This is a genomic window from Serratia sp. BIGb0234 (assembly GCF_024809915.1).
GTDB lineage: Bacteria > Pseudomonadota > Gammaproteobacteria > Enterobacterales > Enterobacteriaceae > Serratia > Serratia liquefaciens.
The window spans coordinates 634,387-692,057 of the sequence record NZ_JANUEI010000003.1 but is presented as its reverse complement, the minus strand read 5'-3'; the positions used below and the strand labels follow the sequence as shown (position 1 = coordinate 692,057).

The 57,671-nt window shown below is 56.6% G+C and carries 45 protein-coding genes, 3 tRNA genes and 1 pseudogene (1 of these 49 running past the window's edge); 20 read left to right on the top strand and 29 right to left on the bottom strand.

The features are described 5' to 3' along the window. Positions 1 to 31 precede the first annotated feature (31 nt). Positions 32 to 1,270, top strand: coding sequence for an MFS transporter (locus tag M2407_RS16000; RefSeq protein WP_115058140.1), 1,239 nt, complete (start codon positions 32 to 34; stop codon positions 1,268 to 1,270). Between the two features lie 618 nt (positions 1,271 to 1,888). On the opposite strand, the gene syd is transcribed toward M2407_RS16000, so the two are convergent. Next, the gene (syd, locus tag M2407_RS15995; protein ID WP_128865130.1) at positions 1,889 to 2,440 is read right to left on the bottom strand and encodes a SecY-interacting protein; all 552 of its coding nucleotides are present in this window, start codon (positions 2,438 to 2,440) and stop codon (positions 1,889 to 1,891) included. Positions 2,441 to 2,547: 107 nt separating this feature from the next. Between syd and queF the strand changes: the two are divergent. From queF to xni, 3 genes and pseudogenes are all read left to right on the top strand, one after another. Next, positions 2,548 to 2,658, top strand: a pseudogene (gene queF / locus M2407_RS15990) (NADPH-dependent 7-cyano-7-deazaguanine reductase QueF); the annotation flags it as partial. A gap of 190 nt (positions 2,659 to 2,848) precedes the next feature. After that, positions 2,849 to 4,213 (top strand): nucleotide 5'-monophosphate nucleosidase PpnN, encoded by a 1,365-nt coding sequence (gene ppnN, locus M2407_RS15985; RefSeq protein WP_004952240.1) that lies wholly within the window; start codon positions 2,849 to 2,851, stop codon positions 4,211 to 4,213. Between the two features lie 169 nt (positions 4,214 to 4,382). Further along, on the top strand, positions 4,383 to 5,138 hold the full coding sequence (gene xni / locus M2407_RS15980; RefSeq protein WP_259218582.1) for a flap endonuclease Xni: 756 nt from the start codon (positions 4,383 to 4,385) through the stop codon (positions 5,136 to 5,138). Positions 5,139 to 5,168: 30 nt separating this feature from the next. Here xni and rlmM read toward each other — a convergent pair whose 3' ends face one another. The 4 genes from rlmM to M2407_RS15960 form a co-directional block, all read right to left on the bottom strand. Continuing rightward, complete coding sequence (gene rlmM / locus M2407_RS15975; protein ID WP_020828379.1) at positions 5,169 to 6,272, bottom strand: 23S rRNA (cytidine(2498)-2'-O)-methyltransferase RlmM; 1,104 nt, start codon at positions 6,270 to 6,272, stop codon at positions 5,169 to 5,171. Continuing rightward, entirely contained in the window at positions 6,265 to 6,660 is a 396-nt protein-coding gene (locus tag M2407_RS15970) for a DUF423 domain-containing protein (RefSeq protein ID WP_020828380.1), read from the bottom strand. Before M2407_RS15970 ends, rlmM begins: the two co-directional genes overlap by 8 nt. Positions 6,661 to 6,712: 52 nt before the next feature. Then, positions 6,713 to 7,630, bottom strand: coding sequence for a transcriptional regulator GcvA (locus M2407_RS15965; RefSeq protein ID WP_044553150.1), 918 nt, complete (start codon positions 7,628 to 7,630; stop codon positions 6,713 to 6,715). A 383-nt stretch (positions 7,631 to 8,013) separates the two neighbouring features. After that, the gene (locus M2407_RS15960) at positions 8,014 to 8,238 is read right to left on the bottom strand and encodes a YgdI/YgdR family lipoprotein (RefSeq protein WP_004952250.1); all 225 of its coding nucleotides are present in this window, start codon (positions 8,236 to 8,238) and stop codon (positions 8,014 to 8,016) included. 195 nt (positions 8,239 to 8,433) lie between these two features. On the opposite strand from M2407_RS15960, the gene csdA reads away from it, so the two are divergent. After that, positions 8,434 to 9,639, top strand: coding sequence for a cysteine desulfurase CsdA (gene csdA / locus M2407_RS15955; protein WP_259218607.1), 1,206 nt, complete (start codon positions 8,434 to 8,436; stop codon positions 9,637 to 9,639). A 23-nt stretch (positions 9,640 to 9,662) separates the two neighbouring features. Further along, positions 9,663 to 10,097 (top strand): cysteine desulfurase sulfur acceptor subunit CsdE, encoded by a 435-nt coding sequence (gene csdE, locus M2407_RS15950; RefSeq protein WP_128865131.1) that lies wholly within the window; start codon positions 9,663 to 9,665, stop codon positions 10,095 to 10,097. On the opposite strand, the gene tcdA is transcribed toward csdE, so the two are convergent. Further along, positions 10,088 to 10,894: a tRNA cyclic N6-threonylcarbamoyladenosine(37) synthase TcdA gene (gene tcdA / locus M2407_RS15945; protein WP_020828384.1), complete on the bottom strand. Its 807-nt coding sequence runs from the start codon at positions 10,892 to 10,894 to the stop codon at positions 10,088 to 10,090. The two genes, csdE and tcdA, sit on opposite strands and share 10 nt — an antisense overlap. 302 nt (positions 10,895 to 11,196) lie before the next feature. Further along, positions 11,197 to 12,339 (bottom strand): murein transglycosylase A, encoded by a 1,143-nt coding sequence (mltA, locus tag M2407_RS15940; protein ID WP_020828385.1) that lies wholly within the window; start codon positions 12,337 to 12,339, stop codon positions 11,197 to 11,199. Between the two features lie 213 nt (positions 12,340 to 12,552). Here mltA and M2407_RS15935 point away from each other — a divergent pair. The 3 genes from M2407_RS15935 (at position 12,553) to M2407_RS15925 (ending at position 12,909) form a co-directional block, all read left to right on the top strand. Next, positions 12,553 to 12,629 (top strand) — tRNA-Met (locus M2407_RS15935). Positions 12,630 to 12,691: 62 nt separating this feature from the next. Further along, a tRNA-Met gene (locus M2407_RS15930) sits at positions 12,692 to 12,768 on the top strand. 64 nt (positions 12,769 to 12,832) lie between these two features. Next, a tRNA-Met gene (locus M2407_RS15925) sits at positions 12,833 to 12,909 on the top strand. A 127-nt stretch (positions 12,910 to 13,036) separates the two neighbouring features. Here M2407_RS15925 and M2407_RS15920 read toward each other — a convergent pair. Together M2407_RS15920 and amiC are read right to left on the bottom strand one after the other, a co-directional pair. Continuing rightward, on the bottom strand, positions 13,037 to 14,446 hold the full coding sequence (locus M2407_RS15920) for an MFS transporter (RefSeq protein WP_128865133.1): 1,410 nt from the start codon (positions 14,444 to 14,446) through the stop codon (positions 13,037 to 13,039). Between the two features lie 315 nt (positions 14,447 to 14,761). Then, positions 14,762 to 16,018: an N-acetylmuramoyl-L-alanine amidase AmiC gene (gene amiC / locus M2407_RS15915; protein WP_122080090.1), complete on the bottom strand. Its 1,257-nt coding sequence runs from the start codon at positions 16,016 to 16,018 to the stop codon at positions 14,762 to 14,764. A 239-nt stretch (positions 16,019 to 16,257) separates the two neighbouring features. On the opposite strand from amiC, the gene argA reads away from it, so the two are divergent. Beyond that, on the top strand, positions 16,258 to 17,583 hold the full coding sequence (gene argA / locus M2407_RS15910; protein ID WP_041414902.1) for an amino-acid N-acetyltransferase: 1,326 nt from the start codon (positions 16,258 to 16,260) through the stop codon (positions 17,581 to 17,583). A gap of 43 nt (positions 17,584 to 17,626) precedes the next feature. Here argA and recD read toward each other — a convergent pair whose 3' ends face one another. The 12 genes from recD to rppH form a co-directional block, all read right to left on the bottom strand. After that, entirely contained in the window at positions 17,627 to 19,477 is a 1,851-nt protein-coding gene (gene recD, locus M2407_RS15905; RefSeq protein WP_046372762.1) for an exodeoxyribonuclease V subunit alpha, read from the bottom strand. Continuing rightward, entirely contained in the window at positions 19,474 to 23,025 is a 3,552-nt protein-coding gene (gene recB / locus M2407_RS15900) for an exodeoxyribonuclease V subunit beta (RefSeq protein ID WP_259218581.1), read from the bottom strand. Before recB ends, recD begins: the two co-directional genes overlap by 4 nt. Continuing rightward, entirely contained in the window at positions 23,022 to 25,910 is a 2,889-nt protein-coding gene (ptrA, locus tag M2407_RS15895) for a pitrilysin (RefSeq protein ID WP_130016984.1), read from the bottom strand. The genes recB and ptrA overlap by 4 nt, the downstream gene beginning before the upstream one ends. A 189-nt stretch (positions 25,911 to 26,099) precedes the next feature. Next, positions 26,100 to 29,471, bottom strand: coding sequence for an exodeoxyribonuclease V subunit gamma (gene recC, locus M2407_RS15890; RefSeq protein ID WP_259218580.1), 3,372 nt, complete (start codon positions 29,469 to 29,471; stop codon positions 26,100 to 26,102). A gap of 33 nt (positions 29,472 to 29,504) precedes the next feature. Next, the gene (locus M2407_RS15885) at positions 29,505 to 29,879 is read right to left on the bottom strand and encodes a prepilin-type N-terminal cleavage/methylation domain-containing protein (RefSeq protein WP_128865134.1); all 375 of its coding nucleotides are present in this window, start codon (positions 29,877 to 29,879) and stop codon (positions 29,505 to 29,507) included. Then, positions 29,869 to 30,315: a YgdB family protein gene (locus tag M2407_RS15880; protein ID WP_128865135.1), complete on the bottom strand. Its 447-nt coding sequence runs from the start codon at positions 30,313 to 30,315 to the stop codon at positions 29,869 to 29,871. The genes M2407_RS15885 and M2407_RS15880 overlap by 11 nt, the downstream gene beginning before the upstream one ends. Continuing rightward, on the bottom strand, positions 30,312 to 30,890 hold the full coding sequence (locus M2407_RS15875; RefSeq protein WP_142814511.1) for a prepilin peptidase-dependent protein: 579 nt from the start codon (positions 30,888 to 30,890) through the stop codon (positions 30,312 to 30,314). Before M2407_RS15875 ends, M2407_RS15880 begins: the two co-directional genes overlap by 4 nt. Beyond that, positions 30,878 to 31,384 carry a prepilin peptidase-dependent protein gene (locus M2407_RS15870; protein WP_259218578.1) on the bottom strand — a complete coding sequence of 169 codons (507 nt, stop codon included), beginning with the start codon at positions 31,382 to 31,384 and terminating at the stop codon, positions 30,878 to 30,880. Before M2407_RS15870 ends, M2407_RS15875 begins: the two co-directional genes overlap by 13 nt. 189 nt (positions 31,385 to 31,573) lie before the next feature. Continuing rightward, positions 31,574 to 32,368, bottom strand: a complete 795-nt coding sequence (thyA, locus tag M2407_RS15865) for a thymidylate synthase (protein ID WP_020828397.1) — start codon at positions 32,366 to 32,368, stop codon at positions 31,574 to 31,576. 7 nt (positions 32,369 to 32,375) lie between these two features. Continuing rightward, positions 32,376 to 33,248: a prolipoprotein diacylglyceryl transferase gene (gene lgt / locus M2407_RS15860; RefSeq protein ID WP_020828398.1), complete on the bottom strand. Its 873-nt coding sequence runs from the start codon at positions 33,246 to 33,248 to the stop codon at positions 32,376 to 32,378. A gap of 190 nt (positions 33,249 to 33,438) precedes the next feature. Next, positions 33,439 to 35,685, bottom strand: coding sequence for a phosphoenolpyruvate--protein phosphotransferase (gene ptsP / locus M2407_RS15855; RefSeq protein ID WP_020828399.1), 2,247 nt, complete (start codon positions 35,683 to 35,685; stop codon positions 33,439 to 33,441). Between the two features lie 12 nt (positions 35,686 to 35,697). Further along, complete coding sequence (gene rppH / locus M2407_RS15850; protein WP_012146527.1) at positions 35,698 to 36,225, bottom strand: RNA pyrophosphohydrolase; 528 nt, start codon at positions 36,223 to 36,225, stop codon at positions 35,698 to 35,700. A gap of 696 nt (positions 36,226 to 36,921) precedes the next feature. On the opposite strand from rppH, the gene mutH reads away from it, so the two are divergent. The 4 genes from mutH to M2407_RS15830 all read left to right on the top strand — a co-directional run bounded on the left by mutH (position 36,922) and on the right by M2407_RS15830 (position 40,033). Next, positions 36,922 to 37,608, top strand: coding sequence for a DNA mismatch repair endonuclease MutH (gene mutH / locus M2407_RS15845; protein WP_046372754.1), 687 nt, complete (start codon positions 36,922 to 36,924; stop codon positions 37,606 to 37,608). 95 nt (positions 37,609 to 37,703) lie between these two features. Further along, positions 37,704 to 38,420 (top strand): TerC family protein, encoded by a 717-nt coding sequence (locus tag M2407_RS15840; protein ID WP_020828401.1) that lies wholly within the window; start codon positions 37,704 to 37,706, stop codon positions 38,418 to 38,420. Positions 38,421 to 38,593: 173 nt separating this feature from the next. Then, a complete protein-coding gene (locus tag M2407_RS15835; protein WP_020828402.1) occupies positions 38,594 to 38,812 on the top strand; it encodes a YgdI/YgdR family lipoprotein in 219 nt (72 codons plus the stop codon). A gap of 180 nt (positions 38,813 to 38,992) precedes the next feature. After that, positions 38,993 to 40,033: an NADP(H)-dependent aldo-keto reductase gene (locus tag M2407_RS15830; protein ID WP_130016958.1), complete on the top strand. Its 1,041-nt coding sequence runs from the start codon at positions 38,993 to 38,995 to the stop codon at positions 40,031 to 40,033. A 34-nt stretch (positions 40,034 to 40,067) separates the two neighbouring features. On the opposite strand, the gene lplT is transcribed toward M2407_RS15830, so the two are convergent. The 3 genes from lplT to M2407_RS15815 all read right to left on the bottom strand — a co-directional run bounded on the left by lplT (position 40,068) and on the right by M2407_RS15815 (position 46,243). Continuing rightward, positions 40,068 to 41,264: a lysophospholipid transporter LplT gene (gene lplT / locus M2407_RS15825; protein WP_115058129.1), complete on the bottom strand. Its 1,197-nt coding sequence runs from the start codon at positions 41,262 to 41,264 to the stop codon at positions 40,068 to 40,070. After that, the gene (aas, locus tag M2407_RS15820; RefSeq protein ID WP_259218574.1) at positions 41,264 to 43,417 is read right to left on the bottom strand and encodes a bifunctional acyl-ACP--phospholipid O-acyltransferase/long-chain-fatty-acid--ACP ligase; all 2,154 of its coding nucleotides are present in this window, start codon (positions 43,415 to 43,417) and stop codon (positions 41,264 to 41,266) included. The genes lplT and aas overlap by 1 nt, the downstream gene beginning before the upstream one ends. Positions 43,418 to 43,984: 567 nt before the next feature. Further along, a complete protein-coding gene (locus M2407_RS15815; protein WP_259218573.1) occupies positions 43,985 to 46,243 on the bottom strand; it encodes a molybdopterin guanine dinucleotide-containing S/N-oxide reductase in 2,259 nt (752 codons plus the stop codon). 219 nt (positions 46,244 to 46,462) lie between these two features. Here M2407_RS15815 and galR point away from each other — a divergent pair, with 219 nt between their 5' ends. Beyond that, a complete protein-coding gene (galR, locus tag M2407_RS15810) occupies positions 46,463 to 47,482 on the top strand; it encodes an HTH-type transcriptional regulator GalR (protein WP_020828407.1) in 1,020 nt (339 codons plus the stop codon). Here galR and M2407_RS15805 read toward each other — a convergent pair. Continuing rightward, on the bottom strand, positions 47,479 to 47,934 hold the full coding sequence (locus M2407_RS15805) for a GNAT family N-acetyltransferase (RefSeq protein ID WP_046372750.1): 456 nt from the start codon (positions 47,932 to 47,934) through the stop codon (positions 47,479 to 47,481). The genes galR and M2407_RS15805 overlap by 4 nt on opposite strands. A gap of 151 nt (positions 47,935 to 48,085) precedes the next feature. Here M2407_RS15805 and M2407_RS15800 point away from each other — a divergent pair, with 151 nt between their 5' ends. Beyond that, on the top strand, positions 48,086 to 49,096 hold the full coding sequence (locus M2407_RS15800) for a LacI family DNA-binding transcriptional regulator (RefSeq protein WP_116691841.1): 1,011 nt from the start codon (positions 48,086 to 48,088) through the stop codon (positions 49,094 to 49,096). A gap of 44 nt (positions 49,097 to 49,140) precedes the next feature. Here M2407_RS15800 and lysA read toward each other — a convergent pair whose 3' ends face one another. Continuing rightward, positions 49,141 to 50,403 carry a diaminopimelate decarboxylase gene (gene lysA / locus M2407_RS15795; protein WP_128865139.1) on the bottom strand — a complete coding sequence of 421 codons (1,263 nt, stop codon included), beginning with the start codon at positions 50,401 to 50,403 and terminating at the stop codon, positions 49,141 to 49,143. Between the two features lie 126 nt (positions 50,404 to 50,529). Here lysA and M2407_RS15790 point away from each other — a divergent pair, with 126 nt between their 5' ends. Further along, positions 50,530 to 51,453 carry a LysR family transcriptional regulator gene (locus tag M2407_RS15790; protein WP_259218572.1) on the top strand — a complete coding sequence of 308 codons (924 nt, stop codon included), beginning with the start codon at positions 50,530 to 50,532 and terminating at the stop codon, positions 51,451 to 51,453. On the opposite strand, the gene M2407_RS15785 is transcribed toward M2407_RS15790, so the two are convergent. Next, a complete protein-coding gene (locus M2407_RS15785) occupies positions 51,443 to 52,597 on the bottom strand; it encodes an MFS transporter (RefSeq protein WP_046372746.1) in 1,155 nt (384 codons plus the stop codon). The genes M2407_RS15790 and M2407_RS15785 overlap by 11 nt on opposite strands. Positions 52,598 to 52,914: 317 nt before the next feature. Next, positions 52,915 to 53,823, bottom strand: coding sequence for a LysR family transcriptional regulator (locus tag M2407_RS15780; protein ID WP_020828415.1), 909 nt, complete (start codon positions 53,821 to 53,823; stop codon positions 52,915 to 52,917). A gap of 108 nt (positions 53,824 to 53,931) precedes the next feature. On the opposite strand from M2407_RS15780, the gene M2407_RS15775 reads away from it, so the two are divergent. Together M2407_RS15775 and M2407_RS15770 are read left to right on the top strand one after the other, a co-directional pair. Then, positions 53,932 to 54,816, top strand: coding sequence for an MBL fold metallo-hydrolase (locus tag M2407_RS15775; RefSeq protein WP_020828416.1), 885 nt, complete (start codon positions 53,932 to 53,934; stop codon positions 54,814 to 54,816). 77 nt (positions 54,817 to 54,893) lie between these two features. Further along, positions 54,894 to 55,544: a DsbA family protein gene (locus M2407_RS15770; RefSeq protein ID WP_116691837.1), complete on the top strand. Its 651-nt coding sequence runs from the start codon at positions 54,894 to 54,896 to the stop codon at positions 55,542 to 55,544. A gap of 49 nt (positions 55,545 to 55,593) precedes the next feature. Here M2407_RS15770 and M2407_RS15765 read toward each other — a convergent pair whose 3' ends face one another. Next, positions 55,594 to 56,301: a tetratricopeptide repeat protein gene (locus M2407_RS15765; protein ID WP_187961856.1), complete on the bottom strand. Its 708-nt coding sequence runs from the start codon at positions 56,299 to 56,301 to the stop codon at positions 55,594 to 55,596. Between the two features lie 191 nt (positions 56,302 to 56,492). Between M2407_RS15765 and M2407_RS15760 the strand changes: the two genes are divergently transcribed. Then, positions 56,493 to 57,671, top strand: the 5' portion of a protein-coding gene (locus M2407_RS15760) for an ABC transporter ATP-binding protein/permease (protein WP_201896044.1). It continues 558 nt past the right edge of the window; the window shows 1,179 of its 1,737 coding nt (coding positions 1-1,179); the start codon lies at positions 56,493 to 56,495; its stop codon lies beyond the right edge, outside the window.

Sequence of the window (57,671 nt, the reverse complement as noted above, 5' to 3'; positions counted from 1 at the left end):
GCCCACCGACTAAACCAAACAGATTAGACACATGCCTGCAATCACAACGACAAAAAACCACGCCACGCCCGGCAAAGCCATGCTGGCTTCGGTCACCGGCTACGCCATGGACGGCTTTGACTTGCTGATCCTCGGCTTTATGCTGCCGGCCATCAGTATCGAAATGGGATTGAGTTCTTCCGCCGCCGGTTCGCTGGTCACCTGGACGCTGATCGGCGCCGTACTGGGCGGGGTGATTTTCGGTCACCTCAGCGATCGCTTTGGTCGTATCCGGGTATTGACCATCACCATCCTGATGTTCTCGGTGTTTACCGGCCTTTGTGCCCTGGCACAAGGCTACTGGGATTTGCTCGCCTACCGTACGCTGGCGGGCATCGGGCTGGGCGGGGAGTTCGGTATCGGCATGGCGCTGATCGCCGAAGCCTGGCCGGCGGAAAAACGCAATCGAGCCTCGGCCTACGTGGGCATGGGCTGGCAGCTTGGCGTATTGGCGGCGGCGTTTCTCACCCCGTTACTGCTGACGCATATCGGCTGGCGCGGCATGTTCCTGGTGGGCTTGTTGCCCGCACTGGCGTCGTTCCTGATCCGCCGCACCCTGGGAGAACCGGAAGCGTTCGTCCGCCAGCAAAGCACCGGTGAACAGCTCTCTTTCGCCCAACGTATCAGGCTGCTGTTCAAAGACCGCGCCACCAGCAAGGCCAGTATCGGTATTTTTATTTTGTGCTCGGTGCAGAACTTCGGCTATTACGGGCTGATGATTTGGATGCCGACCTACCTGGCCAAAAACTTCGGTTTCTCATTAACCAAGTCAGGCCTGTGGACAGCGGTTACGGTGATCGGCATGACGTTCGGTATCTGGCTGTTTGGCGTCTTGGCCGACCGCTTCAGCCGCTGGAAGATTTTTATCAGCTATCAGATCGGTGCGGTGGTGATGGTAGTGGTCTATGCGCAACTTAGCGACCCGACGTTAATGCTGTTTGCCGGCGCGCTGATGGGAATGTTCGTTAATGGGATGATTGGCGGCTACGGCGCGTTGATCTCCGATACTTACCCGGTACAGGCGCGCGCTACCGCACAAAACATTTTGTTCAATCTGGGGCGAGGCGTTGGCGGCCTGGGGCCATTGGTGATCGGCGCATTGGTGACGCAGGTATCCTTCGCTGCGGCAATCAGCCTGCTGGCGGCGATTTATCTGCTGGATATTTATGCCACGCTGTTCCTGCTGCCTAAAAAACAGGTCGATGGCGATACGCTGGGGGCGATTGGTTAACAACTGAGATGAATTCGAGCAGGGTTAAGCCTGTTGACGGCTTAAAGCATAAATCCGTATAAAAAGTTGAGGGCACTGCGCTAACAGTGCCCTCGGTTCGTTTTATAGCAGTCCCGCTACACAGTGTGCTCCCTGCTCAATCCTTGAAAACTTTTCCTGCGGCCATCCTGACCAAACCATCCTGGCGTTGTCCCGTAGCATCGTCCTGATGCGGTTCCTCAGTCTTCATGACCCGCCAACCATCCTTTGCCGGCTCTCAATCTCCATCCTGGAGGTGTCCCTGGTTTCAATCCTGAAACATCCTGGCATCTCCTGACGCCGTCCTTCGCTCTTCACTGAGCGCATCCACTTCTTCTTCCTGAAGCTGCATCATCCTGATGCTTTCCAGCTCCGCCGTATCCCTTCCGGTGAACATAAGATCGCTTAATTATCCCGGGTTCACAAGAGCTTACCGGCAGGCTGACGGAAAATTAATGCTAAGAGTTATCCTAAAGAAAAACTAACCAATTGATCTGGATAACAATAAAATCCATCTCAGCGACAATGCGGTGAAAATTAAAAGCGATCTCTCACAGCCCGTGTGCGAGATATCTCACACGGGATACGGTTAAATTAGCGTCAAGCGTCAATCCGCGGGCGCAATGCATCGAGGAAATTGCCCAACGACGCCGCCAGCAGGGTGCGCTTATCACTGCCAAATTGCTCCAGCACCACATTCCCACTGACGTTGCACAAAGAGACCAGGGTCATTTCTGATTCGGTGGTTGCCAGGAACAGCGTCGGGGACAGTTTCAAACGTTTTTGCGTTACCAGATGACCGATCAGGTTTTCCTGCAGGCGGATAAAATCGTCTTCGCTCCATACCTGCAGCAAAGTCAAATGATGTTCGCCGAACTGCGCACCCATATCGCCAGCATACTGCTGGGTATAAAACAGATTGATGTCCGGCTGCAGACGAAGCTCAAGCGCAGTCTCTACCTTTTCCAGCGTTGCGGCCGGGGTGAAGGGTTGCGGCAACCACAGCGCCTGGTCATCGCGGTTTTCGACCAGGCAGGGCGACGGCACGCCGTACAGCTCCTGACTTGCCGGCGCATGACCGCGCTCCTGCTGCCAAAGCTCAACATAACGCTGGGTAAATTCACGCAGGGCGTGCGGTACATCGTGGTCCATATTTTTTCTCGCATACGGTAAACTGGCGACCATTGTACCTATCTCTCACCAAGGTGACAGCAGATGTCCTCCAACCAAGCCCCTTCCCTGTCGGAACTGACGCTGGGCAAAGCCTGACAATCTACGCACGTTGCCCCCGTCGCGGCGGGCAGGACATCAATCCCTGGCGCAGCAAAACGGACTTTGTCCCGTTTCGAGGTCGTCCGACACGCCAATAGTGCGAAACATTGCTCAACAACTGAGCTAACGAGTGGTTTGTGTTGGTAAAAATCGGGGGACGGCGGTAAGGTTAAATCAGGTGCGCCGGGCATTCCGGTCGGGTTTTGCCGCCGTGCCCTGACAATAACGAGATGCTGTTTTGCTGCGTATGGATTACTACTGCCCCGTTCCGGGTGCAAAGGAGTTACCTTGATTACACACATCAGCCCGCTTGGCTCTATGGATTTGCTGTCGCAGCTGGAAGTAGACATGCTGAAGCGTACCGCCAGCAGTGATCTATACCGTTTGTTCCGCAACTGTTCGCTGGCCGTTTTGAACTCCGGCAGCCAGACCGACAACAGCAAACAGCTGCTGTCACGCTACGAAACCTTTGATATCAACGTGCTGCGCCGTGAGCGCGGTGTGAAACTCGAACTGGTTAACCCACCGGAAGACGCCTTTGTCGACGGTCGAATTATCCGCTCGCTGCAGGCCAACCTGTTCGCCGTGCTGCGCGATATTCTGTTCGTTCACGGGCAGATCGACAGCGCCGGCCGTTTCCAGCATCTGAATCTGGAAAACTCGGCCCACATTACCAACCTGGTGTTCTCTATCCTGCGTAACGCCCGTGCGTTGCACCTCGATGAGGATCCTAACCTGGTGGTGTGCTGGGGCGGCCATTCGATCAATGAAAATGAATACCTTTATGCCCGCAAGGTCGGCAGCCAACTGGGCCTGCGCGAGCTGAATATCTGTACCGGCTGCGGACCGGGTGCCATGGAAGCGCCGATGAAAGGCGCCGCCGTGGGCCACGCCCAGCAGCGCTACCGCAACAGCCGTTTTATCGGCATGACCGAACCTTCAATCATTGCCGCAGAACCGCCAAACCCGCTGGTCAATGAGCTGGTTATCATGCCGGACATCGAAAAACGCCTGGAGGCCTTCGTCCGTATTGCCCACGGTATCATCATCTTCCCGGGCGGCGTTGGCACGGCGGAAGAACTGCTGTATCTGCTGGGTATTCTGATGAACCCGGAAAACAGCGAGCAGGTCTTGCCGCTGATCCTCACCGGGCCAAAAGAGAGCGCCGATTATTTCCGCGTGCTGGATGAGTTCATCATGAACACGCTGGGGGACGAAGCGCGCCGCCATTACACCATCATCATCGACGATCCGGCGGAAGTGGCGCGGCAGATGAAAAAAGCCATGCCTCTGGTGAAAGAAAACCGCCGCAATACCGGCGATGCCTACAGCTTCAACTGGTCTATTCGCATCGCGCCGGATCTGCAATTACCATTCGAGCCGAGCCATGAAAATATGGCGAATCTCAACCTGTATCCGGACCAGCCGGCCGAACAGTTGGCCGCTGCGCTACGCCGCGCGTTTTCCGGCATCGTCGCCGGCAACGTGAAGGAAAATGGCATTCATGCCATTGAGCAGTTCGGCCCGTACAAGCTGCACGGCGAACCGCAGATGATGAAACAGATGGACAGCCTGTTGCAGGGCTTCGTTGCTCAACACCGTATGAAGCTGCCGGGCAGCGCCTATGTACCCTGCTACGAAATAGTCGCTTAACGAACCCTCTGGGCGGCTTAATAACCGCCCTTCTTTTTACCTGACTTTTCCGCCTTTACTCTATATGGATTTCAAGTTGCAGCCAGGCGGTAAGCGTGTTCATCCCCAGAGCTTACTTGGGGGGAGTACGTGAAGTCAGCAACGCTGCAGCTTGAAAGACGACGAGTTAATGCCTATACACCTACTGATTGTCGACGCCCTCAACCTCATCCGCCGCATTCACGCCGTGCAGGGGTCTCCCTGTGTCAACGCCTGCCAGCACGCCGTGCAACAGTTGATCCAGCACAGCCGCCCAACGCACGCGGTGGCGGTATTCGACGAGGACGATCGCAGCGAAAGCTGGCGTCATCAGATCCTGCCCGACTATAAGGCTGGACGTTCGCCGATGCCGGAGAATCTGCAGCAGGAAATGCCGCAGCTTCGCCAGGCGTTCGAGGCTCTCGGCGTTGGCTGTTGGCACTCACCAGGCAATGAAGCGGACGATCTGGCGGCAACGCTGACGGCCAAAGTCGCCGGCGGCGGCCATCAGGTCACTATTGTGTCCACCGACAAAGGTTACTGTCAGTTGTTGGCACCCAGCGTGCAAATCCGCGATTACTTTCAAAAGCGCTGGCTGGATATGCCGTTTGTGCAGCAGGAGTTTGGGGTATCGCCACAGCAGTTGGCGGATTACTGGGGATTGGCGGGGATCAGTAGCAGCAAGATCCCTGGCGTAGCCGGCATCGGACCGAAAACGGCGGTGTTGCTGTTGCAGCAGGCAGGTTCACTGGACGGGCTCTACCAGGCCCTGGAGCAGGTGCCGGAGAAATGGCGCGGTAAACTTCAACAACACCGCGACATGGCTTATATCAGTAAAAAGGTCGCCACCTTGCGCACCGACCTGACGTTAACCGGTAACCTGCAGCAACTGCGGTTACCGGCATAAACCAGGGCGCTGCAGAAAGCGCCCGCTCAATTAATCACGCTCGTCGCGACGACCAGCCACGGCAGACCACATACGGCGGACGTGCACGGTAACTTCTTCACGATCGTGGTACAGCTGCTTGGCATGGATTTGCGAGCTGATACCCGCCGCATCCAGCGCTTCCCTGATCGACTGCAGGTTCTGCGAAACCTCTTCGTAGCGTTTTTTCATCGGCAACTTCAGGTTGAAGATCGCCTCGCGACACCAGCCTTTCACCAGCCATTGGATCATCAAGCTGGTCACCTTCGCAGGTTTTTCCACCATGTCACACACCAGCCAGTAAATCTTGCTGCTGGAAGGTTCATATCTGAACCCGTCGGCGCGGTGATGGGTTACCTGTCCGGTATCCATCAGGCTTGGCGCCATCGGGCCATTGTCCACCGCGTGCACCATCATGCTGCGTTGCACCAATTGGTAGGTCCAACCGCCCGGACAGGCCCCCAGATCGACCGCATGCATACCGCTGGCCAAACGCTCGTCCCACTCGTCGGCGGGGATAAACACGTGGAATGCCTCTTCCAGCTTCAGCGTAGAACGGCTTGGCGCGTCTGAAGGGAATTTAAGGCGCGGAATGCCCATATAGAACGGTGAGTTGTTGTTGCTGAAGGAGTAACCGACATAACAGCAACCCGGCGCGATAAAGAACACGTGCACCACCGGACGGGTTGCATTCTCACGGGCCATCAACACTTTCTGCTCACGCATCGCGGCGCGCAACGGCACCGTCAGTTTGCGGCAGAACTTCATCAACTCTTTGCTTTCGTTGGTGTCCGGCACTTCTACTCGCAGCTCACCACCGCGATCGACCACGCCAATCAGCATGCCAACGATCGGTGATACGCGATCTTCCGGCGGCAAATCACGCAGAAGCTCGCCCACCACCAGCATCTGGCGGGCAAAAATCAGCTCGCGGAACGGAATTTCCCGCGCCAGGCGATCGGCATCGTCCGGTTGGTAGCACTCAAAAAGCACGTAGCCGCTGTTGTCCTTCACTCTGGCGAAGCCAAACACTTCCAGCTCGGCAGCCTTGGCGGTAATTTCCGCCGCACACTCTTTTTCAAAACCCTGGCGGCAATACAACGCAATCTTATTCATGGCGCTCGGCCTTTTTCCTCAGACGCAAAGCGCCAATCAACATCAATACCCAACCGGCCAGGAAACACACGCCGCCAATCGGCGTGATATAGACCCAGACCTTCAGGTGCGACAGCGCCAGACAGTACAGGCTGCCGCTGAACAGTACGGTGCCGAGCGCCAATAACGCCCCGCTCCAGTAAAACCACAGGCTGACACGGCGTTGCATCGCCACTGCCAGTGCCAGGATCGTCAGGGTATGAAAGCCCTGATATTCCAGCCCGGTACGGATCCAGGCCATCTCGTTAGCGCCCAGCGTGCCACTTAATACGTGTGCGCCAAACGCGCCCAGAGCAACAAATACAAAACCGCTGATAGCGGCAAAAATCAGCATTGAACGACTGCTCATCGTTATTTACCTTTATTGAAAAAAACCGGCGGCGACAAAACGGCGACCGGCCTCATTGTTCGTAGCGAAAGCGGAACTTTTCTTGCTCGCTGGCTGCCCGCGCCAGGATCCACTGACGAAAGGCGGCTATTTTACCCAGTTCTGCCTGACTGTCATGACATACCAGATAAAAAGCATTTTTACTGACCAGGACGTCGTTAAACGGGCATACCAATCGCCCGGCTTCGATCTCGGTCTGTGCCATCACGTTATTGACCAGGGCAATCCCCTGCCCATGCACTGCCGCCTGAACCACCATGGCGCTGTGGCTGAAAATCGGCCCCTGCTGTACATTGATGTGCTGCAACCCCAACTGGCGTGTATAGGCCAGCCAATCGCGGCGTGAAGTATCATGCAGTAGCGTGTGATAAGCCAGATCGCTCGTCATTTTTAACGCATGTTCGCCGGTAAGCAGGCTGGGAGAGCATACCGGCAGCAGGTATTCCGCGTATAAACGCTCGGCGCGCAACCCAGTCCAGTTGCCGCGACCATAGAAAATCGCCACGTCCACGTCATCCGCCAGCTTGTCTTCTTCACGGTCCACCGCCTGGATACGCACGTCAATTCCCGGATAAGCTGAGTTAAAGCCGGACAGGCGGGGCACCAGCCACTGAATGGCAAAACTCGGGGGCAAACTGACTGTCAGTGCACCCTTGGCGCTGCGCGCCTGTAACTTGCGCGTTGCCTCATTGATCGAGGAGAAGATTTCCTTGATATCCAGATAATAACTTTGCCCTTCTTCCGTCAGCAACAGCGAGCGGTTGCGGCGCCGAAACAGCTTCAGGCCGAGGAAGTCCTCCAGCGACTTGATCTGGTGGCTCACCGCGGCCTGGGTGACAAACAGTTCTTCAGCTGCTTTGGTAAAACTCAGATGACGAGCAGCCGCGTCAAAGACCCGCAGTGCATTCAGAGGTGGTAAGCGTTTAGACATTTATTAGCTACTTTTGTGTAACAATATTCCGAGTGATTCGGCATAAAAAATCAGGCGGCGTGGTGTGCGGTGCAAAAGGCACAGAACAACAAAGCGCTACCATTAGTTTTTTTAATCCGAGCCATTATAAATTGTCCGTTGAGCATGCGCCAGCAAATACCTATAGTGGCGGCACTTCCCGGGCCGGAACGAAAAGGGAGTGGGTGTCGAGGACGCCGATGAACTTTTGGCTTGTGGTTGTGATGTTGTGTTTGCAAATTGTCTGGCAATCCAGACGTGGTAGCTAAGCTACTGTTTTTTCACTTCCTGTACATTTACCCTGTCTGTCCATAGTGATTTTATGCAGCACCGCAAGCTTTGCGGTGCTTTTTTTTGCCTGACGTTTACTGGTTGCTTTCAACCATTTCTTTCACGTCGGAGCGGTTGATCTGCTGCTCAACACCGTTGGCATCTTTATAGCTGATCATCCCGGTGTCGTTGTCCACTTTTGGCTTGCCGTCAGCGACAATAGTGCGCCCATCATTGGTGTGCATCACGTAATTGCTGGAGCAGGCTGCCAGGGTGAACGTAAGCATCAGAGCAGAGATAACTGCGGCTGTCTTCTTCATTGTGGACTCCTTGTAGTTTTAAATGCTGTAAAAAACCCTTTCTATTATTCAACGCCATTATTTAGCGCGTACTTATTAGCATAACAAACTTTCCCAAGATTGCCAGGCGATAAGTCCTAATGGTCGTGATAGCTTGTCTCCAGCCGTAAAATAAGACAGGATCAGTGATTGACTCCAGCCAGTGATAATCAGGGTATGACGCCTTTTAATCCCATCGACTTCCGTAATCAGTTTCCTGCATTGCAGCAGGCGGGCATTTATCTCGACAGCGCCGCCACCGCATTAAAACCTTTGGCGGTCATCGCCGCTACGCAGCAGTTTTATCGTGACGATGCGGCAACGGTGCATCGTAGCCAGCATAGGGCCGCACAGGACCTGACTGCCCGTTTCGAACAGGCGCGCCAACAGGTCACTACACTGATCAACGCCCCTTCAGCCGATGATATTATCTGGACCCGCGGCACCACCGAAGCCATCAACCTGATAGCGCAGAGCTATGCTCGCCCACTGCTGCAATCGGGTGACGAAATTCTGGTGAGCGAGGCCGAGCATCACGCCAATCTGATCCCCTGGTTGATGGTGGCAGAGCAAACCGGAGCTCGGGTGGTAAAACTGCCCCTTGGTGCAGATCGCCTGCCGGACCTGACATTGTTGCCTGGCCTGCTCAACGCCAAAACCCGTCTGCTGGCACTGGGGCAAATGTCCAACGTCACCGGCGGCTGCCCGGATCTGGCGTATGCCATCACTTTGGCCCACCGCGCCGGCGCACGCGTGATGATCGACGGCGCGCAAGGCATAGTGCACTGCCCTGCCGATGTTCAGCGGCTTGATATTGATTTCTACGCTTTCTCCGGCCACAAACTCTACGGCCCAACCGGCATAGGGGCGCTGTACGGCAAGAGCGAGTTATTGGCGCAAATGGCACCGTGGCAGGGCGGCGGCAAGATGCTGACCCAGGCATCGTTCGAGGGGTTCACGCCGCAAAAGCCTCCTCACTGCTTTGAAGCAGGCACGCCCAACATCGCCGGCGTGTTGGGGTTAGCCGCCGCACTGGAGTGGCTTTCCAACCAGGATATGTTGGCTGCCGAACGCTACAGCCGTGGCCTGGCCGATAACGCCGAACAAAGGTTGGGGGGATTACCGGGCTTTCGCAGCTTCCGTTGCTCAGGCTCCAGCCTGCTGGCATTCGATATTGCCGGCATCCACCACAGCGACATCGTCACCCTGCTGGCAGAACAAGGCATCGCCGTACGTGCCGGCCAGCACTGCGCCCAACCGCTGATGGCGGCGCTCGGGGTCAGTGGGACGCTGCGCGCCTCCTTTGCACCTTATAACACCCAGGAAGATGTCGATGCTTTGGTCGCAGCCCTGAACAACGCCATCGACCTGCTGGCCGACTAGACTGAATGAACACCGGAGACGCTATGCTTGCCCCTCATCCCTTTGGCCGTGAAATCACCGCCGGGGCGCTAATCGAAAAATTTACCGCGCTGAAACAGTGGGAAGATCGCTATCGCCAACTGATTATGTTGGCAAAGCAGCTGCCCCCGTTGCCGGAAGCATTACGTGCAGCGGAAATGGAATTGAGCGGCTGTGAAAACCGGGTCTGGCTGGGGCATCAGTTGCAGGCGGACGGGACGCTGCATTTTTATGGCGACAGCGAAGGTCGCATTGTACGAGGCCTGTTGGCGGTGCTGCTGACGGCGGTAGAAGGAAAAACGCCGCAACAAATCGCGGCGATGGACCCCTTAGGGTTGTTTGATCAGTTGGCGCTACGCGCCCAGCTCAGCGCCACCCGAGCCAGTGGACTGGAAGCGCTGGCTGCCGCAGTGAAAACGATCGGCGCCCGCTACGCCTGACGCGCGGCTTTGGCTACCATCTTTTTCAGCGCGTGGGAAACGGCGACAAAGCCAAAGGTCGCGGTAACCATGGTTGCCGCACCGAATCCCGCACTGCAATCCATTCGTTTTGGCCCTTCTGCGGTGCTGCGCGACGCGCAAACGCTGCCATCCGGCTGCGGATAAACCAGGGGTTCGCTGGAAAACACGCAGTCGATGCCCAGCTTGCCCTTGCTGTTCTTCACCACGTTGAAATCATTTTTCAGCCGCTCACGCAGCTTGGCCGCCAGCGGATCCTGTATGGTTTTCGCCAGATCGACCACCGCAATCTGGGTCGGGTCTATCTGTCCACCGGCACCGCCGGTGGTAACCACAGGTATCTTGTAGCGTCGACAATAAGCCAACAGTGCCGCCTTCGGCCGCACGCTGTCAATCGCGTCAATGACGTAGCTGAAATTGTTATCGAGCAGCTCGGCAACGTTGTCCGCCGTAATGAAATCGTCGATGCAGGTCACCCGACATTCAGGGTTGATCGCCAGAATGCGCTCCGCCATTACTTCCGTTTTTGACTGCCCGACATGTTGGCGCAGCGCATGAATTTGACGGTTGGTGTTGGTGACGCAGACATCATCCATATCAATCAGGGTGATAGCGCCGATGCCGGTACGCGCCAGCGCTTCTGCCGCCCAGGAGCCCACGCCGCCGATGCCAATCACGCAAATGTGCGCCTGGGCAAACAGCGCCAACGCCTGCTGACCGTATAAACGTGCCGTGCCGCCAAAACGCTGCAGATAGGCTTCAGAATAGGCTGTGCTCATAACGCTTTGATTACCTTAACTTTGCAAATGATAAGGGCCGGAGGATCCGGCCCTTAAGATTATTGACAAAGGGGGATAAAAGCGTGGTTTTTCCCCCTTTGTGTTATCAGCCGAAAATCAATAAATTGATTTTCCTGATTATTTTCAAAATCTTTAGCGCCTGCCACCAAACATTATATGTTTGTATGCAGTCTCGAGGGCCGGAGGATCCGGCCCTTACGAGTCAATTTCGGTATACCCGTTGCCTTTCAAGCCACAGTCAGACGACCAGCCTGAAATTTATCGGGTAAAGCCTGGTGCCGTTAACGGGTGACCAACAGCGAACCGCCAGAGGCGGAGCTGGTCTGGCTGGTAAACAGCGGCGCGTTTACGTTGGCGCCTTTGAGCACCCAAACGCGGCCATAGTGGTTGTAATAACCCGCCGAGTGACCGGCGTCAGCCCCGATGCCCTGGTACATATCGAAGTGCTGGCCTTTGATCGCCCCACCGACGTCCAGCGCCACCATTAGACGCATCTCATATTTTCCCGTGAATTTACCCTTGTTGTCCAGCAGTGGTACCTCCGCCAGCAGCGTGGTGCCCGCCGGGATCAGTGAACGGTCGGAGGCCACCGAGGCTTTGGCGATCAGCGGCACCGCACTGGCACCCCGTACCGGTGCAAAGGCCTCCGGACGGAAGAAGACAAAGGAAGGGTTTTGTTCCAGCAGCTCACGCACTTCTGCCGCGCTGTGGGTATCCGCCCACTGACGAATCGCCTGCATCGACATATCTGCCTTCGCCACTTCACCGCGATCGATCAGCACCTTGCCAATGCTGCGATAAGCATGGCCGTTCTTGCCACCGTAGCCGAAGAACACCAACGGTTGGCCGTTGCCGTAATCCACATAGCCACTGCCCTGGACTTCCATCATAAAGTTGTCCATCAGGGAGTTGGTGTACGCCACGATATAACGGTCATCCAACGCGCCTGAGTAAATGCCCGCGCGATCGGGCAGGCGGCCTTTTCCTTTTGGCGGCATGCGGTACAGCGGATAACGGAACTCACCCTGTTGGGTATAGCGCGCCTGCACCACCGGCGTGTAGTAACCGGTAAACTGAACGTTGCCGTAGTTGTCTACGCCTTCCATCTGGTAAGCGCTGAGGCCGTACTGGTTCAGGTTGCGCGTATCGGCGCCGGAGGCCATCCAGTTCTGTACTGCCTGATAGGTGGTGTTGTTGCGATTAAAAAGTGAAGGAGAAGCGTATTTAATCTCCATCAGCTGATCTGAATAATCCTTGGCATTAACCGGTACACCTTTCGCGTTGGGTTGATTCACCAACTCCAGCGACTGATCCAGACGTCCATCCTTATATTGCTGTCCCCGATCGGTCGGCTTTGACGAACAGCCTGCCAGTATCGCTACCATTAACCCGCCCAGCAGGTATTTGCCCCAACGTCCTTTCATCGCGCACACTCTCAACTGATATGATCTACCGGCGAACGATAACAAACGCCCATAGATAAAGGAATCGCCGCCTATAAAAAAAGCCCTCGGCCGGATAATGATGAAAAAGAACGCAAGTTGTGGACTTATTCGACAGAAAGGCTGTTTTAGTTCAATAAAATGCAAAAAGGGTTGCAACAAAATGCACGGAGAGTATAGTGCGCTTCCATCGGACGCGGGGTGGAGCAGCCTGGTAGCTCGTCGGGCTCATAACCCGAAGGTCGTCGGTTCAAATCCGGCCTCCGCAACCAACCGATACTGCAAGAGCAGTATCAAGTAAGTGTTGGATTCGATGAAAAAAGTATTATACGGACGCGGGGTGGAGCAGCCTGGTAGCTCGTCGGGCTCATAACCCGAAGGTCGTCGGTTCAAATCCGGCCCCCGCAACCAACCGATACTGTACCAGCGGTATCTTATGAAAGTTGGTTTACGATAATACAAGCATTAAGACGGACGCGGGGTGGAGCAGCCTGGTAGCTCGTCGGGCTCATAACCCGAAGGTCGTCGGTTCAAATCCGGCCTCCGCAACCAATCTTAATGACCACAGATAAGCACCTTAACGGGTGTTTTTTTGTATCTGAAATCCACCAATCCCGATTTCACTCCCGCGAACAACGCCCTCTCCCTGACGTCCATGAAATCAGGTTAGCACACCCGATCAATCATAATGACTTTCACGTTTTTGCAGCCACATCCCCCCAATGGCTAACGCCGATACCACCGCCGGCACCGCCGCAAGCAGCAACAGATCGGATGCCATCCAATGGCGGGCAATCAGTGCAGCCCCCAATAGAGGCCCGAGCATCGAAGCGCCCCGCCCTATACCCAGCCCCCAACCTAAACCGGTTGAACGCAAAAATGTCGGGTAACCGCCGGCAGCCAGCGCATTTACCCCCGGCATGCCGCCGACGACGAAAACGCCTGTAACAAAGACCGAGCTGAACAGTATCAGCAGATTTTTCGGCTCAAAACCTATCGCGGCTATTGAAAGGGCCGCAATTGAAAAGCCGGTGATAAGCACGCTGTAAGCCCCGAATTTATCAATCAGGCGACCCAGCGCCAAGGTGCCTAAAACCCCGCCAAACTGTAATGCTCCCGTGGCTAAATTGGCGATTTCCAGCGACAGGCCCGCGTCCTTGATCAGGGTTGGCAGCCAATTTGCCAAAAAATAGAGATCGATAAGATTCATAAAATTCACCAGCCAAAGCAGCAAGGTGAACGCAGCACGGTTATCTCGAAAGAGATCAACCACCGTGGCTTTGGCGCGCTGCATGCCAATGTGGCTGTTGGAAAGATCGACGCTCATGGCCTGCTGCTCCGGAAACACTTTTCGCAAGGTTGAACGAATTGCCGCTTCTCCCTTTCCGCATCTCAACATCCATTGTGCCGACTCCGGCAGGTAAGCCCACATAGAAATCGCCAGGATAATCGGCAAAAGCCCCCCGAGAATAAAAATAGCCTGCCAGCCAACGAGCGGGATCAGCAAAGCCGCGGTAACGCCACCCAGCCCACCGCCGATCGCAAAAAAACAGGTTATCGCGGTGATATAGGTCGCTCGCTGGCGTAAGGGGCTGTATTCGACAACCAATGCAATACAGTTGGGCATCACGCCGCCTAAGGCTATACCGGCAAGGAAACGGAACGCCATCAGTTGGTTAACATTCTGGGCGAAGGCAGAACACAGGGTGAATACACCAAAAATGAGCGTGGCAGAAATGATGGACGGCCTGCGTCCGATGCGATCGGCAAGCCAGCCCAGAGCAAAGGCACCGATGGCAATGCCGGCCAAGCCGGCGCTAAATACCGGGCCCAGCACCGCGGTTTCCAGCGACCAGGCATCCCGAATGGCCGGTGCGGCATAACCCATAGCCTGGATATCGAAACCATCACACAGAAGACAAAGCGCGCACATAGTCAGCAACAGCACTTGGCCGCGACGCGTCCCCGTGCTGTCTACCATTTCCTGAATGCTCTGCATTCCTTCGTTTGCGGACATTGACACGGGATATCCTTTTTTATGTGAATAAAATATATTTTTTAATAGAATATATTTTTTATCTTCTGTCAATTTTCAACGCCAATTTGGCTTGTCAGTATCTTAGAGTGTGATCGGATCGACAAACGAGCCTCCGCAGCCTTTCCGGTCAGTCGGCACCTCGCTCGCTATTCGCAGAGGGATATGAATGGAAGGTCACTGGCGTTTCTCTCGATCACCGCCAATGAGTGAACAACAAGCGCGGATGGCACAAAGGGATGGGCAGTTACAGGGGTTTCTAAACAGAGAGGATCCTGGCAAAGCATTTGGCGTTAGCGCCAATGGCCGGCCTGAGTCGGGATAGTGCCTTTAATCGGAACAGCGGCAGTTTATTCCTGCCGCCTCAGCTTATCTTTGTCCGCGCGCTATTGCCCCGCCGTTAGCAAAGTACGCCTTAATTCCCGCCAGAATAGATTCCGCCACCTGCTGCTGAAAATGGGTGGTACGCAACTTACGCTCTTCCTCTATGTTACTGATAAATGCCGTTTCAACCAGGATAGAGGGGATATCCGGCGCCTTTAACACCGCAAAACCGGCCTGATCGACGCGATTCTTATGCAAACGGTTGATTTTGCCCATTCGGTTAAGCACTTCCTTGCCGAATTTCAGGCTGTCGTTGATGGTTGCGGTTTGTAGCAAATCAAACATGGTGTGATCCAAATAGCGATCGCCGCTTTTGCTGACACCGCCGATTAGGTCCGATTCGTTCTGGGTCTGCGCCAGGAACTTGGCCGCCGAGCTGGTGGCCCCCTTGGTCGACAGCGCAAATACCGACGAACCGCGCGCGGCACGGTTGGTGAAGGCATCCGCATGGATCGACACAAACAGATCGGCGCGCTGCTTGCGTGCCTTAGCCACCCTCACCTTAAGCGGAATGAAGACGTCTTCATTGCGCGTCATAAACACCTTCATGTTCGGCTCACGCTTGATTAAGGTGCTCAGGCGGCGGGCAATCTGCAGTACGATATCTTTTTCACGCGTTTTGAATTTGCCAATCGCACCGGGATCCTCGCCGCCGTGGCCGGGATCCAGCATGATGACAATAGGCCGATCGCGCCCTGCTTTACCGGCCTGCGGTGCTTCCGCCGGTAAAGTGCGCTCAAGATCGCCCTTGTTGTAATCTTCCAGTAACGCCAACAGCGGATCATAGTCTTCGCCGCTGCCGCCCTTGCTCGGGTACAGATCCATCACCAGACGATTGCGGTATTCCGGCACCGGCGCCAATGTAAACATGTGGGGCGTGACGCTGCGTTTAAGCTCCAGCACCAGCCTGACGGTGTTTTGATCGAACTGGCCGACACGCGCCTGTTTCAGGTAAGGATCGTCGTCGCGTACCTGGCCGACAATGCCCTTAAGCACGCTGTTGAGCTGCACGCCCTCGATATCCACCACCACGCGATCGGGATTGGTCAACGCAAACTGTTTATATTTCAGTTCAACGTTAGATTCGAGCGTCACTCGGGTATAGGTAGACGAAGGCCAGACACGTACGGCGATGACGTGCGACGAAGCGGCGACGCCCACCCGACTCACACTCAGCAACCAGCTAGCGGCAACCCCCTGCAATAAACGACGGCGGCCCAGATTGTGATTTGAGTTTGGCATGCGACTCCGACAGTGGTAACAGATTAAAACAGATGAAAAAAACACCAGTAAACGGGAATGCCGAAAACTTTAACCAATCATTCCGGCGCTGTCATCAGAAAATCTTTTTATGGTTTTTCAATTTATTAACGATTCAGCGCCCTTAGCAAAGAAATAGAGACAATTTCCCACTTGCCATCAGGCCAAGAAAAGAATAAAAATACAAAAATACCGTATAAATATGCAGATGAGGTTTGGCCGTGAAGGAACGTAGTACAGAGCTGGTCCAAGGATTCCGTCACTCAGTTCCCTATATCAACGCCCACCGTGGCAAGACGTTTGTCGTCATGCTTGGCGGGGAAGCCATCGAACATGAGAACTTTTCCAACATCGTCAACGATATCGGGCTGCTGCATAGCCTGGGCATTCGTTTGGTGGTGGTCTATGGCGCACGGCCGCAAATCGACGTTAATTTGGCGCAGCATAATTACGAACCGATTTATCACAAACATACGCGCGTTACCGACGCCCACACCCTTGAGCTGGTTAAACAAGCAGCAGGCCTGTTGCAACTGGATATCACCGCCAGGCTGTCAATGAGCCTCAACAACACACCGCTGCAGGGTGCGCATATCAACGTGGTTAGCGGTAACTTTATCATTGCCCAACCGCTGGGTATCGATGACGGTGTGGATTACTGCCACAGCGGCCGCATCCGTCGTATTGATGAAGAAGCCATTCATCGTCAGCTCGACAGCAACGCCATTGTGCTGATCGGCCCGGTTGCCGTTTCGGTTACCGGCGAAAGCTTTAACCTGACGTCAGAGGAAGTGGCGACCCAGTTGGCCATCAAGCTGAAAGCCGAGAAGATGATCGGCTTCTGCTCGTCTCAAGGGGTCACCGATCAGGAAGGCAATATCATTTCCGAACTGTTTCCCAACGATGCGCAGAAACGCATCGAAGAACTGGAAGAGAGCGGTGATTACCATTCCGGCACCGTGCGCTTCCTGCGCGGCGCGGTAAAGGCCTGTCGCAGCGGCGTACGCCGCAGCCACCTGATCAGCTATCAGGAAGACGGCGCTCTGGTGCAGGAGTTGTTCTCACGCGATGGTATCGGCACCCAAATCGTCATGGAGAGCGCGGAACAGGTGCGCCGGGCCACGATTAACGACATCGGCGGCATCCTCGAACTGATCCGTCCGCTTGAACAGCAAGGCATTTTGGTTCGCCGCTCACGTGAGCAGTTGGAAATGGAGATCGACAAGTTCACCATTATTGAACGCGATAACCTGACCATAGCCTGCGCGGCGCTGTATCCGTTCCCGGAAGAGAAAATCGGCGAGATGGCCTGCGTGGCGGTGCACCCGGATTACCGCAGCTCATCACGCGGTGAAATGTTGCTGCAGCGGGTGGAGAGTCAGGCGCGCCAGATGGGCCTGCGTAAACTGTTCGTGCTGACCACCCGCAGCATCCACTGGTTCCAGGAGCGCGGGTTCACCCCGGCGGAAGTTGACGTGCTGCCAATGCAAAAACAGGCGCTGTACAACTACCAACGCCGTTCCAAAATTCTGCTGGCCGATCTGTAATCCGTGGCGGGCGCAGCATATGAACTGCGCCCCAAGCTCTCTCTTAACCCGTTATCTGTAACCGCTCTGCCAACCCACTGCGGCGTTGGGTCGGGGTGCGGATCGCCCGTAGTAAAACGGCTTCGGTGGCATACAGCGAAAGCTGCTTCCTCGCCCGGGTAATCGCGGTATACACCAGTTCGCGGGTCAGCACCGGCAAGAAATGATTGGGCAGTACCAGTACCGTATGATCGAACTCCGAGCCCTGCGATTTATGCACCGTCATCGCATAGGCGGTTTCATGCGCCGGTAAACGGCTCGGCTGCACCGACTTAATGCTACCGTCCGGCAGTTGGAAATGAACGCGCAGCTCGCCGCTCTCATCTCGCAAAGCAATACCGATATCACCGTTGAACAACCCCAGCGCGCTGTCATTACGCCCAATCATCACCGGACGCCCCGGATACCAGCGCCCCGCAGTTCCTGGCTTACGCTGGATCAAACCGGCGCGTTGCAGTCCCGTTTCAATCCGCTCATTCAACCCGGCAATACCGAATGGCCCCTCTCGTAGCGCGCATAGCACCTGGAATTGGCCAAACGCAGCCAGTATCGTCACCGCGTCAGCACCTGTCGCCACCTGCTGCAGATAATCACGATAGCCCGCCACGCACGCATCCAAAAGTGCCTGATAGTCTTGCGTTTCCGCCAACGGGTGCCCCGTAACGTCACTGAAATTGCCGCCCAGCGCCCATGCTGCCTTCTTGCCATCCCCGGCATTTACCGCAAAGGCCAGTTGACCAATGCCCGAGTTGGCATCAAAGCGATAGCTCTTGCGCAGCAGGCACAGGCTGTCGCGCACGGCTGCCTCCGCCTCGGCACTTTGCCCCTGCAGCAGACACCCCGTCAGCCGCGAGAGCTGTTCTGCCCGTGCCACGCTATAACCTTGCTCGGCAAAGCGGCAGATATCGCCCAGCACCGCGCCAGCCTCAACCGAAGCCAGCTGATCGCGATCGCCCAGGAAGATCACCCGCGCCTGAGCAGGCAAAGCGGCAATCAGGCGCGCCATCATCGGCAGGTCAACCATCGAGGCTTCATCGACGACCAGTACATCCAGATGCAGCGGGTTGCCACGGTGATAACGCATACGCTGGCTGTTGGGCTGAGCGCCTAGCAGACGGTGAAGAGTGGAGGCTTCGGTTGGGAACAGCGCACGTTGCTCCGGCGTTAGCGCCAGTTGCCTGCCGGCGCTGCCTAAGGATTCGGTCAAGCGCGCCGCCGCTTTACCGGTGGGTGCCGCTAACTGAATGCGCAAACGTCGGCCTTCGGCAAGCTGCACCAACGCGGCCAACAGCTTGGCCACGGTGGTCGTTTTACCGGTGCCCGGTCCGCCGGAAATGACGGCAATGCGCCGCGTGGCTGCCACCGCGGCGGCAATTTTCTGCCAGTCCGGTTCATCGGTCGCTTCGCCAAATAATTGATCGAGAATGGTGCGTAGCTCGGCTTCTTCAACCGCCTGATGGAGGCTGTCACCGCTGATAAAATCGGCAACCTCACCTTCGTTCTGCCACATGCGCTGCAGGTACAAACGCTGCTGTTGCAACACCATCGGCATCGCCGTGCTGCCATCGCCAACCGCCGCACTGGCGGACAGGCGCTGCTGCCAGTCGGTCAGGTCAGGCTGCCCGGCCGCCAACCACACAGCCTGCGCCAGCTCTGGCTGACGTCCGTCAAAAAGATTCTCCGGCAACAACTGTTCCAGCATCAGGCAAACATGGCCGGCACCCGCCTCAGCGCTGAGGCAAGCGGCAGCCAATAAAATATCCGGCTGGTCCGCTGTGGCCACCACGCGGGCAAACTGTAAATCCAGCGGGCGCAGCACGCCGAGTGCCTGCGCCTGTTCCAGTAAAGCTATCATGGCTCATCCTCTGCCGTAATGGCCTCGCCGCTGAACAACCTGTCCATACCTTCGACTAACGCTTGCTCTGGCCGACAGGCGAAGATGCCGTTGCCTGGATGCTGCGCATCCACCCCGCGCAGGAACAAATAAATCACCCCGCCGAAGTGTCGTTGATAGTCGTAGTCCACCAGCCGATGGCGCAGATAACGGTGCAGCGCCAGGGTATATAACTGATACTGCAGATCGTAACGGTGTTCTGCCATAGCCTGCTCCATCGCCGGCCGGGTATAGGCACTGCTGTCCTCGCCCAACCAGTTGGATTTGTAATCCAGCAGGTAGTACTTCCCCTGCCAGCAGAACACCAGGTCAATAAACCCTTTCAACATTCCCTGCACCTGTTGGAAATCCAGTGCCGGGCAGCGAGCAGAAAGCGGATCGTAGTTTTTCACCAGGGCATCCAGCTCACGGGCCTGCAACAGCCTGTCGATAGGCAGATAAAACTGCAGTTCCGCCTGCTTTTGCTGCGGCGCCAATGCCGACAGCACGACACCGGTATCATTGAGCGGAGTGTTGAGCAACACCTGCATCCACGCCAGCAGTATCGGTTGCCAATGTTCGGCAAAGCCTTGTTGTTGCAGTTGCTCCAGCAGCCACTGTTCATCGAGCGGTTGGGTAAAATCGAGCGTTTCAAACAGGCTGTGCAAGAAAGTCCCTGGCGTAGCACCGCGTGGAAAAGTGTGCGGTGTGAGCGCTGGCTCACTGTCCTGAGCTTGCTCGCCTGCGGCATCAACATCCAGCCGCGGCAATAAATCCTGCATCAGGCCCACGCCGTGCTGTTGCAAGCCGGTATAGCTGGTCACTCGCCAAAAATCCTGCACCTGACGTGAAAAACCTTTAGCGGCCAGTTCGCTCAATTCCGGCGTTTGTGGCAACCAGGGCTGTTCATCCAGCGTGTCGACCAGCGACAGCGCAACGCCTTCCCTGACAAGCTGTTGCAGGCATTGCTGCAGATAGGCAGCATCGCCGGCCTGGCCGGCTTGCACCAGATAGCCCAGCGCGCTGCGGTGTAAATCGGTATCCCCCTGCTTCTTGCGGGTGCCTTGGATCAGCGGCGCAATACCGATGCTGCAGTGATACACCGAACGGGTCAACGCCACGTACAACAGGCGTAAATCCTCCGCCAGTCGCTCCTCCTCCGCCCATTCGATACTTTCTTCATCGGCGTTGAGGTCGAGCAAAGCCTGGAAGCTCTGGCGATCGTGATACAGCACCTGCTGCTGTTGGCGGAAATTACCGACGAACGGCAGCCACACCAGATCAAACTCCAGCCCTTTGGATTTATGGATGGTGATCACCTGCACCAGATGGCGATCGCTTTCCAGACGTAGCTGTTGGTTGTCAGACTGACGATTGGGTTGGGCAATCTGCTGCGCCAGCCAACGTACCAGCGCATGCTCGCTGTCGAGCTGGGCTGAGGCTTCCTGCAACAGTTCCCCCAAATGCATCACGTCGGTCAATCGACGCTCGCCCCCCTGCGTAGCCAACAGGTTTTCTGCCAGATGGCGCTGCTTCATCACCTCGCGCAACATCGGCAATACCCCCCGGCGCAGCCAGAGGGAGCGATAGCCGTCAAACTCGTCGACCAGCCTATCCCAGGCGCGCTCATCCTGATTCAAACTGTCCAGCACCAATGCGTCCAATCCCATCAGCCCGGTCGCCATAGCGCTGCGCAAGGTTCGCTCCTGCTCCGGTGCCAGCACGGCCTGCAGCAACCACAGCAAATCCTTGGCCTCTGGCGTATCAAACACGCTGTCGCGGTTGGACAAATAAACCGAAGGAATGGCCAGCGCACTGAGTGCATCGCGAACTAACGCCGCCTCGTTACGGCTACGCACCAGCACGGTAATGTCTGAAGCCTGCACCGCCCGGCGTTTATCGCCATCCACCAGCCAAGCCTGCTGCTGTTGCCCGGCGCTGAGCCAGTCACGGATTTGTGAGGCACACAGGCGCGCCATCAATTGTTGGTACTCACTAACGCCAACACCTTCTCCCTGCTGCAGCCAGAATTGCATTGCCGGTTGCGGTTGGTTTTGCAGTTCAAAAGCCAAGCCCCGGTTTTTTGCGGCGGCGGCCACGTCAATAAAGGGAATTTGGCTGAACAGGAAGGGTTTTTCCACCTGAGCAAACAGATGGTTAACGCTGCCGACCATTGCCGGTGACGAGCGCCAGTTGGTCTCAAGCGTATAGTGGGCGCTTACCTCTGAGCGGGCTCGCATATAGGTAAAGATGTCGGCACCGCGGAAGGCATAAATCGCCTGTTTCGGGTCGCCTATCAGCAGCAGGCCGCATTCGGGGCGGCCAACGTAAAGCTTTTGGAAGATACGGTATTGCTGCGGATCGGTATCCTGGAATTCATCGATCATCGCCACCGGATAACGCTGACGGATCGCCTGCGCTAACCGATCGCCGCCTTCACTGTGCAGTGCGCTATCCAAACGGCTGAGCAAATCGTCAAAGCCCAACTCGGCTCGTTGACGCTTTTCTTGCTGAATAGAAAGGCGAATCTCGCTCAATGCCCGCGCCATGATCAAATCTCGCAGCGTCAGCGGTTCATCAAAAAGTTCGTCGATAGCCACAAACAGCGGATGACGTGGCGGCTCGCCTTTTTTGGTTTTATCCAACAGCACCGACTGACGGAATTTCTCCAGCTCTTTCGGCAGCTGATAGTCCTGCGTTTCCAGCACCGTCCATTCGCCCACCTTATGCAGCCAGTTGGGCAGATGTTTGGTGCTGTAGCTGCGCTTGTCCACGCCGGACTGGCTAATTAAGGCTTCCAGATCGCCTGCTGCCGACACCCACTGCGCTTTAATGGCGTCAATACGCGCCACGATTTGCTCATGGCGCATCAGCACCGTTTCGTCATCTTTCGGCGGTCGTCGTAACAGCGGCGCTTCGCCATGCAAATAACCGGAGAGATCGGCCAGCAGGGCTTCCGGGCCGCTCCATTCCTGACTTACCGCCCGGGCCACGCCCAGCGGCAACGGGTAACAATGGCGACGCCAAAAATCCGCACAGGCCTGGCGACGCAGCGGCAACTCATCCTGCACCAGAGTCTGCTCAAACAGAATGCCGGACTCGAAGGCGTTATGGGTCAGCATACGCTGACAGAAACCGTGGATGGTGTATATCGCCGCTTCGTCCATCTGCCGCTCGGCCGCCAACAGCTGCGCAGCGGCGTCGGGCAGATCTTTAATCTCCGCCATCAGCGAGGTAAATAACGGATCCTTGCTGCGGCCACGGACGCAGGCAATACGCAACCCATGGATATTGCTGCGAATACGCCCACGCAACTCCTCGGTGGCGGCCTCGGTAAAGGTCACCACCAGGATCTCCTCTACCGTCAGCGGCCGGGGAAAAGCCGCCGCCTGGCCCAGGCCAAGCAGCAGGCGCAGATACAGTGCCCCGATGGTAAAGGTCTTGCCGGTCCCCGCCGAGGCTTCTATCAGCCGTTCGCCAAACAGCGGCAACGTTAGCGGATCAAGCCGCTGCGGGGTAGTCTCTGTCATGGTGTAGCGACCTTACGCGGCATAGTTTGCTGCAGTGCGGACGCATTAGGATAAGTCACCCACTCCGGCTGCACGGCATAATCCGCCTTCTCCTGGCCGCTGCCGCTCACCTGCGACAATACCGCCAGACCCTGCGGCTGGATCACCGCCTGATGGAAATAGTCCGCCAATTTGACCGGCGTCAGTTGCTTGATCTGTTCAATCAGCTTATGGCGGGTATCAAACGCAAAATTGCCGCGATCGAAGTCATTGGCAAAACGGCCAGCCTCTTCACTCAGGGTTTGCGGGCGCTGTTTCAACTCGTTGATCATCGCCTGCTTATACTGTTCAAAGTCGGCCGGTTTCATCTCACGCAGGCGTTTTTCGGTTTTCGGGTAGAAATCCTGATAGCGCTGGTACAGATATGCCGGCTGCTTGCTGTTGCTTTGCAACAGGAAACCAATCCCCCACTGCCGCCCCACGGACATCGGGAAAGCAAATACCGCATAGCCCAATTGCTCTTGGGTACGCAACTGGCTGTAGAACCACGGCTGAATAATCTGGCCCAACAGCGAGCTGTAGGCCATGCCGGTCACTTCGTCATAGCCGGTCGGCACATAGACCGCTGCCAGCGCCGAGTCGGTGCTGCTGCCGGCACGCTGCAGGTTGGCCAGCTGTTTTTTAGCCACTTCAACGTCTTCGCCGTGCCACCATTCAATACCGGTACACCCCAGACGGTGTTTCAACGTGGAGGCCAGCGTATCCACCTGTTGCTTGCTCATATTGCCCACCACCAGCAACTCCGGTGTCGCATCGGCCAGCAGACTGTCGCGGTAGGCCAGCACGTCTTTCAGCGTCAGGGTTTTCAACACCTCACGGCGCTCGCTGCGTTCGGAGTACGGCACGCGGGAAACCATCTGCACCGGCTGAATCGCCAGTTCGAAGGCTTTGCCCTTTTCGGCAGAATCCAGTTGCTCCAAATACCAGGATTTGGCCTGCGCCAGTTGGTCTTCCGTCGGCGTGAAGCTGGAGTACCCCTCAATCAACGACGTCAGCAACTGCGGCAGACGCTGAGTGAAGCCGTTGGCGTTGAATTGCAGACCGTTGTTCGGTGAAGTAGAGAAACTCAAGCCGCCAACCGAGGCCTGATAGCTCAGTTGATCCAGCGAAATTCCCGCCAGATAGTCGGTCAACGAGAACAGCACCTGGTTGCGCGCCGAGTCCATGGTTTTTGCATTGCGGAATGCCACTGTAACGTCGGCTTTAGGCTCGTCGGCGAAGTAGCGGCTCGGCATATACAATACGCGCAGGCCCGGTTGGTCGACCACCATCTCCGGTTTTTTGAACTCGTGCGAAGGCTTGGTCAGACTGAAATCATCAGGAATATACGGGTTCAAGGCCGGTAACGACAGGTTGATCCCCTTGCCCAGTTGCTGCCACTGCTCGAAGCGCTGCGGCGTAATCTTATCGACCTGATAAGGCGCATTAACGAAGTAGGCCGTTTTGTTGTGTGGTTCATTCGGGCTGACAAACCAGATGCGTGCGTTTTGCGGCGTCATGGCGTCCAGACGCTCGGCAATCGCTTTGGCGTCGTAGCGGTCGGCCAGGTAAGGCGCATCCAGCGTATGTTCGACCGGCACGCGCAGCATGGTATCCACCAGCCATTCAATATAGTCCATATCACGGGTGATCGAGGGATAACGGAAATCCAGGTTCAATACATGGGAGATCTCATCAAAATAGCTTTGCTTGATGCCTTCGCTGCGTAACATCTTCAGGTAATTGAAAATTGCGGCAACCACCTCGTCACGTTTGGCCAGGCCTTTATCGGTCAGCGAAACGCTGATAGAAAACACCCCGCCGTTGCGATCGACCATAGGATCGGCCCCGGCATTGATTGCATCCGCCAACCCTTGCTTCTGCAGCCAATCCGACAGCGTGTTTTGGCTGCGGTTGCCAATCAGGTAAGCGATATAGGTATCAGTTTTACTGCGGAACTGAGCGCTGTTGTTGTCGATGCGGAACTCGACCTTCAACTGCTTGCGCGGCTGAGCCGGCACATAGTGAATAATGATCCCCTGTTGCTCAGGCGTGACGGCCGGGACGGTTATCGGCGGTACGCTGGCATCATGGTTAGGTACGCGGCCAAAGGTTTTGGCCGCCAGTTCAGCCAATGCCGGTAAGGGTTGGTTGCTGTACAACACCCCCATCATCAGATTGGCGGAATAATAGCGTTGATAGAATGCGGTCAGCTCGTCGTGCAGCTTGCTGCCGGGCTTGTCTTTCAGGGTATCGAGGTTACCGCCGGAAAAGCGCGCACTCGGGTGAGCCGGGTTTAGCGTTTCCGCCCCGACCTGCGCCATGCGCATACCGTCACGCGAACGTGCCATCGTCAGTTCGGCATTCACTGCATTACGTTCGCGATCGGCATTGCCTGGATCCAATATCGGCTCAGCAATGGCATCCGCCATGCGGTCTACCGCCGGGGCCAGCGCATCGTTTTCCACTTCCAGATAGAATGCGGTGCGGTAAGAGGCGGTGCTGGCGTTATGGCTGCCACCGTGTTTCTTCAGAAACTCGGACAGGTTTTCCGGCTGCGGATAGCGCTTGGATCCCATCAGCACCATGTGCTCCAGGTAGTGCGCCAGCCCAAGCTGGCTGTTCGGATCCTCCAGCGAGCCCACCGGCAGCGCCAGCGCCGCCAGCGATTTTGGTGCCTGAGCATCGGACACCAGCAGCACGGTCATGCCGTTCGTCAGTTTGATCGCCTGATACTGACGCGGATCGTGATCGCTTTTGTTGATCTTCTCCGCCAGCGGTTGCCATCCCTGTGCGGCCCAGCTCAACGGTGCCCAAAACATAACCAATAATACTAACCCGGTGATGCGGGCCAACTGTCTGCGCATATCCAAAATAAACCCCTATTCTGACGCCATCGCGCCAAATCCCTGACGTTGACGGCGTACATCAAAACAACACAACACAATAATATCTATATGCTTGTACGTTATGTAAGACCGGAGCTGACCCCGATAGTTGAATATAACCCTAATTATTTTTACCACCTCCCGGCAATCAGCACCACCGGGGGATTGTTACCCAAGGTTATGTCGCGCAACCGGCAGCAGGTAACGTTCTGTTTCGGCCAGAATTTGCGCTAAAGAAGGATTATCCAACTGCCGGAATACCCGCTGCACATAAGGGTCCTCGCCTTCTCCCGGAATGCGCTGATCGCCCTGCCAGGTCTGCAGCAGTTTGGCTCGAGCCTTGATTTGCACCTCTTCATCCCAGTCAATCTGCTGCGTTTCCTGCTGGTAACATTGGCTTAGCCAAGCCCAGCCGCTTTTGTTCAGCAACAGTAACGGCTGACAGAGACCGCGCTGATAACCGGCCACCAGTTCGGCCAGTTGCTCGTGGGCAGCCTCTGCGCTCAGGGCGGCAAAACGCCAGGCTGCCCCTTTGCGACCGTAAATTCGGCTTTCCCCTGTGCCACCGGCGCAGCAGTACACCAGATGCTCCAGCCACAGCAATATCCCATCGACGGCCGACAGGGTGGATGGCCGCCAACGTAACAGCCCGTCTTCCTGAACCTGATGCAACCAGCCGCTAATGCGCACGCCGGCAATGTCGATATCCAGTTCAAGACTGTGCCCTTCGCTACGCTCTGCCCGCACCTGCTCAGCCAATTCAGCTATCTCTTCCTGCTGCTTCTGCCAATAAATTTCACCGAATGGGCCAAAGGGTAATCCGCCGGCGGCACGAACTCGCTGAAACAGGCGCGTGGCGTCCTCACCGTCAATCAGGGTATTCAACAGTTGGCTGTTGAACTGATAACGGCTGAGATTATCCAGGGTAAAGGGCTCTTCATCCGGCAGTTCGGTTTCTTCCAGAATGAAGCTGACCCCCAGACGGAGTTGGAAGAAGGCGCGGATAGGGTGGCGATAAAATCGCAGTAAATCATCCAGCAAAATCTGGGTCTGCGCTTCCGGCAGCAGAGGTTGATTAAACGCCGGATGTGCAGCTCCTTTTCCGTCGGCGGCCGGCAGCCATTCTGCGGCGTAGCTCTGATCTTCGGTACCGGGCAGGAAATTCTCGGCGGCAAACGGCATACGCGAGTGCCAGTTAAGCAAGTGATCACCCACGCGTTTTGCGCTGCCATCGGCGTCCAACGCCTCATCCCCCGGCAGGCAGTAGCTCTGTTCAAGGTATTCCAGCAGCTCGGTCACCAACACCGAAGGGTAACGTTCGCTGTTATCCTGAATGGAGCGGCCAATAAAGCTGATATACAGCCGTTGCTGCGCCGACAGTATCGCCTCCAGGAACAGATAGCGGTCATCATCACGGCGGCTACGATCGCCACGCTTGACCTGCTGTGCCATCAGATCAAAGCCTAACGGCGGCAGCGTCCGTGGGTAAACGCCGTCGTTCATGCCCAGCAGGCAAACCACGTTGAACGGGATGGAGCGCATCGGCATCAGGGTGCAGAAATTGATTTGCCCGGCCAGGAAACGCTGGCTGATCCGCTCCTGATCGAGGCGTGACGCCAGTTCATCACGCAGGATGGACAGTGGCACCTCATCGGGATAACGGGCCGCCAACCCGAACTCGAACAGCTTGTTCCACTGCTGCTCAATCAGCGCCAGCACCACTTCGGTTTCACCGTCCTGCTCAAAGAAGGTCTCCAGCAGTTGGCGGCACAGCGGCTGCCATTCCTGCAGCGTACGCAGTTGCCCCAGCCGTTGCCGCCAGCGGCTCAACGCCGCCAGCAGTTCAGCTAGCTGCCCAGCCAGCTCGGCGACCAATCCGCTCGATTCGTCGTAGGGCAAGACTCCCTGCCAGTCACCGGCATTGCTGTCCATGGCGTAACCCAACAGCATACGCGTAATGCCAAATTGCCAGGTGTGCTGTCCGGTGGCGGGCAAATCCAGTTCGCGCACGTTGTCGTCATCCAGGCCCCAGCGTACGCCGGATTCCCCCACCCAATGGCGCAACAGACGCAGGCCCTCTTCCCGGATGGAGAATCGCGCCGCCAGTGCGGGAACCTCCAGCAGTGCCAGCACCTGCTCTGAGGTAAAGCGGCTCTGCGGCAGATCCAACAGCGAGATAAAAGCCTGCAGCGCCGGGTGGGCCTGGCTGGCTTTGCGGTCAGAAATGGCAAACGGCAGGTAGCGTTCCGGGGAGGCATTGCCAAATACCGCCTGGATATAAGGCGTGTAATTGTCGATGTCCGCCACCATCACAATAATGTCGCGCGGCGTCAGCTCAGGGTCATCCGCCAACATGCTCAATAACTGATCGTGCAGCACCTCAACTTCACGCTGCGGGCTGTGGCAAGCGTGCAGGCTGATGGAGCGATCGGCAGGATCCAGTCGTCGTTTGGTGGCGCTGCTTTCCAGCGTTTCCGGCGTGGTGCCGATAACCGCACTGTTCTTCAGCTCCAGCATATCGTACTGAATGCCATGCAACAGATTGTCCGCAGGGATATCGACAAATGCGAAAACTTCCTGCGCAGATTCGATCTGCGAAAGCAAAAAGTGGTGGTCGCGTCCCAGCTTGCCCCATGAGGCCAACAGCGGGTTCGGCAGGTCTTGCTCACCGGCTTCATTAAACAGTGCGGCGGCATTTTCAGGATCTTTGAATAACGCATATTCGGTTTGATCCTGATAATGGCGTCGTTTGCGGCTCTGCAATTTCGCCAGAAATGATTGACTCTGAATATCTCCCCAGTAGTAGCGGCAAGGGTTAGTGAACATCAGGTGGACGTCAATGTGCCTGCCCAGCGCCTGGAGGGCCTCCAGATAGACCGGCGGCAATGCCGAAATGCCGCAGATAAAGACCCGTGGCGGCAATCCCGCCGGGGGCTGCTGTGCCTTTTCCAGCTCGTTGATAAAACGGCGATACAGGTTGGCGCGATGCCATTCCGGCTGCCCCAATTCCGCGGTGTACTCTACCAGGCGCGCCCACAGCGGGGCCTGCCATTGCTGCGCTTCCGCCAGTCCGTCAACGCGTTCGCCCTTCTGCCAGCTTTCCAGCCATTGCGGGCGATACACCAGGTATTGGTCAAACAGGTCCGCCACCCGACCGGCCAGTTGATGAATTTTACGTTTGTCGCCGTCGTCGGTGAGGTAATGCTGCAGTGGCGCAAATTCAGGCTGGGTGAGTAAATCGGGCAGCAGCCACATCAGCTTCCAGGTCATGGCGTCTTTGCTGAAGGCGCTCTCTTTCGGGATACCCGGTAACACCCGGGTAAACATGTCCCAGATGAAGGTAGCCGGCAGGGGGAAAGCAATGTTGGCGGCGATGCCGAACTGCTCCGCCAGTTGCATCTGCAGCCACTGCGCCATACCGGGGCTCTGCACCAGCACCACTTCCTGTTGGAAAGGATCGGCCAAGGGCTCTCTGGCTATCAAAATGCTGGTCAGCGTTTTTAACACGTCCAACTGATTGGAGTGATAAACCTTAAACATTGGGCGCTCCCTTAAAACAAAATATGTGCCAGCTCACTGGCGCATGCAGTACCAACGACTGAGTTCCGCCCACTGCTGTTGGGGCGTTTGTATTCTTACCACTAACCGCTGACAGGCAGGCTGTGGGCTGCTCAAGCTGGTCTCACGCCGCCAGCCGGGTGCCAGTGGCGGCAGCCCGGCATCCATGCGACCGGTAGCGGCGAACACTTCCAGATGCTGGTGCGCCAACGACCACGCCTGTCGATACTGCCACTGACGCTGGAACGACTGCAACAGCACCTGATGATACTGTAACAACCCCAGTAGCGACACCGCGAACAACAACGCGGCAATCAAGACCTCCGGCAAGCTGAAGCCCCGCTGGCGCCATAAGGTTGCGTCAGATGCTTCAGTTGGGTTAATCCTCACAGTCCGCCTGCTTTTTTTCAGGGCAAAAATCCAGCCACCCGCCGGTTTCTGCTCTGAGCGCAATCTCTCCGGTTGCGCCCTCAGGTTTGCTCCGTTGATATAACCGCAAAGGCTCTGCGCCATTCATCGGTGCTTCACCACGCACCAGGACAATACCCGCCTGGGAGGATAATTTTGCGCAGGCACGTAGCGCGTCGGCTTGCCGGCACCACCAGCCACTGACGCTCAATTGCCCGCGAGGCCAAGTCTGGGCCACACCCCAACTGAGCGCGGAAGCGGCCTGATTGTAAGCACGTAAATAGCGCTTCTCGTCGGTCGCCAGCAGTAAAGCGCTGTCCAGTTGGCGATGCTGGGCATTCAACAGCATCAGCCCCATCACCAACAGCATCATCACGGCCGCCAGGGTACTGCCGCCTCGTTCGGCACTAATGTTCATGGCATTGAAGCCATATTGACCGCCCAGACCAGGCTGCGCCGTATATTGCTATCCGCTTTCGCACGGCCACTTAGCACCAGCGTAGCCCAGGTTTTTCCGTTTTCACCCAGATTGGTCTTTACGCTGAAGGCTTCGATACGCACTTCGTCGTTATCGATCAGACGTTCCCAGCCACCGCCCCGACAATGATTAATACCCCGCTGCCCTTCCAACATCCCCTGGCGCAGGCGATAACCGAAATAGTCGGCATCGGCGCCGAAAGCCTCCCAATGGCCGTTACGACTGATGTCATAGGCGATAATCACGCAACTGCCCGCCGCTTCTCCGGGAAGGTGGCTAAGCAGTATTGGTTGCCCACGGCACTGACCGGCGCAAAACCCCGCACGGCGTAGATCTTTCTCAATGCCGAAGGCCAATTGCCGCAGTACCGACTCCAGCCGGTAGTGCCTGCCGACATCGACGCTGTGTTGACGTAAAACCGGATAGGTTTTGGCGGCAGCAAGCGCAATCAGGCTGCCGAACGTCAGCGCCAACATCACCTCCGGCAGCGTAAAACCCCGCTCTAAGGCTGACATAGCGCAACCCCCCTGATGCTCACCCCTTCGCTGCACAGTCGCAGTCGCCCCTTGGCAGACAGCACCAACCTCAGGCTGCCTGCACCGTTGCTAAGCACAATATGCCCCGCCTGCGCATTATTGCGCAGGCCATAAAACCCCATCTCTTTTTGGGTATGGCCTGTCAGCCGCACATCAGGGTAATGCGGCTTGAAGATGTCATCGTCGAGTGCAGCGCAATTCGCAGGCGTTTGACCTTCACCGATACACCAGGTCGTTCCGGGTTTAATCCCCAGCAGCGCCATGCGGTTGTGCCAGTTGGCATCAGCCTGCAACCGGTTGAGAAAAGCCAGCAGTTGTTGTGCAGTGTGTTCCAACCGCAAAGCCTGCTGATAATGACGCCAGTGGCTGACACCCCAGCCCGTCAGCAGACCCGCCAGGGTAATCACCACCAGCAGTTCTATCAGCGTCATACCGCGCTGGCCATCGGGGTTAAAATTCATCTCGTCGTTCATGGCGGCCAGTGTAATCAGGCGCGCAACAGGGTAAAGGGGGGCTTTTCAGCCTTGAAGCGCACCGCGCAGGCTTTCTATGCAACAGGTGAACAAGCACAACAAAATGCGATGCAGTGCGCAGTAAGGGAACGGCAGGAAAAGATAAGGGCGCAACCTGTGCGCCCTCGGGGATAACTTATGCGGAGAAAATCAGATAGCAACCGGTGCTTTGATTGGGGGATGCGGATCGTACCCTTCGATTTCAAAATCTTCGAAACGGTAATCGAACAGCGATGCCGGTTTGCGTTTGATCAAAAGCGTTGGCAAGGCACGCGGTTCACGGGTCAGCTGCAGCTGGGTTTGTTCCATATGGTTGCTGTATAGGTGGGTATCGCCGCCGGTCCAGACGAAATCACCCACTTCCAGATCGCATTGCTGCGCCATCATATGCACTAACAGCGCGTAGCTGGCAATGTTGAACGGCAGGCCGAGGAACACATCGCACGAGCGCTGGTACAGCTGACAGGATAATTTGCCGTCCGCCACGTAGAACTGGAAGAACGCATGGCATGGCGCCAGCGCCATCTGATCCAATTCACCCACGTTCCAGGCCGAGACTATGATGCGGCGTGAATCCGGATCCTGTTTCAGCTGGTTCAGCACCGTGGTCAACTGGTCGATCTGACGGCCGTCAGCGGCTCCCCAGGCACGCCACTGTTTACCGTACACCGGGCCAAGGTCGCCGTTCTCGTCCGCCCACTCGTCCCAGATGCTGACCTTGTTTTCCTTCAGGTAAGCCACGTTGGTGTCTCCGTTCAGGAACCACAACAGTTCATGGATGATCGAACGCAGGTGACATTTTTTGGTGGTCACCAACGGGAAGCCTTCCTGCAAATTGAAACGCATCTGGTGGCCGAAAATCGACAGCGTGCCAGTGCCGGTACGGTCGGCTTTAGGGGTGCCCTCGGCGAGCACTTTGTTCATCAAATCCAGATACTGTTTCATTTGTTCCTCACGACAGTTGTTGCTGCGGGCGACGACGATACGCCCAAATCATCATAATAATACCGGCCACCACCATAGGAACGGACAGGATCTGCCCCATGCTGATTACGCCGTCGAACAGGCCGAGCTGTGCATCCGGCTGACGGAAAGCTTCGACGATAATGCGGAATACGCCATAACCAATCAGGAACAGGCCGGAAACGGCGCCCATCGGCCGCGGTTTGCGAATAAACAGGTTCAGAATGATAAACAGCACCACGCCTTCCAGCAGCAGTTCATACAGCTGGGACGGGTGGCGCGGCAGCACGCCGTATTGATTCAGGATCGGCAGCAGTTGCGGATCGGCGGCGGCAAGCGCTACGTCTTCCGCGCGTGAACTTGGGAACAGCATCGCCCATGGGGTATCGGTGGTAACACGGCCCCAGAGTTCGCCGTTGATAAAGTTGCCCAAGCGGCCGGCACCCAGGCCGAAGGGGATCAGCGGGGCAATAAAATCAGAAACCTGGAAGAAGGTGCGTTTGGTACGACGAGCGAACCAGAACATTACCAGAATCACCCCCATCAGGCCGCCGTGAAACGACATACCGCCATCCCAGACTTTGAACAGATAGAGCGGGTTATCCAGGAACAGCGGCAGGTTGTAGAACAACACATAGCCAACGCGGCCACCGACGAACACGCCGAGGAAACCGGCATACAGCAGGTTCTCTACTTCATCCTTGGTCCAGCCGCTGCCCGGTTTGTTGGCACGGCGCACCGCCAGCCACATGGCAAAAACGAAGCCAACCAGGTACATCAGACCGTACCAATGCAGAGAGACCGGACCGATAGAGAAAATCACCGGATCAAATTTAGGAAACGCCAGATAGCTATTGGTCATCTATCACCACAACATGTCTATTATTCTTCCCCATCCGGGGGCGGCAGGTGCCAAACGCGGTGAAACGCAGCAGGAGCACTTTTTCCGTTGCTTTCAACACAGTGAGGAGGCGGATAATAGCATAAGCTTAAGCGTCTCCGGACTGGACTGCTGGGAAAAGTTCTGTAAAAAAATCAGTCAGCCTGCGGCGTTACTTGCCGCCGCGGATCAACCCGCCCATGCCGCGCCGCTCCATAAACGCCGCCACCTGATGGCGCACTTCGGTGGTCATTTGGGCACTGAGTACCCGCTGCGCCAGCACTTCGGCATCGGAGAGCTCAATATGCCGCAGCAGATATTTGATCCGCGCCACGCTACGTCCGTTCATGCTCAGGTTGCGGTAGCCCATGCCCACCAGCAACAAGGCCCCCATGGGATCGCCGGCCAGTTCACCGCACAACCCCACCGGCAGCCCGACGGCCTGGGCCTGAACGACAATCATCTTGAGCACCTGCAGCATGGAAGGATGCAGGCTGTCGTATAGCGAAGCCACTCGGGTATTGTTGCGATCCACCGCCAACAGGTACTGAGTCAGGTCGTTGGTACCGACCGAAATAAACTCCACCCGCCCGGCCAGATGCGGGATCAGGAAGATCATCGACGGCACTTCAAGCATTACGCCAAGTTTGGGTTTGGGAATTTCATACCCCAGCACTTCTTCTACTTCCCGCCCAGCGCGGTCGATCAGGCGTCGGGCCTCGTCGATCTCTTCCAGACTGGTGATCATCGGCAGCAAAATGCCCAGATTGCCGGTACCGGCATTGGCACGCAGCATGGCGCGCACCTGGATCAGGAAGATTTCCGGCTGATCCAGGGTGATGCGGATACCGCGCCAACCCAGACAGGGGTTTTCTTCGCTGATAGGCATATAAGGCAGCTGCTTATCGGCGCCGATATCCAGCGTGCGCAGCGTCACCGGCTTGTTCGGATAGAGCTGCAACATACCCTGATATTGGGCGACCTGTTCCTCTTCGGAAGGGAAGCCACTCTGCAGCATAAATGGAATTTCGGTACGGTAGAGGCCGACGCCATCGACGCGCCCTCCCAGCAATTGCTCGTGCTCCGGGCTAAGACCGGCGTTGAGCATCACCTGCACTCGCTCGCCGCTTTTGAGCTGAGCCGGCTGTTCGACATCGTCTTCCGCCAATCGGCTTAATTCCAGCTCTTCGCTGATCAGCCGCTGGTATTCCTGCACCAGCACCGGCTCAGGATCAACCAGCAGCTCGCCGCGATAGCCATCGACAATCAGCAGGCGCTGGCTGAGCAATGCAGGCTGGATATCCGCCCCCATCACCGTCGGCACACCCATCGCCCGCACCAAAATAGCCGCGTGTGAGTTGGCGGCACCGTCGCGGACCACCACGCCGACCAGCCTGTCCTGTGGCATTTCGGCCAACAGGGTAGCGGTCAGTTCATCGGCTACCAGCACAAAACGCGCCGGCCACTGGGTTGCGCCCTGAGTGGTATCGTCGAGGTGGAATAAAAGACGCTGACCGAGCGCGCGCAGATCGCTGGCGCGCTCGCGCATGTAGGTGTCTTGCAGGCTGGCGAACTGGGCGGCAAAGACTTCGATCACCTGTTTCACCGCCCATTCGGCCACGGAGCCGGCATCGATCTCGGCGAAGAGTTCGCGCTTGAGACGGGCGTCGTTCAGCAGGTGAGAGTAAAGATCGAAAATCGCCGCGCTCTCTTTTTGCGAGCTGGCGGCAAAGCGCTTGCTGAAACGGCGGAATTCCGCCCCGGCTTCTTCCAGCGCCTGGGTCAGGCGTTCACGTTCGCTGGCGGTATCGAGCGTTGAGGCCTTGTAAACCTGATCGAGTGACGGCTGGCTGCTGTCCTGCCAACCTTCAGCCACTGCCACGCCTGGCGATGCCGCCAGCGCACGAATGCGCGTCTGGCGATACTGGCCAAAAAGAGCGTTAAGCTGCGATTGGGATAGGATACCGGCCATTTGCGTGGCCAGCGTCACCATAAAAGACTCTTCGCTTTCGTCGAACTGGCGCAGCTCACGCTGCTGAACCACCAATACGCCCAGCAGTTGGCGGCGATGAATGATCGGCACGCCGAGGAAGGATCGGAACCGATCCTCCTTCACCTGGGGAATATATTTGAAGCTGGGGTGGCTCTGCGCGTCCGCCAGGTTAATCGGCTCCGCACGGCGCCCAACCAGGCCGACGATGCCTTCATCAAAGGCCAGTGCGATAGTGCGCCCACGCGGTTTTTTTAACCCGCGTGTCGCCATCAGGTAATAACAGCGGCGGTCATTGTCTGCCAGATAGATGGAACAGACTTCCGTATCCATTGCCAGACAGGTTTCATTAACCAAAAGATCCAGCGCATCTGTCAGGCTGGCCGCCGCGGCCACCTTCTCAACAATTTCTCGCAAGCGCGTGAGCATAGTCGGCTTAACTTAACCTCTCTTCCGGCGATAAGCGGGGGTCTGCCGCTGCGCTGCCTGCTCCTGCATCGGCATCACGGTGACGGCGAATTCTTTCATCACCCGGCGGTAAACGTCGCGTTTGAACGACACCACCTGGCGCACCGGATACCAAAAGCTCACCCAGCGCCAGCCGTCAAACTCCGGCGTGCTGCTGCGTTGCATATTGATATCAGCGTCATTGCACATTAACTGCAAAAGAAACCATTTCTGCTTTTGGCCGATACAAACCGGCTTTGTGTCCCAACGCACCAAACGTTTTGGCAATTTATAGCGCAACCAGTTGCGGGTTGAGGCCAGGATACGCACATCCTTTTTGCTCAGCCCCACTTCTTCGAACAGCTCACGGTACATTGCCTGTTCTGCGGTTTCACCGGGGTTGATCCCCCCTTGGGGAAACTGCCAGGAGTGTTGACCGTAACGGCGAGCCCACAGGACTTGCCCCTGACGATTACAGATTACGATACCAACATTCGGGCGGTAGCCATCATCATCGATCACCGGACTACCTCGATAAGCTTAAATTCGCATAGATACCCTGATTGTTTCACACAAGCTACAGGCGGTAAACCACTGCTTTGCGGCGGTGCAGACCGGATAACATTGGGATAACTCACAGATAATGGCAAAGTTATAAACATGTGAAGCCGTTTGCACGCGGTTTTATTCACTTTTTCTGTGGATAGGTGTGTGAAGAACTCAAGGGATAAGCCGGTAAAACTCTGGTGAACTCAAAATAACCATAAAAACAAAAACAAAAATACATCAATAAAAACATAAAGTTATATATTTATCAACAACCCTATACAGAGTAAAAATGTGATCTTTATCCGTTTAGGATCTTACCCTGGCGAAAGATCCACCAACGTCGTTTTTATCCACAGATTATCCGTATGAGTTACGCACAAAACGGACAATTTCGCAAAAAAACCCCTGAGTCAAGGCTGTAAATCGAACCAGTGATCGGTAAAAATTTGGGTTATCCCATAAATCTGTGGATAAATAGGTGTAAGATCCTGTTTATTGTCGGTGGCTTCAGGTGCACAAGCGTCGCCCTGAATTTTTCCTCCGTCATGTAGCGGGAAAAAAGTCATGGAAAATCATGCTACTATTATTCTTTTCCCCAGACCTTGCCCACCAAGGTTCGCTGTGTACAAATACAGTACGTTTTTCAACCAAATCTAGCAGGTTCGCATTATGGCGTTTTTATCTCCTCTGCCCCCTCCTCCAGAAAATGAACAGCAACTGTTTGAACGGGCGCAGCAGCTTGCCGGCTGTCAGTTGGGAGAACTGGCGACACGTGCGCAGTTGCCTATTCCAAAAGACCTGAAGCGGGATAAAGGATGGGTTGGCATGCTGCTGGAGCAGTATCTTGGCGCCATGGCCGGCAGCAAGCCGGAACAGGATTTTCCCGAGTTGGGCATCGAGCTGAAAACCATCCCGATAGACGCCGCCGGCAAGCCGCTGGAAACCACTTTCGTCTGCGTAGCGCCCTTGACCGGCAACAGCGGCGTCACCTGGGCCAGCAGCCACGTACGCCATAAGCTGGCGCGGGTGCTGTGGATCCCGGTGGAAGGCGAGCGGCAGATTCCGCTGGCACAGCGGCGCATAGGTTCACCACTGTTGTGGAGCCCGAACGAAGAAGAAGAAGAGATGCTGCGCCGCGACTGGGAAGAGCTGATGGATTTGATCGTGCTTGGCCACGTAGAACGGATCACCGCACGGCACGGTGAAGTGCTGCAACTACGCCCCAAGGCGGCCAACAGTAAAGCCCTGACCGAAGCCATCGGCGAACAAGGTCAGCCGATCCTCACATTACCGCGTGGTTTCTATTTGAAAAAAAGTTTCACCGCCGCGCTGCTGGCAAGACATTTCTTAATCTGATCGCTTTTGTTTAGGCTGTGTTTAGCTAACAGTGTCGCCGTATCAATAAACGCGTATAATTCAGCCTTTGCTTTTTATTAAGGTGTGGCTAGGCAATGTTCGAATGGATTATGGATCCCAATGCCTGGTTAGCGTTAGGTACGCTGACCATTCTTGAGATCATTCTGGGTATTGATAACATTATTTTCCTTTCCCTGGTGGTGTCTAAACTGCCGAAAGCCCAGCAGAACAAGGCGCGTCGCATCGGGCTGGCCGGCGCAATGTTAATGCGTCTGGGGCTGTTGGCCTCTATCGCCTGGGTGATCCGTCTGACCCATCCGCTGTTTACCATCATGGATCACAGCGTTTCGGCTCGCGATCTGATCCTGCTGCTGGGCGGGCTGTTCCTGATTTGGAAAGCCAGTAAAGAGATCCATGAAACCATCGAAGGGTCGGACGAAGAGCACCACACTAAAGTGCACGGCTTCTTCGGTGCCATCGTGCAGATCATGCTGCTGGATATCATTTTCAGCCTGGATTCAGTGATCACCGCGGTAGGCCTGTCCGATCATCTGTTTATCATGATGGCAGCAGTAGTGATTGCCGTGGGCGTTATGATGTTTGCCGCCCGGCCGATTGGCGAGTTCGTTAACCGCCACCCTTCGGTGAAAATGCTGGCGCTGGCATTCTTGATCCTGGTGGGCTTCACCCTGATGCTGGAAAGCTTCCAGGTGCATGTACCTAAAGGCTACATCTACTTTGCGATGTTCTTCTCGATGTCGGTAGAAGCGCTCAACCTGATGCGCAGCAAGAAAAAACCCGCCTCTGAGTAATCCCCCAACGGGAGCGAACGTAAGCCGCTCCCGTTAATATTTTTGTATCCCCCGCACAGTTTCAATGTCACTTTCTCTTACAGAGATAAGGACTTATCCGAAACACGATGCATCTATAGTTTGCTAATCTAGAAAGAAGCTTCTTTTTGCATACATAACTGAGGATCCGCAGGATGAAAAAGTGGGTAATGGCAGTGTCTGCGTTGGTGATGGCCGCCGGGTTGGCGGGATGCTCCAGCGATTACGTGATGGCGACCAAAGACGGCAATATGATCCTGACTCAGGGCAAGCCAGAGATTGACCAAGATACCGGCCTCATCAGCTATAAAGACGAAAAAGGCAACCATCGCCAGATCAACGGCGATCAGGTTTCACAGGTCATCGAACGCTAGTTTCCCGATCGGCTATCGCCCCCGCGTTGCGCGATAGCCCTCCCCGCACTGAATCCACTTCCCCCATCTTCTCGGCTTGGTTATAGTCGGCAAAGGCGAGATCACCGCCTTGCAGATTGTTTGGCTCCTGTTTTATCGGGTGTATAGCCCGTAAGCGCTAACACGAAAGGAAGGCCGTTAATGCAATACCACCGTATTCCCCACAGTTCTTTAGAAGTGAGCGTGCTGGGACTGGGCACCATGACCTTTGGCGAACAGAACAGTGAAGCCGATGCCCACGCGCAACTCGACTATGCATTAGCCGCTGGCATCAACCTGATCGATACCGCAGAGATGTACCCGGTACCGCCCCGCCCTGAAACCCAGGGGCTGACCGAACAGTACATCGGCAGTTGGATCAAGGCTCGCGGCAACCGTGAGAAACTGGTGCTGGCCAGCAAAATCGCCGGGCCGGTGCGCGGGACTGACAGCAGTATCCGCCCGCAGCAGGCGCTGGATCGCAAAAACATCCGTGCCGCGCTGGACGCCAGCCTGAAACGCCTCAACACCGATTATCTCGATCTCTACCAGTTGCATTGGCCGCAGCGCGCGACCAACTTCTTCGGTAAGCTCAACTATCAGTACACTGACGAAAAGGCTACCGTCACCCTGCTGGAAACGCTGGAAGCGCTGACCGAGCAGGTGCGCGCCGGTAAAATACGTTATATCGGGGTGTCCAACGAAACGCCTTGGGGCGTGATGCGTTACCTGCAGTTGGCTGAAAAGCATGAGCTGCCGCGCATCGTCTCAATTCAGAACCCCTACAGCCTGTTGAACCGCAGTTTTGAGATTGCTCTGGCGGAGATCAGCCAGCACGAAGGCGTCGAACTGTTAGCCTATTCCAGCCTGGCGTTCGGCACCCTGAGCGGCAAGTATTTGAACGGCGCCAAACCGGCCGGTGCGCGAAATACGCTGTTTAGCCGCTTTAATCGTTATTCGGCCCCGCAAACGCAGTTGGCGATTGCCGAATACGTCGCATTAGCCAAAAAACACGGACTGGATCCTTCGCAGATGGCCCTGGCCTTTGTTCGCCAGCAACCCTTCGTTGCCAGTACCCTGCTGGGCGCCACCACGTTGGAACAGCTGAAAATCAACATCGACAGTTTCGACCTGGTGTTGAATGAAGACGTGCTTCAGGGGCTGGAGGAGATCCACACCCGCTTTACCATTCCTGCCCCCTAAATAATCAGGGGCGCCTAAACCGCGCCCCTTTTGATTATTTTGCCCGTCGTTGCGACAACCACAGTGCGCCGATCGCCAGCGCGAAAACCACACCAAAACCGATCCCCACGCCGACCACCGGTACGCTGACTTTCACCGCCAGCGAATAGAGCCCGAGCATCAACAGCATGGCGGTGTTCTCGCCAAGGTTTTGCACCGCGATCGCGTTGCCTGCCCCCACCGATTTTTTGCCTCGTTCTTGCAACAACGCATTCAACGGCACCACAAAGAAGCCGCCCAAGACGCCGATAATCAGCAGTACCGCATAGGCGCTAAGCAAGGTAGTTTGCAGCGCGAATATCGCCACCGCTACGCCAATCAAGATCCCGGCCGGCATACAGCGTTTCACGGTCTCAAGCGTAACGAAGCGAGCTGCGGCACCGGCGCCAACCACAATCCCCACCGCCACCATGGCATTCAGCAACGTCGGCGTGGCGTTATCGGCGATACCCAGCGCCACCGGTACCCACAGCACCAACAGAAAGCGCAGCGTGACCCCTGCGCCCCAAAACAGGCTGGTACCAATCAATGAGAAACGGGTTTGCCCATCGCGCCACAGCACCACACAGGCGTTGAAGAAAGCGCGAGTCATGGCACGTGGCGTCCATGACGTCGCCGGATGTGCCGCAGGCAGGCGCGGAATATACAGGTTGGCGATCACCGCCGCTGCATAAACCAGCGCACATACCGCCAGTGCCGCGACCACGTGCCAGTCTGCCAGGATGCCGCCGGCCACCGAGCCCAGCAGGATCGCCGCGATAGTGGAAGCCTCCATCAGGCCGTTGGCCTTGACCAGTTTCTCACCGCTGGTGATCTCACCCAAAATCCCATATTTGGCCGGTGAATAAGCTGCGGCACCCACGCCCACCAGGCTATAACCGAGGAACGGATCCAACCCGAAACAGATCACCAATGCGCCAGCCAGCTTCAGGCCGTTAGCCACCATCATCACCCGCCCTTTCGCAAAGCTGTCGGCAATCTGGCCGACAAAAGGCGCGAGAATGATATAGGTGGCGACAAACGCCATCTGCAGAATCGGCTGACTCCAGTCGGGATAAAGCTGTTGTTTGATCAGCGCCAGCGTGGCGAACAGCAACGCATTGTCACCGAACGCAGAGAGAAACTGTGCGCAAATGACGGCAATCATGCTGCGCGAAAGCAAGGGTGAATCAGTGTTCGACGACGGGTTCATCAGACAGTCTCCGGCTGTTCAGCCATTTTACGCAGGGTCACAAAATCCGGTTTGCCACTGCCCAGCACCGGCAGCGTTTTCAACAGGCGAATATCACGCGGTACCGCCAGTTCAGGGCTGCCCAATTCACGCGCTGCCCGCAGCAAGGCTTCGCGGGTTACGCTTGCATCGGTAGTGAACAGCACCAGTGCCTCGCCTTTACTGCTGTCACTTTTCACCGTGGCGGCGTGCAGCCCTTCCGGCGATACGCGCTGTGCCAGCAGCTCCACGCTTTCCAGCGAGACCATTTCGCCCGCCAGTTTGGCAAAGCGCTTCACCCGACCGCGGATCACACAGTAGCCCTGTTCGTCCAGCGTGACGATATCGCCGGTATCGTACCAGCCCGGCTGCAGGTTGCCCTGTTCATCCTCTGCCGCTGGCGGCTCCAGCTCGCCCGGATGCTCCACCCGCAGATAGCCTTTCATGATATTCGGCCCACGCAGTTGCAGGCGTCCACCGTTCTCAATACCCGGCACCTTCATTAAACGCGCTTCCATATTCGGCATGATGCGCCCGACGGTACCCACCTTGGCCGCCAGCGGCACGTTGATTGACACCACCGGCGCACACTCGGTCACGCCATAGCCTTCCAGGATGCGAATACCGTATTTGTCCTGATAAATCTGTTTGGTGCTGTCCGCCAGCTTTTCCGCACCGGCTACCACATAGCGCAACCGGGCAAAGTCATACGGATGAGCAAAACGCGCATAGTTATTGAGGAAAGTGGCCGTGCCGAACAGCACGGTGCAGTTACGGTCATACACCAGTTCCGGCACCACGCGGTAATGCAGCGGACTGGGGTAGAGGAAGATGCGGCTGCCGGTCATCAACGGGGTCAACAGCCCGACCGTCAAACCAAACGAGTGAAACAGCGGCAGCGACGACATAAAACGGTCGCGCGGAGTGAAGTCGGCAATGGTACGGATCTGCTCAACGTTGGCCAGCAGGCTGGCGTGGGAGTGCACCACGCCCTTCGGATTGCCCTCCGACCCCGAGGTGAACAAGATCAGTGCCGCATCGTCAGGCTGCTGCGGCAGCATGGCGCGCGCGGGTTGGAACAGATGACGCAGGATCCACAGCTTGTCCGCCAGGGTCACGGTATCTTTCAGATCCTCCAGATACACCCAGTTGGCCTCCGGCACCTGCTGCGGCAAATGTGTCAGCTTGCCTTTTTCCAGGAACTGGCGCGAGGTGACGATGGTTTTAAGACTGGCGGCGAGCATGGCGCTTTTCAGGCCGTTGGAACCCGCGGTGTAGTTGAGCATCGCCGGGATACGGTTGCGCAGCGAGGCACCAAAAATCGCCGCGGCGGTAATGGTGGCATTCGGCAATAGCATGCCGACATGTTCGCCCTCGGCGGTAAAGCGCTGCAGGATACGGCTGACGCCCAGCGCTTTTTTAATCAGTGTCTGGTAGCTGTCTTCCTTGAAGTTGATATCTTCAATGCACGGCTTGCTCCGACCATAGCGATGCTGCGCCGCCAGCAAAGCGCGGAACAGGGTCTGTGGCTCGCGCGTGTCCATACGCGCCTTCATCATGATCTGGTGCAAACGATCGCCGGCCAGCATGCGACGTTCTCGGGCGCGTGGCGCGACCGGCATCGGCAATGACGTCGGCGGTAAAATACGGATGCTGATCTGCGGGAACCAACGGATCTTGAATACCCCGGCCATACGCCCAAAAGGGCTGAATTCGGCGCCATCAAGCCGTATCGGCACCACGGTCGCCCCCGATTTGGCGGCAATAAACGCGGCACCATCATAAATTTTCATCAGTGAGCCGGTCACGGTAATGCGCCCTTCGGGGAACACCACGATGGGCCGCCCTTGCTCAACCATGCGCACCAACTGTTTGATGGCCATCGGCTTGGTGGGATCGAGCGAAACGAAATCGATATAAGGCCGCAACCAGCGCATAAACCAACGTTCGCCAATGCTGGCGTAGACGGCAAACACCGGTTTGATCGGCAAAAACAGCGCCAACAGAATACCGTCGAGGAAGGAGATGTGATTGGGCGTAATCAGCAGCTTTTTCTGATCGAAATGTCGGGCGTCGCCCTCAACGCGTACCCGGTACAGCAGGCGGAATAGCACCCGCAGCATTGAAAAGATCATGCCCTTCTCCCTTTGCCCAAGATGAGCGTAAATGGTTGTAGGGAAAAGAATACTATATGGCAGGCAAAAAAAAACCTACGCATCCGCGTAGGTTGGTGCAATTGAAAATGGCTTCAACATACAGAGTATGCTGATTTCTCACCAATCAATACCTCTGGGATCACCTACTCTAGAGAGGTGGCGATTAAGAAACTACCGATCAATCGCAAGAGTTTTGCTCTAAATGCAACCAGCTGTAAATTTCCCGCGATGTACTGAAATAACTCAATGAAATGTAAATAGTCCTGCGGAATAAAAATACAAAATCAGATTTTACGCAGGCGGGACGGAGGGGGATCGGGCAAAAAAAAACCTACGCATCTGCGTAGGTTGGTGCAAATTAATATGGGCTCAACAAACAAGTTGCTGAAACTCACCAATCAATACCTCTGGGACGTTTAATTTACCGCGTTGAGCCGAAAACCAGCCAGCGGCCAATCGAAACATTAGGGCGCAAAGTGTAACCAGCGGTGTATCCCCAAGGCCTTTCAAGCCACAGTGAGCTCGCCTTGCCGTGGGGTTGGATGTTTATCGTACGCTCACTTCTACCAGGCAGCTCATGGCGTTCGGCCCTTGAGTCAATGGCGAGGTACCGATATCCAGCGTTAACACGTTCGGGTTGCCGGACTGTTCCACCTGCAGGCGCTCGGCACCAAAACCTGGGTCAAACCAGGCGCCGGTTGCCATCAGCACTACGCCCTGGGTGACGCCGTCGGTGATCGCAACGCCTGCCAGGCAATTGCCACGCGCGTTGCTGACCTGTACCTCCGCCCCCTCGGCAATGCCGCGCCTGGCTGCATCTTCCGGGTGCATATACAGCGTTTCGCGCCCGGCCGTTTTATTGCCCTGCGCCAGCGGCGCCGGATCCATCTGGCTATGCAGGCGATCGCTCGGTTGGATAGATATCAGATGCAATGGCCACTCTTTGGCTTCCGGTGCCCCCAGCCACTCGACTGGCGGCTGCCACTGCGGATGCGGGGCAAAATCGGCATAGCGATAACCGGCGATTTTCTCGCTGAACAACTCAATCTTGCCGCTCGGCGTTTGCAGCGGATTGGCCTGCGGATCGGCACGAAAATCGTCGAAAAACACGAATTCTTTCGCCGGTGCCGGCAGCTCGACGTAGCCTTTGCGCCAGAAATCCTCAAACTCGGGCCATTCTACGCCGGTCCCCGCCTGCGCCTGGCCGCATTGTTGATAGATAGATTCGATCCAGGCCCGCTCGTCGCGGTTTTCGGTGAACTGCTCACGGTAACCGAGCCGCTCCGCCAGATCGGCAAAAATATCAAAGTCGTTACGTGCCTGATGCTGTGGCGCAATGGCCTGATGCATCGCCAATACGTAGCGATCGCGCGATGAACCGCCGATATCGTTACGTTCCAGCGAGGTGGTAACCGGCAGCACGATGTCCGCCATCTTGGCCGCCGGCGTCCACCAGATATCCTGCACAATCACCGTATCCGGTTTCTGCCAGCCTTCCACCAGCCGGTTTAGCTGCTGGTGATGATGGAACGGGTTGCCGCCGGCCCAGTGCACCAAATGAATATCCGGATACTGGTGCGTCTCGCCACGGAACTGATAGGAGCCGCCGGGTTGCAACAGCATGTCGCAGATACGCGCCACCGGGATGGCAAGCCCACAAGGGTTGGCGCCGACCGGCATCATGGGCCCCGGCGTATCCACCCGCGGGTTGCCGACCCCGTTCATCGAGCCGTGACCAAAGGAGAAACCGCCCCCCGGCAGCCCCACCTGGCCGAGCATCGCCGACAAGGCAATCATCATCCAGTAGGGTTGTTCACCGCGATGGGCACGCTGAACCGAATAGGAACAGGTGATAAAACTGCGCACGCCGATCAGTTGCTGCGCCAGCAAACCGATACGCGCCGCCGGAATGCCGGTGATGGCACTGGCCCATTCAGGCGTTTTCGCCACGCCGTCGTCGGTGCCGCGCAGATAATCCGCCAACTGGCTATAGCCGGTGCAGTGGCTATAGAGGAAAGCTTCGTCCTGAGCGCCACGGCGCTGGATTTCATACGCCAGTGCCAGCATCAGCGCCACGTCGGTATTCGGGCGAATTGGGATCCATTCGGCATTAACAAATTCCGGGCAGTCATCACGCATCGGGCTGATGTTGATCACCGGAGTGCCTTTTTTCACCAGCTTTTGCAGCCAGGGTTTGAGCGAGTGCTCCGCCGCACCGCCGGAAGAGACCTGGGCATTTTTCAACGCCAGGCCGCCGAAGGCCACAAACAGCTCGCAGTGCTCAACCACGCTGGGCCAGCTGGTGACACGGCCGGTCAATGGGGTGAAAGTGCCGATCACATACGGCAGGAAAAACTGGGCCGCTCCCCAGCTGTAGTTGCCCAACTGATCGACACCGCCGCCGCCAGCAAAATAAAAACGGCGCACCAGCGAACGAGCGTGGTGCAGGCGCCCGGCAGATGACCAGCCATAGGAACCGGTAAACAAGCCGGAGGGGCCGTAGCGATCGCGCACGCGCCGGTTCTCTTCCGCCACCAGATCGAGCGCCAGATCCCAATCCACTTCGACAAAATCCTCGCGGCCACGTAGCGTACGGTCGCTGCCTTCACGCTTTTGCAGCCAGGAACGGCGCACGGACGGCTTGCGGATGCGCTTGTCGGAATAAGCCATCGGCGCGATGGAGTCGAGCATTGGGGAAGGATCCGGATCGTCGGCAAACGGCTCACAACGGATAAGCCTGCCGTCTTCAACCACGGCGGTATAGGCGCCCCAGTGAGCGAGTTGCGGATAGCGTTTAATCGACATGGTGTTCTCAGCCAAGAATGGATGCCCAAAAATAGCATTAGCCGACGCGCCGCGCCAAAGCACAAATGGCTCTATCACTGAGCGGCACAGGTCTAAGCTCGGGGTAAATTGCCCATATCTGCAACAGCCGCCACAAGTTACGATCGCCAGCGCTTGCAGCCCCGGGCTTTTTCCGCAAGACTGAGGGATGTAAGCGATTACCCAGGATGTATGACAGATATGGCTACCATAAAGGATGTTGCCAGGCTGGCGGGTGTTTCCGTGGCCACGGTATCCCGCGTAATAAACAATTCTCCCAAGGCCAGCGAAGGCTCACGCACCGCCGTGCTGGCTGCGATGGAACAACTGCAGTATCACCCAAACGCCAATGCCCGCGCGCTGGCACAGCAATCGACCGAAACGCTCGGGCTGATCGTTTCCGACGTCTCCGATCCTTTCTTTGGTGCCATGGTCAAGGCCGTGGAACAGGTGGCCTACGCCACCCACAATTTCCTGCTGATTGGCAACGGTTACCACGAGGCAGAAAAAGAGCGTCAGGCGATTGAACAGCTGGTACGCCACCGTTGTGCCGCACTGGTGGTACATGCCAAAAAGTTGACCGACCGTGAGTTAAGCGGGTGGATGCAGCAGATCCCGGGCATGGTGCTGATTAACCGCACGCTGCCGGGCTTTGAATCGCGCTGCGTGGCGCTCGACGATCGCTACGGTGCCTGGCTGGCGACCCGCCACCTGATCCAACAGGGGCACCAGCGTATTGCCATCATCTGCTCCACCCACCAAATTTCCGATGCGGCGGACCGTCTGCAGGGCTATCTCGATGCATTGCAGGAGCACGGCATTGCGGTAGATGAAAAACTGATTGCCTACGGCGAGCCAGACGAGATTGGCGGCGAACAGGCGATGACCGAGCTGCTCGGGCGCGGTAAAAACTTCACCGCGGTCACCTGCTACAACGACTCAATGGCCGCCGGTGCCCTTTCGGTACTGAGCGACAACAGCGTGGATGTGCCGGGGCAGATGTCGCTGATTGGTTTCGATGACGTGCTGATTTCACGCTACCTGCGGCCGCGTCTGACCACTATTCGCTATCCGGTGGTGGCCATGGCGACCCAGGCGGCCGAACTGGCGCTGGCACTGGCCAACAATCAGCCGCTGCCGGAGATCACCAACATGTTCAGCCCGACGCTGGTGCGCCGCCATTCGGTGGCCAGCATCAATAACGTTTACGAGCAGAACTAGATCAACTCCCGGTGATACAGCCGCACCGGGCGATCGGGGTAATCCAGCGCATCGCCGATGTAGCGCCAGCCATGGCGCTCATAATAGCCGCTAAAGTCACTGTAGAGATAAAGCTCACTGAAGCCGGTGCGTCGGGCGTAGTCTTGCACATGCTGCTGCAACCGCAGCCCCAGACCGCTGCCGCGCTGGCTTTCGTCGACATACAGCGCCGCCAGCCAGGGCGTCAGATCCTGCCGACTGATCAAGTCGCAGCGCCATAAGCCGACGGTGCCAACCACTTTATCGTCCTGCAGGGCGATAAAAGTAATGGGCAAATCGGCTCCGCACAGCCCGCTGTCCACCACGCTGGCGAAAAATGCCCGGCTGCTTTCGCTGCCAAACGCCTGCCACAGCCAATCAATCACCTGACCGCGATGCTGTGGATAATCCGCCAGAAGCCTAATCTCAGTCATCTCTTCTCTCTTTTCCCATTGTCTGGCATCAGTCTACGGACGTTGCGCCACAACACAATCCCGGCGGAAAAATCCCACGCAGCCAAGGGGTAAGCCTATGCTAGACTGAGCGATATTTACCACAGCGGATGTTGAAAGGGGTAAGCCACTGATGATCACCATGTTGGATGTTTCCATTCGCGCGGGGGTATCCAAAGCCACGGTTTCACGCGTGTTAAATGGCACCGGCCAGGTGAAAAAGAGCACCCGCGATGCGGTGTTCAAGGCCATGGATGATTTGGGTTACCGCCCGAACTTCCTCGCCCAATCGCTGGCAAACAAAAGCTCCAACAGCATTGGCCTGGTAGTGTCCAATTTCGACGGCCCCTACTTCGGACGCCTGCTTCGTCGCGCAGCCAAGCTGATCGAGGCCAGTGGCAAACACCTGATTGTGACCGACGGCCACGACACGCCGGAAGATGAACTGCAGGCGGTACAGCTACTGGCGGATCGCCGCTGTGATGCCATCATTCTGTATACCCGTTTCATGTCAGAAACTGCGCTGATGAAGCTGCTGGACAGCCTGCCGGTGCCGATCATGGTGATCAATCGGGATCTGCCGCAGGCGCGCGCACGCTGCGTGTTCTTCGAACAGCAAAAGGCGGCCTTCCATGCGGTGGATTATCTGATTAGGCAGGGGCATCGCGAGATCGCCTGCATTACCGGCCCCATCGCCACACCAACAGCACAGGCGCGGCTGGCAGGTTATCAACAAGCGTTAGAGCAGCACCATATTGCCTTCAACGAAGCCCGCGTGGCCTACGGTGACAGCAGCGTGCAAAGCGGATATCAGGGCACCCGGCGTTTGCTGGCCGAGCATATCGATTTCAGCGCGCTGTTCGCCTGCAACGACGACATGGCGGTCGGCGCGATGAAGGCGCTGCTCGATGCGGGCAAACGCCTGCCGCAGGATGTCTCACTGTTCGGCTTTGACGACGAGCCCAGCGCCGCCTATTTGCAACCTGCACTATCTACCGTGTATCTGCCGATCGACGTGATGATCGAAGCCGCCATCAGCCAGGCTTTTCGCCTGATCAATGGGGAAGACACACAGCCACTCACCCCGTTCACCGGCGAACTGCGGCTGCGTGAATCGGTGCTCCCCGGGCCTTACGCCGACTGATCCCTCCGGGCGCTGTCGTTGAAACCACGATGCGCCCAAAAGCATCAGATCTGTTCCAGCGCAATCAGCTCTTCGATGGTCTGGCGACGACGGATCAGGCGCGGTTCACCGTTCTCAAACAGCACTTCCGGCAGCAGCGGGCGGCTATTGTAGTTTGAAGACATAGACGCGCCATAAGCACCGGTGTCATGGAACACCAGATAATCGCCAACCTGCACCGGCGGCAGCTCGCGGGTTTCAATACCGCCACCGGCCTGCTGAGTAAAGACGTCTCCGGATTCACACAGCGGTCCGGCAATCACGGTTTCACGCAGTGGCTGGTGTGCGGTATCGCGACCGTCGGCCGGCAGCAGGGATATGTGGTGATAGCTGCCGTACATTGCCGGACGCATCAAATCATTAAAACCGGCATCCACCAGCACAAAGTGCCGGCTGCCCATGTCTTTCACTGCGCGCACCTCGGCGACCAGCACACCGGCTTCTGCCATCAGGAAACGACCCGGTTCGATCTCCAGCTTCACCGGATGACCCAAATGTGCGGCAATACGCTCGCGGGCGCTGTTCCACAGGCCAAAATAGTGTTCGGTATCGATCGCCTCTTCGCCGTACTGATAGGGGATCGACAGCCCGCCTCCGGCAGAAATCGCACTGATGTCCTGGCCGAGGTCGATCACCTGTTGCACCATGGCGTCACACACGCGCTCCAGATGCTGGTAGTCCACCCCCGACCCTATATGCATATGCACGCCAATCAGCTTCAGACCGTATTGCTGAATTTTTTCCACCGCCTGCGGTAAGTCGGCATACCAAATACCGTGCTTGCTGTTCTCACCGCCGGTATTGGTTTTCTGGCTATGGCCGTGACCGAAACCTGGATTGATGCGCAGCCACACCGGATGCCCGGCAGAGACCTGCCCCAACTGTTCGAGCATGTCGATCGAACCGACGTTGACCGGGATTTTCAATTCGCTGACGCGAGCCAGAGTCGCGTGATCGAGCACATCGGCGGTAAACACGATTTCGCTTGGTTCGCCACCCGGCTGAAAACCGGCCTGCAACGCACGTTCAATCTCGCCTAACGACACCGAGTCCACCTTGACGCCCTGCTCACGCATCAGGCGCAAAATATGAATATTCGAGCAGGCCTTCTGGGCAAAACGGATCACGTCAAAATGCCGCAATTGGCTGATGCGCTCGCTGATAATCGCTGCGTCATAGGCCCACACAGGGCAACCAAAGCGCTGAGGCAGCGCCAATAGGTTAGCGGCGTTAAGAGCGGTAGAAGTGTCGTGCAAAGCGCGTGGCATAGTGATGTTCCCGGTTCGAAAATGGTATGCCCTCAATATTGCCGCACTCTTTCTCGGGTGGAAAATATCTATTTAGCCAGAGTCTATTCATTTATGATATGGCTTTGCTCATGATGGAGCCGCCCGATGCACGCGATAACCCTGCGCCAGATTGAAATCTTCTATGCGGTGATGACGACCGGCAATCTGACCGAAGCCGCCGCGCTGCTGCAAACCTCGCAGCCCACCGTCAGCCGCGAGCTGGCGCGCTTCGAGAAACTGATCCAACTGCAGTTGTTCGAACGGGTGCGCGGGCGATTATCCCCCACGGTACAGGGCCTGCGGCTGCTGGAAGAGGTGCAACGTTCCTATTACGGTCTGGATCGCATCGTCAATGCCGCCGCCGGTATCCGCCAGTTCCAGCAGGCGCAGCTTTCGATTGCCTGCCTGCCGGTATTTTCACAATCGCTGCTGCCGGCGGTGTGCAAACCCTTTATCGATCGCTATCCGGAGGTCAGCTTCAGCGTGATACCGCAGGAATCACCGTTGCTGGAAGAGTGGTTATCGGCGCAGCGCCACGATTTGGGCCTGACGGAAAATACCCTGACTCCGGCGGGCACCGAGCGAATGACCTTGATGACGCAGAACGAAGTGTGTGTCTTGCCGGCCAGGCATCCGCTGCTGGCGAAAAAGCGGCTGACGCCGCAGGATTTTGCCGGACAAAACTTTATCAGCCTGTCGAACACCGACAGCTATCGCCAACTGCTGGATTCGCTGTTCAGTGAGGAAGGGGTTAATCGCCGGCTGGTGATGGAAACCCACAGCGCAGCATCGGTCTGCGCCATGGTCAAAGCCGGCGTGGGGGTATCGATAGTCAATCCGCTAACGGCGTTGGACTACGCCAACAACGGTATACATATACGGCCATTCAGCGTTGACGTGCCCTTTACCGTTAGCCTGATCCGCCCGCTGCACCGCCCATCGTCGGCGCTGGTCACGGCCTTTACTCAACATTTGCAGCAACAGGCACAAACGCTGCCCGCCCGTCTGGCTGCCGTGATTACGCGCTAGCCGGGCGCTTGGCGCGGCTGAACGTCACCAGACACAGTACCAGACCCAGCAACGCGATCCCCGCAGCGGCCAGCGGTACGCTGGTCAAGCCCAACCCCTGCGCTATCACGACACCGCCGACCCAGGCACCAATCGCGTTACCGACGTTGAACGCGGCAATGTTCAGCGTGGACACCAGATTGGGGGCCTTTTTACCGTAGGTCACCACGTTGATTTGCAGCGCCGGTACGGCGGCGAACGCCGCAGCGGCCCACAGGAACAGGGTAATTTCAGCCGGTACCATCGAATGGCTGGTCCAACTGAACAATGCCGCAAAGCAGGCGATCACCAGGAACGTACAGGTCAGCGTCAACGGCAAGCGCCAGTCCGCCAAACGTCCACCCAGGATGTTGCCCAGCGTCAGACCAACCCCCATCAGCAACAGCGTCCAACTGACGCCATGGGAAGAAACACCCGTCACCTCGGTCAGTAACGGGGCAATATAAGTAAACAGCGCGAACATCGATGCGGCAAAGGCCACGGTCATCAGCAATGACAGCCAAATACCGCCGCCGCGCAACGCCGCCAGCTCTTTTTTCAGATCCGTCGGGGCCTCGTCCTTCACGCTGGGCAGCTTGCTGTACAGCGCCAACAGAGAGAGCACGCCAATGACCGCCACCGCCCAGAACGTCGAACGCCAACCCAGCGCCTGACCCAGTGCGGTACCCAGCGGCACACCGAGCACGTTTGCCAGCGTCAGGCCGGTGAACATCAATGCCACGGCTGAAGCCCGGCGGTTTGGCGGCACCAGATTGGCCGCAACCACCGCGCCAATACCGAAGAAGGCACCGTGGCACAAGGCGGTGATAATGCGCGCCAGCATCAGGAAGTCATAGCTGTACCCCAGGGCGCACATAATATTGCCGAAGATGAAAATCACCATCAGCAGCAACAGCGTTTTTTTGCGCGGCAGCTTCGCGGTCAGCAAGGCCATGATGGGTGCACCGATAGCCACGCCAAGGGCATAGCCGCTGATCAGCCAGCCGGCAGAAGGAATGGAGACCTGCAGATCTCCCGCCACTTCAGGCAGCAACCCCATGATCACAAACTCGGTGGTGCCAATAGCGAATGCACTTAATGCCAGTGCGAGCAGAGAAACAGGCATGCGGAAAGCTCCCAGTCAACAAAGCCCCGGTGTCAGGCACTCGGGGCCGGTAAAAACACATAAAATTGACGGGCAGCCCGGCAGGCTGCCCGCGAAAAAGGGTCAGAGAGGGTGTTCAAAGAGCGGGCTTAACTGCTTAACCCTATAATTATTAAGTCTTATTCACGCTTTTCACGTTACAGAAATAGCACGCAATCCCGCGTAAAAACCAGTGGCAAAACGGCCGCTGCGCACAAAAAGCCATGCCTGGCTCGCTAACTGTTTGAATGCGCTGATGATGAAAAATGTGTAAAAATGTTACCCGTGTGTTAACGCTATCAGCGCAGCGTCGCCTGCCAATCCGGATCGTGGGCAAACCACTCCACCAAAAAGTCCAACATGGTGCGTAATGTCGCCGGCATCTGGCGGCGTGAGGTATAGATACCGTAAATCCCCATCGACTGGGGCCGATAATCCGGCATCAGCTCAATCAGTTCGCCACTGGCCAGTAAAGGGGCTGCAGAATAGTAAGGCTGCATGGAAATACCCGCGCCTTGTACCGTGCCCGCCATCAACACCACCGATTCGTTGGCGCTCAGGTTGCCGCTGACCGCGACCGCCGACTTCACGCCCTGAAGGTCAAAATGCCACAGGCTTTTACCGAAGTAGGAATAAGTCAGGCAGTTATGCAGCGCCAAATCCTGCGGATGACGCGGCGTGCCGTGCGCCGCCAGATAGGCCGGGGAAGCGCAGACCACGGAAGCACAGGAGGATAATGGCCGGGCGATGAGATTGGGATCCAATTCGTTAGTGATGCGTAACGCCAGATCGATACGCTCCTCCACCAGATTTACCGTGCGATTGTTCATTTGCAGATCTACTGCAACCTGCGGATGGCGTTTCAGGTATTGCGCCACCGCGCCCACCAGCGCCGTCTGGCCCAGCGATTGTGAACAGGTAATGCGTAACAGGCCACGCAGCTCGTCACTCTGCTCCCCTTCGACCAAATCGATTTCGCCCGCCAGCGCCAGCATCTGTCGACAGCGTTCCAGCGTGCGCTCACCGGCGTCAGTCAGACTAAGCTTACGAGTAGTGCGATGCAGTAAACGCGCGCCAGCCCATTGCTCCATTTGAGCCAGATAACGCGTCACCATCGCCCGCGACATTTCCAACGTTTCCGCGGCGGCAATCATGCTGCCACGGTCGACGATGGTGATAAAAACCTCAGCAGCGGTAATGCGATCCATGATTCGTCCGATTTACGCAATGAATAGTTGCTCATTATCCGGTTTTTCTATCGCTTTATGCAACCTAACATCTATACAACATTAATCGCATCCCAAGGACCTCTACCCATGTTTAAGAAATCATTGTTGACCCTGGCTTTTGCCGGCATCGCCACAGTAAGCACCTTCGCTACCGCCGCCAACACCCTGACGATGGAAGTGTATAACCCAGGTGAGAAAAGCGTGTTCCCGGTGTCTTCCGAAATCATCAGCGGCAAACACGAAGTCGCACTGATCGACGCCCAGTTCCAGCGTAACGATGCGGAAGCCCTGGTGAAAAAGATCAAGGCGACCGGCAAGAAGCTGACCACCGTATACATCAGCCATTCAGATCCGGATTTCTATTTTGGTCTGGACGTCATTAAAGCCGCGTTCCCTGAGGCTAAAATCATCGCGTCACCGGGTACCATCGAAGAAATCAATGCCACCAAAGACGGCAAAGTGGCGTACTGGGGCCCAATCTTGAAGGACAACGCGCCGAAAGCGGTGGTGGTGCCTCAGGCGTTGCAGGGTGACAGCTTCACCGTAGACGGCCAGAAAGTGGAAGTGAAAGGCCTGACCGGCCCGACGCCAGAACGCACCTACGTGTGGATCCCAGCGCTGAAAGCGGTAGTGGGCGGTGTGCCGGTAGCCGGCGACAATATCCATCCGTGGATTGCCGATAACCAAACCGTTGAATCCCGCGCGCACTGGCAGCAAACGCTGGAAGGCATCAAAGCGTTGAAACCGGAAGTCGTGGTCCCTGGCCATTTCCTGCCGGGGGCAGACCAGACGCTGAAGTCCGTCACCTTTACCCAGAACTACCTGACCACGCTGGAAGCTGAACTGCCAAAAGCCAAAGATTCTGCAGCACTGGTGGCGGCAATGAAAAAGCATTACCCGGATCTGAAAGACGAATCCAGCCTGGAACTGAGCGCCAAAGTGCTGAAAGGCGAAATGAAGTGGCCGCAATAAGCACGCCGAAACACCCAGGCCAAGGCGCTACTGCTACCCAGCCGCCGCAAAGGCGGCGGGTATAACGAGGAAAAGACATGACCGGTACGACTCTGCACTACATTTTCGATCCGCTGTGTGGCTGGTGCTATGGCGCAGCCCCGCTGGTGAAGGCGGCCAAAACCATTCCAGGGCTAACCATCGCCCTGCACGCCGGCGGTATGATGACCGGCAACAACCGCCGCCAAATCACGGATGAATGGCGCAATTATGTGATCCCGCATGACAAGCGCATTGCGGAGTTAACCGGCCAACCCTTTGGCGAAGCTTATTTCAATGGATTGTTGCGTGATACCACCGCGGTGATGGACTCGGAGCCGCCGATTACCGCCATACTGGCAGCGCAAGCGCTGGCGGGACGCGGGCTGGATATGCTGCACCGCATTCAGGAAGCGCATTACCAGGAAGGTCGACGTATCGCCGACACGCCGGTGCTGGAAGCGCTGGCAAAAGAGCTGGGCTTGCCCTCTGCTCCGTTTATCGCCGAAATGCGGTTTAACGCCGGTGCGCCAACCGCGCAGCACATCGCGCAAAGCCGGGCATTGCTTGCCAAGGTTCAGGGCCAGGGGTTCCCAACTTTCGCTCTGCAAGACAGCGAAGGCCAGCTGCGCCAGATCCCGGCGGGCAACTATCTGGGCAACGTTGAGGCCTGGAAAGAGTTATTGAGCGGCGCCGCTACCTGGGCCTAATACCTGTTACGGCTGCCGGGTGTTCAAAGTATTGGATGCCCGGAGCTGATTATTCAACCCGTACAAAGTGTCCTTCCGCACGCACGTTAAAACCGAACCCGCAATCCCCCTCGGTGTGCATGTCCAGACCATCGCTACCGAACTGCATCGCCACATCGCACGCCATCACATCTTCCGGTTCCCGCTGACGGTATACTGCTTTGCCGTGCTCTATCGGCAACGTCTGAGTAAACTCCCCCATATTCGGCCCGTAATACAACCCCATCTGCGGCATGTAATAGCCAGAGTAAACGATCAGCCAGCGGCCATCTTGCGGCTTGACCTCAACCTCGCTCCAGACGCCACGCCCGGCATATTGCCAATACACTCCGCCCGGCCCGATCGACGGCGTTCGTTTCGCCAGCCGCTCCTGCAACAGCTTGAGATTATGTTGGGACTTGCTGTCTTGTGGTGCCAATTCTAAATAGGCACGCGCCTTAAGCAGCTCGCCGGCGTGTATCAGCGCCAGCGCTACGTTGTTATAAGCAGTGGCCGTTGCCTGGCTATCCAAACCACAGAACTCACTCCAGGCGGCCTGATCGCGGAAAATATCTGCGGCGCGTGGGTAATCGCCACGCTGATAGGCATTTTTGCCCAACTCGGCATAGCTTGCGACCTTGTGACAATCGGCATCAATATCCGGCTCGTCAATCTGCGCCATCGCCTGGTCGCAGGCAAGCGCACCATAGGCCAACAGCAGGGGAACCCACGCCTTCATCACTTATCCTTTCCGCAGTAAACGAGCCAAATTTCGGCGCCAGTATAACCGCCAACCGCCACCGCATCACCCCTGACGATTCAGCCGCGATATTTCAAACGGTTAGCGGCGTTAAAACTGCTTACAGTCAACGTTTGTTTGTTACCTGTCCCCGGCCCATGCTGAAAAAAAGATTAAACCTGCGAGAGTCCATGAACGCTATCCCCACACCCAAACACGCCGTCTGGCAACTGATTAAACCCTTCTGGGTCTCGGAGGAGAAACTGCGGGCCTGGGCGATGCTGATCGCCATCATCGCCTTGTCACTGGGGTTGGTGTACATCAGCGTGCTGATCAACCAGTGGAACCAGGTGTTTTACGACGCGCTGCAAAATAAAAATTACCCGGTATTCAAGGCGCAGCTGTGGCGCTTTACCTATCTGGCGCTGATTTTCATCGTATTGGCGGTGTTTAAAATTTACCTGACACAGGGCCTGCAGATGCACTGGCGGCGCTGGATGACCGAAAAATTCATGGGTAAATGGCTGGCGCATCAGGCGTATTACCATACCGAACAGCAGCAAATCGTCGATAACCCGGACCAGCGTATCGCCGAGGATCTCAACGTGCTGACCCAATACACGCTGTCGCTTTCGTTGGGGTTACTGTCCAGCCTGGTGACGCTGTTTTCTTTTATCGCCATCCTGTGGCATGTCAGTGGCCCTATTACCTTTGTCATCAGCCAGCACGCTATTACCCTACCCGGCTATATGGTGTGGTTCGCTCTGCTGTACGCCGGACTGGGATCACTGCTGATTTGGTGGGTCGGCAAACCCTTGGTACAACTGGGTTTTAATCAGGAGCGCTATGAAGCGAACTTTCGTTTTGGGCTGATCCGCATCCGCGAAAATAATGATGCCATCGCGCTGTATCACGGCGAGCCGCATGAAGCACAGCAGTTGGGCGGGCGCTTCGAAGCCATCCGTGCCAACTGGTGGTCAATCATGCGCATTACACGGCGGCTCAATATTGCCTCCAATTTCTACAGCCAATTCGCCATTGTCTTTCCGCTACTGGTGGCCGCCCCACGCTATTTTTCCGGCGCCATCCAAATGGGCGGAATGATGCAGATAGCCTCCGCTTTTGGGCAAGTACAGGGCGCTCTGTCCTGGTTTATCGATGCCTTTACCGATCTGGCCACCTGGAAAGCCTGCGTTAACCGTCTGGCCGGTTTTAACGCCGCCGTGGATCAGGTGCACCATCAACAGCGAGGCATTCAATTGCAGCCGGAGAATGAACAGCCGATGGTCCTTGACCGCCTCAGCCTGCAATTGCCGGATGGCCAACGCTTACTGGAGCCGACCTCAATGACGCTCAAACGTGGCGATCGG

Coding starts and splice junctions, on each gene's coding strand:
- M2407_RS15840 (WP_020828401.1), top strand. CDS start 37,704: ATGTTCGAATGGATTATGGATCCCAATGCCTGGTTAGCGTTAGGTACG.
- thyA (WP_020828397.1), bottom strand. CDS start 32,368: ATGAAACAGTATCTGGATTTGATGAACAAAGTGCTCGCCGAGGGCACC.
- ptrA (WP_130016984.1), bottom strand. CDS start 25,910: ATGCGCAGACAGTTGGCCCGCATCACCGGGTTAGTATTATTGGTTATG.
- M2407_RS15870 (WP_259218578.1), bottom strand. CDS start 31,384: ATGAACGACGAGATGAATTTTAACCCCGATGGCCAGCGCGGTATGACG.
- rlmM (WP_020828379.1), bottom strand. CDS start 6,272: ATGAATAAGATTGCGTTGTATTGCCGCCAGGGTTTTGAAAAAGAGTGT.
- M2407_RS15805 (WP_046372750.1), bottom strand. CDS start 47,934: ATGACTGAGATTAGGCTTCTGGCGGATTATCCACAGCATCGCGGTCAG.
- tcdA (WP_020828384.1), bottom strand. CDS start 10,894: ATGAGCACAGCCTATTCTGAAGCCTATCTGCAGCGTTTTGGCGGCACG.
- M2407_RS15800 (WP_116691841.1), top strand. CDS start 48,086: ATGATCACCATGTTGGATGTTTCCATTCGCGCGGGGGTATCCAAAGCC.
- M2407_RS15970 (WP_020828380.1), bottom strand. CDS start 6,660: ATGAGCAGTCGTTCAATGCTGATTTTTGCCGCTATCAGCGGTTTTGTA.
- lplT (WP_115058129.1), bottom strand. CDS start 41,264: ATGAACCCGTCGTCGAACACTGATTCACCCTTGCTTTCGCGCAGCATG.
- M2407_RS15785 (WP_046372746.1), bottom strand. CDS start 52,597: ATGCCTGTTTCTCTGCTCGCACTGGCATTAAGTGCATTCGCTATTGGC.
- ptsP (WP_020828399.1), bottom strand. CDS start 35,685: ATGCTCACGCGCTTGCGAGAAATTGTTGAGAAGGTGGCCGCGGCGGCC.
- M2407_RS15765 (WP_187961856.1), bottom strand. CDS start 56,301: ATGAAGGCGTGGGTTCCCCTGCTGTTGGCCTATGGTGCGCTTGCCTGC.
- M2407_RS15960 (WP_004952250.1), bottom strand. CDS start 8,238: ATGAAGAAGACAGCCGCAGTTATCTCTGCTCTGATGCTTACGTTCACC.
- M2407_RS15830 (WP_130016958.1), top strand. CDS start 38,993: ATGCAATACCACCGTATTCCCCACAGTTCTTTAGAAGTGAGCGTGCTG.
- M2407_RS15790 (WP_259218572.1), top strand. CDS start 50,530: ATGCACGCGATAACCCTGCGCCAGATTGAAATCTTCTATGCGGTGATG.
- mutH (WP_046372754.1), top strand. CDS start 36,922: ATGGCGTTTTTATCTCCTCTGCCCCCTCCTCCAGAAAATGAACAGCAA.
- M2407_RS15835 (WP_020828402.1), top strand. CDS start 38,594: ATGAAAAAGTGGGTAATGGCAGTGTCTGCGTTGGTGATGGCCGCCGGG.
- xni (WP_259218582.1), top strand. CDS start 4,383: ATGCCTATACACCTACTGATTGTCGACGCCCTCAACCTCATCCGCCGC.
- M2407_RS15875 (WP_142814511.1), bottom strand. CDS start 30,890: ATGTCAGCCTTAGAGCGGGGTTTTACGCTGCCGGAGGTGATGTTGGCG.
- recC (WP_259218580.1), bottom strand. CDS start 29,471: ATGTTTAAGGTTTATCACTCCAATCAGTTGGACGTGTTAAAAACGCTG.
- csdA (WP_259218607.1), top strand. CDS start 8,434: ATGACGCCTTTTAATCCCATCGACTTCCGTAATCAGTTTCCTGCATTG.
- aas (WP_259218574.1), bottom strand. CDS start 43,417: ATGATCTTTTCAATGCTGCGGGTGCTATTCCGCCTGCTGTACCGGGTA.
- lysA (WP_128865139.1), bottom strand. CDS start 50,403: ATGCCACGCGCTTTGCACGACACTTCTACCGCTCTTAACGCCGCTAAC.
- syd (WP_128865130.1), bottom strand. CDS start 2,440: ATGGACCACGATGTACCGCACGCCCTGCGTGAATTTACCCAGCGTTAT.
- mltA (WP_020828385.1), bottom strand. CDS start 12,339: ATGAAAGGACGTTGGGGCAAATACCTGCTGGGCGGGTTAATGGTAGCG.
- galR (WP_020828407.1), top strand. CDS start 46,463: ATGGCTACCATAAAGGATGTTGCCAGGCTGGCGGGTGTTTCCGTGGCC.
- amiC (WP_122080090.1), bottom strand. CDS start 16,018: ATGCCAAACTCAAATCACAATCTGGGCCGCCGTCGTTTATTGCAGGGG.
- recD (WP_046372762.1), bottom strand. CDS start 19,477: ATGATAGCTTTACTGGAACAGGCGCAGGCACTCGGCGTGCTGCGCCCG.
- M2407_RS15770 (WP_116691837.1), top strand. CDS start 54,894: ATGACCGGTACGACTCTGCACTACATTTTCGATCCGCTGTGTGGCTGG.
- M2407_RS15880 (WP_128865135.1), bottom strand. CDS start 30,315: ATGAACATTAGTGCCGAACGAGGCGGCAGTACCCTGGCGGCCGTGATG.
- M2407_RS15775 (WP_020828416.1), top strand. CDS start 53,932: ATGTTTAAGAAATCATTGTTGACCCTGGCTTTTGCCGGCATCGCCACA.
- csdE (WP_128865131.1), top strand. CDS start 9,663: ATGCTTGCCCCTCATCCCTTTGGCCGTGAAATCACCGCCGGGGCGCTA.
- recB (WP_259218581.1), bottom strand. CDS start 23,025: ATGACAGAGACTACCCCGCAGCGGCTTGATCCGCTAACGTTGCCGCTG.
- M2407_RS15965 (WP_044553150.1), bottom strand. CDS start 7,630: ATGTCTAAACGCTTACCACCTCTGAATGCACTGCGGGTCTTTGACGCG.
- M2407_RS15815 (WP_259218573.1), bottom strand. CDS start 46,243: ATGTCGATTAAACGCTATCCGCAACTCGCTCACTGGGGCGCCTATACC.
- lgt (WP_020828398.1), bottom strand. CDS start 33,248: ATGACCAATAGCTATCTGGCGTTTCCTAAATTTGATCCGGTGATTTTC.
- M2407_RS16000 (WP_115058140.1), top strand. CDS start 32: ATGCCTGCAATCACAACGACAAAAAACCACGCCACGCCCGGCAAAGCC.
- M2407_RS15780 (WP_020828415.1), bottom strand. CDS start 53,823: ATGGATCGCATTACCGCTGCTGAGGTTTTTATCACCATCGTCGACCGT.